Raw genomic sequence first — 57,671 nt, forward strand, 5'->3', positions numbered from 1 at the left:
CGATGACCGGGGTGGCACTGAGGGTGGCGGCGCTATCGCTGTTGGCGCGGCCGGCGTCGTCATTGACACGGATCTCGAGTACGCCTTCAGCCGTGTCGCCGTCACCATCGGTAACGACATAGTCGATCACAAAGTCGACATTGTCCTCGATGCTTGGATCCGAGTGATCCAGCGGCTGGAACAGCTCGAAGCGATATTCACCCGTCGTGATATCGACAAGTTCAAGCCTGAATACCGAGCCGAACTGCGCGTCCTTGGCAATCAAGGTCCGTCCATTATTCACCAGTGACAGGCGCGGCACTTCCCCTCTCACCTCCACATCTACCAAATAGGAGCTACGAATCCAGGAGAAACCAGCAACCCCATCGTCGCCAGCGTCATAACCCAGGAAACCGGTGGCGACCGTTGACTCGCCGGCGATATCGCCGATACCGCCAGCAATGCCCCCGGGCAGACCCTCCTCATCGACGACGACCCTGGCCGGTTGGGTGTCGGGGTCGTCGTCGGTTTCCGGAGTGGACCGCGTCGTCGAGGCAGCGTCGCGGACATTGACGGTCAGACCTCCTTGGGTGGTGTCACCATCGCCATCGCTGCTGGTGTAATCGATCAGGGCATCGCCCAGAAAGTCCGGGTGAGGCACGAAGGACAAGCGGCCATCGCCCCGGACCGTGACGCTACCGACATCGGCTCCCCCTTGAACGCTGGCCGCGACAACCCCACCCGAACCGTCGGCACCGAGAACGTCGTTAGCCAGCACGTCGACGATGACCTGGGTGTCCTTGGACGTGGAAGCCCTGTCGTCGTTGGCGCGAGGAGCGTCATCATTGACCGTGACCTCGAGCACGCCGAAAGCGCTGTTGCCAGAGACGTCGACGACGACATAGCCAACTCGAAGTGAATACTGTCATCGTTGCCAGCGCCTGAGTGATCCAGTGCGGCAATCTGGTCGCGGTCAGCAAAGTGTCTAACGTCAGGCAACCGTACCTCATAGCTGCCGGAGGCTAAGTCGGTAAGCACCACCTCGATGACCGCATACTCCTCCTGGGCGTCACTATCGTAGGCAACCCCACGCACCCTGTGGCTACTAGCGTCAATCAACCATGACACCGGATAGCCGTCGGCGGTCAGACGCGGCAAACTGGCGATATCCCAATCGAAGCTGCTCACCCGTTGAATTTCGTAGTCAGTTTCTTCTGAGCAATCGCTGCCGAGGTCATAGCCCAGCGACCCGGCCGCCACGACCGTTTCGCCTGTGCCTGAGCCGCTGGCACTGCCGTAGTAAGAGGCGGCTTCATCGACGATAGCGTGGGCCGGTTCGGTGGTGGGATCGCCATCGGTCTCCGGGGTGGTCGCCACCTCGCTGTTCTCACATTCTCGGATATCGAAGTGGGCCTCGATGTTCACCCGGTCGCCGTCACCATCGATGACAACGATCTGGAACTCGAACGATCCCTGGGCATCGGGGTCGGCCTTGAACACCCAATATTCCAAGTTGACGGCGAGCAGGCCTTTGTCGGTGTCGATCATCGCCCCCAGTGGATATTCGGTGTCGTCACCGGGCAGACTGACAAAGACGCGGTCGAGGCCTTCTTTGCCAGCATCCATCCTCCAGCGATCGACGACAAAGTTCCCCGGAACGACCGAACTGGGAGTATCGATGCCGTTGAACCCCGAGTAGGTGGATGGCGCTACATCAACCACATTGATGTCGACCCAGGCCTTCTCTTCCCTGCCCTCGTTGTCGGTGGCGATGAAAGGAAACGATAACGACAGAATGTCGTCGAAATCAGGCCCGGTAGGGTCCAGTTTCCGATTCACCGAAACAGTGACCAACTCGTCGTCGTCAGTCAGTTGCAGGATCAGCAGGGCTCTTCCCGGATCCTCGTCCAGCAAACTCTCCTCGAACAGCATCAATCGCTGCCCGTCGGGTGAAATCCGAAACCCCACTGGCTCACCGTCCGCCGTCAGTTCGGGGAGGTCAGGAGCCACCCAGCGATAGGGCTCATTGCTGGCAGGATCTCTGTTGTATCCAAAGTCGTGGTTCAGCCTGAAGCTATAACTCCCACCGCCATCGGTGACAGAGAGAAGGACAGCGGGCTCCACGCCGCGGGTATTCATCAGCGCAGTGGCGCTGGCATTAGCTCTTTCAGTGTCGGTATTCATGGGAGTGTCCTCGCCGCCGGTTGGTGGCGGCAAACAACGAAAACAAGGCAACAAGCACGGTGTGATTCCTGCGTCTGCCTTAAACCTAGGCACTGATTTTCGCTCTCGACACTGGACTGACGAACATCATTATCACTCGAAGCCTCCTTGTTTTCCGACATCAAAAATTTCTTTTTTATAAAACAGATAATTGCGCGTCAGAAAACGCCTCAGCCACCAATTCACACTTTGTGATAAAAAACTCACAAATTTTTAAATGATTGATAATTCGACACTTTACTTTATAAATAAATACCAAGGTCGCTGCCATCAAGCGACTACACAATCGATTAAGCACAACTTTGCATGCTTATTCCACGCCTCGGGAAACGATGACTGCGAACAATCACACAAAACACTCTAGATTTTACGTCACGATTTTCTTCCCTTGTCAGTTCGACAACTGAAAAAACAAAAACCACGCTTCCATCTTTCCATAAGCGAGTACACGCCGGCCTTTACGCACGTCGCTATAACGCCATAACAAAAAATTATCACCTTTTGATAAAAACCCCGATTGGCCGAATTCAAGTGCTGATGTTGTGGGTCGAGATCCCCCCGAAGAACAGCCGATAGCTGCTGCGCTTGCAGGATGCAGTGCACGGCCCTGTCGCTGGGAGAGAGGGCTGGGAGGAGGCTGGGAGAGAGGGCTGGGATGGCTCGTAGCGATGCGAGATAGCCGAGGCGTCTCGTACTCAAGGGAGGCTCGTCGCTATGCAAAAAACATCACCCGGCCAAGGGCCGGGTGATCGAAGGGGACTTTCGCTGGAGTGATCCACCACTTGCTCCACGGCCTATTCGACCGCTTGCTCCACTCTCTACTCCACTGCCTACTCCACCAGCAGCGCGGCCTCCTGGCCGATGCGCTCCAGGGTGGTGTCGCCGGCACCGGCGACGCTCAGGGCCAGCGCTTGTTCGCTGTCTGCGCCGCTGTCACTGCCGCCACAGCGCCATTGGGATGATCAGCCCAGCAGCCTTCGAAGCTCGAATGATCGCATAGACCGGTGTCCACTTTTGTTGGGCAAGATCAGGAAGCACCCGCCTGGCGATGGAGCCCAGGCCGTTATGCCTTTCGGGGGATGGCGCCCTCCCACCTCACTCGCCACACTGCGACCACGCCCGAGCAACACGCCAATGCTGCACATCCTGGCACCACCCGACGGATACCGGGAAGACATCAGGCGCCAGACAGCGTCCTGCTTCAGTGATCACATGTCTCCCCTGGCACCGCGGCTCTCTTCTTTCCCTGGGCCCGACACATGGAGTGGAAAATGAGGACTTCCATCGCTGCGACAATGCTGACCGTGGCCCTGTCGGCAGGCCTGTTGGCGGCCAAGGCCCCCATCGCCATGGCCAGCACGCTGTCCCGGGCGGTGGCGGAAAACGACCATCGCCAACCGGCCATTCCCCACCCCCAGCAGCAGGCCGCGGCCGCCCAGGCACTGGCGGACTTCGAGGCCCGCGCGGGCCAGAAGCCTAATATCCTGCTGTTTATCGTCGATGACCTGGGCTACGGTGACCCCGGCGCCTTCGGTGGCGGTGAGGCCATCGGCGCGCCCACCCCGCATATGGACCGGCTGGCCGATGAAGGCCTGATGCTGACGTCGACCTATTCGCAGTACACCTGCACGCCCACACGTGCGGCCATCTTTACCGGCCGTCTGCCGGTGCGCACCGGCCTGATCCGCCCGATCCTTGCCGGCGACAGCGTCAGCGTGAATCCATGGGAAGGCGAGACGTCCATTGCAAGGCTGCTGTCGAACCAGGGCTACTACAGTCTGCTGGTGGGCAAGTGGCATATCGGGGAAGAAGAAGGCATGCGCCCCCACGATGTGGGCTTCGACGAGTTCTACGGCTACTACCGGGCGCAGAAGGAATACACCCAGCGCTTCGATGAGCGTCGCTATCCCGACCTGGTACTGGATGACGACAAGCTTGAGCGCTACGACCGGATCAAGGCCGATGACAACCTGATCCACGGCCTCGCCGACGGCACCACCGAGGTGGTCAGCCAGGTCAGCTCCATCGAGGACATGGCCGAGGGTGACGCCCGACTCAGGGACTACACCGTCGACAGCATCCAGCGGCTGTCGCAGCAGGACGCGCCCTTTTTCATCACCCACGCCTTCATGAAGGTGCACGCCGACAACTGGCCATCGGAGGCGTTTCTCGGCGCCAGTCCATCGAAGTATCCCTACAAGGACGCCGTCGTCGAGGTCGACAGCTATATCGGTGACATCGTTCAGGCGCTGGATGACAGCGGCGAGCTGGAGAACACCTTCATCTTCGTCACCTCGGACAATGGGCCCCAGATGGATAGCTGGCCGGACAGCGGCTACACCCCCTTCCGTGGCGCCAAGGGCACCACCTGGGAAGGCGGCGTGCGGGTCCCGGGCATCGCCTACTGGAAGGGCATGATCCCGCCCGGCCAGCGCTCCGACGGCCTGTTCGATCTGATGGACCTGTTCAATACCTTCGCCACCCTGGGCGGCGCCGAAGACGGCATCCCTCAGGACCGCTACATCGACGGCATCGACCAGACGTCCTTCCTGCTTACCGAGAACGGTCAGTCCCACCGCGAGCAGGTCTACATGTGGCTGGGCAACCAGTTCACCGCCCTGCGCATGCGTGAGTACAAGATGCATACCGCCGTGGTGCGCGCCGACGATGGCCTGCGCTGGATCGACATGGCCACGGTGGAAAGGACCGCCCTGGCCCCTTGGCTGTTCAATCTCTACATCGACCCCAAGGAACAGCTGACCGTCGGCCACCGACGCAACGCCTGGCAGGCGTCCATGGTGGCCGAAGCCGGCGCCCATCGCGCCACCTTCGAGAAATTCCCGGCCAAGAACATCGGACTGGAGTAGCCCGGGCGCCGGGCTCAAGGCCCGCAGCGCCCCTCGCAGGAATCGTCTCTGCCAGGTCGGCAGACGGAGACGACCGTGGCGCCGACGACGTCTGTGCTATCGAGGCGACTTGCCTACTCTGAGGCTGTCGCCGCACGGTGCTTGAGCAGGCTGATGCCGGTCACCGCACCGAGAATCAGCAGCATGCCCCCGACCTGAGGCAGGGTCAGGCTCTCGTCCAGCACGAACAGCCCGAACAAGGTCGCGGTAACCGGTTCGACCATGGCGACGATGGAGGCCATGGTCGGCAGCGTATAGCGCACGCCGACAACGTAGCAGAAGAACGACAGCGCGCCGCCCAGCACACCGACCAGCAGAAACAACGAAACGTCAGCGGACGCCGGCACCGAGGCCAGCGTCGAGAAATCCGCCAGCGGCAGGATCAACAGGGCGGCGGTGGCCAGCGCCATCGGCAGCGCCGCCGTGGCCGAGCCATGCAATGCCGCAAAGCGAAAGCCGAAGATGAAGAAGGCGTAACCGACGCCTGCCAGCAAACCGGCGGCGATCCCGAAAGGCGTCACCACGCCGGCGTCGGCGCGGTAGATGCCGGTCAACAGCACGATACCGCCCATCACCACCGCCATGGCCAGCCACTGCACCAGTGACGGACGCTCGGCCCCGGTGAGGAAGGACACCACGAACACGAAGATCGGCGCGCTGTACATCAGGGTCGCCGCCACCGCCACGCTGCTCTCGCTGATGCTGATGAAATAAAAAGTGAAGTTGGCGGCGATACCGCACCCGGCGAGCATCGCCCACATCACCATCCGGCGGTTGACCGTCGGTCGCCCGCGCCGCCACCAGGACAGCGCCAGCCACACGAGCATCACACCCACCCCCACCAGCGCCCGCCAGAAGGACACCGCCTCAGGCGTCCAGTCGCGCTGCAACAGCAGGCTGCCGAAACCGCCGGCGAGCCCCCACTGCAGCGATGCCAGCATCACCAATAACGTCCCTGTCATTGCCATGACATGCCCTCGCTTCGAACAAATGAGCTCTCGGTCGGGCGTCGCTGCCCAACCGTACCCCAGCGTAGGAAATGATCACGGCGCGTCCTAGAGGCGCAGCAATGACTTCGTGTAAGCCTCATGTACCTTCGGTCGGGTGGCGACACCTTCGGCTAAGGCGCCCCGCGTCACCTCACGCCAGCAGCGCCTCGATATCATCGAGCAGCGCCTGGGGCACCCAGGCGCCACGGGATTCACTCAGCGCCCGCTCTCGGTAACGACGCTGGGCCGGCAAGCGTGCGCCCTGGCCCAGCAGCTCGTCGAACAACCGCTCGGCCCTGTCCATGTGCGCCTCGCTGGTGGCGCCTGCGGTGCGCGCCGGGTCGATGGCGATGATCAGTTCGCCGTGGTACGGAAGTCCTGCGCGACCGGCGTCGTGCTCGCTTGACTCGACGCTCAGCAGGTCACCGATCATCGGGCCGGCGATCAGCTCGACCATCAACGCCAGTGCCGAACCCTTGTGCTGACCAAACGGCAGCATGGCGCCGTGATCCAGCACTTCTTCGGGGTCGGTGCAGGGCGCCCCGTCGCGATCGACCCCCCAACCCTCGGGGATCGGCTTGCCCTCGCGGCGATGCAGCTCGATATCGCCCCGGGCGATGGCGCTGGTGGCAAAATCAAACACCAGTGGCTCGCGCCCGGGCCTGGGCCAGCCAAAGGCCAGCGGGTTGGTGCCCAACAGCGGACGACTGCCGCCGTGGGGCGCCATGTAGGCCTGGGTGGGGTTACAGGCGATCGCCACCAGGCCCTGTTCCGTCAGCCGCTCGAGTTCGACCCACAAGGCGGTGGAATGCACGCAGTGATTGATCGCCATCAGCGCGACCCCGGCGTCGCGGGCCTTGTCCACCAGCAGCGGCAGCCCCAGCTCGAAGGCCAGCGGTGAAAAACCACCGCCGGCATCGACCCGCACCACCCCGGCGGCCACGTCTTCTACCTCCGGGACGGCGTCGGCGACCGCCGCGCCCTGGCGCAGCGTCTGGACGATCCCCAGCAGACGGTAGAGCCCGTGTGAGTGGCTAGCGTCCATCTGCGCAGCCACCAGGGTCTCGCCGAGGGCCCTGGCCTGCTCGGCACTGAAGCCTTGGTGCTCCAGCACGCGGCGACTGAGCGACATCAGCGCCTCGCGGGTCAGGTAGGCCCCGTTGTCGACGGTGGTGTCGGAGTCCTTCATGGGGGCGTCTCCTTTGTCAGTGTCCGGGGTCATTTCCACGAGGGGCCGCTCAACTGCTCGGGTAGCCACAGCGCCAGCGACGGGAAACTCAGTACCAGCGCCAGCACTACCAGCTGTACTACGATAAAGGGCACCACCCCGATGTACATGTGCTTGAGCGTCACCTCCGGCGGTGTGATCGCCCTGAGGTAGAAGATCGACGGTGCCAGCGGCGGCGTCAGATAGCTAGTCTGCATCACCACCAGGAAGGCCACGCAGAACCAGATCTCGTCGAAGCCGAGTGCACGCACGATGGGCATGGCCACCGGGATGACGATCAGCACCACCGAGATCATGTCGAGCACGAAGCCGGCCAGGAAGGCGATCAGCAGGATCATGCCGAGGATCATCCAGGGGCTCATGCCGGTGTCCATCAACAGCGACTGCACCGTGGCCATGCCACCGGCGGCGAAGAACACCCCGGCGAACATGTTGCCCCCCAGCACGATCAGCAGAATCATCGCCGAGATATTCAAGGTCCGCTTGGCCGAGTTCCACAGCACGTCCAGCGTCAGGTTGCGATAGGCCAGCGCCAGCACCACCGATCCCAGGGCACCGCAGGCGGCCGCCTCGGTCGGCGTGGCGATGCCGAGCAAGATCGTCCCGAGCACCGTCATGATCAGCGCCATGGTCGGCAGCAGCGCACCGAAGGTCATCTTGAGCTTCTCGCCGAGGGTCGCCCGCTCGGCATCATCCTGCGCCATGCGCGGCGCCATCTCCGGCTTCAAGTAGGCGATCAGCACGATGTAGAGCAAGAAGAACAGCGCCATCAGGAAGCCCGGGAACATCAGGCCGCTGAACAGCGACCCCACCGAGACGCTGGCTACCGGGCCCAGCACCACCACCGTGATAGACGGCGGGATCGCCGTCCCCAGCGAGCCGCTGGCACAGATGGTGCCGGACATCAGCGACTTGCTGTACTGATGCTTGAGCATGACCGGGATGGCCAAGAGCCCGATCACCGCCTCGGTGGCACCGACCACGCCACTGGCTGCGGCGAACAAGGTCCCCATGACCACCGCGCCGACGCCCAGTCCCCCCGGCAGCCGACGGGTCCAGAAGTGGATCGCCGTGAACAGCCGCTCGGCGATACCGGAGCGCTCGAGCATGGCGCCCATGAAGATGAACAGCGGCACCGCCGCCAGGATCGAATTGGAGGCGGTGTCCTCGATCTTGGTCAGCAACTGATAGGCGGCAGCGTCACCGAACTGCATGATGCCGAACAGCGTCGCCACCAGAATCATCGAAAATGCGATCGGAAAGCCGGCGATGATGAAACCGATCAAAGCCGGGAACATCACCAGCGCAAGATAGTCGCTCATGCCGCGCCCCCCTGTTCGGGCGTGCGCCCTTGCATGATATGAACCGCCTTGAGGATCTCGGCCACGACCTGCAGCGCCAGCAGCACGAAGCCGGCCCACCAGGTCAGAAATACGGGCCAGATCACCGGGTTCCAGGCCGAGCGGCCGGAGCGTTCATTCGAGGCGAAGGCCTCCAGCGCATACTGCCCCAGCTCCCACACCAGCCAGCCCAGCACCGGCAGAAACAGCAGGTAGCCGACCAGGCGCACCGCTGCGTTGGTGCGATCCGACCAGCGCAACGTCAGCAGATCGACGCTGACGTGCTGGCCCAGGCGCAGGGCGTTGGCCATGCCCAGCATGAAGATGGCACCCATGACCATGTAGCTGACCTCGAAGGCCCACAGGGTCGGGCGGCCCAGCACGTAGCGGCTGAACACCTCATAGACCAGGGCCGCGATCAGCGGAAAGGTCAGCATGGCGCCCAGCCCTCCCGCCAGGCGGGTCAGCCGCTCGATAGCGTGAATAAGCTTCATCTCGTTTGCCCACAGGTGGTGGTAAAGACAGCGGCCCGACCAGGCAGCAAGGGGGTTAGCTCTTGCTGTCTGGCCGGGCCGCAAGGCGTGTGGTCAGTCGCGACCCATGGCACCGATCGGCAGGCGATACTGCTGCCAGTTGGTCATGCTGGCCTTGAACTCACGCTGGGACTCGAGCACCCGGGCAAACCACTCGTTGCTCTCGGCGTTCTCGTCTTCCCACTTGCGCGTTTCTTCATAGATGGCGTCGATGAACGACTGATCCAGCTGGACGATCTCGTTGGGGCCGTCGACCAGCTCCTGATAGGCCTCGAGGTCGGCGTAGGAGCTCGCGAGCCAGGAGTCGAACACGCTGAGCTTGCCGGCCAGACGCAGCAGCTCCTGCTGTTCGCCGCTCAGCGCATCCCAGGCGTCCTGGTTGACCTGGCACTCGAGGAAGCCACCCGACTGGTGCACGCCAGGCAGGATCACGTACTGCGCCACGTCCTGGAAGCCGGTGGGCTTGTTCATCTCGGGGCTGCCCCACTCGGCGGCGTCGATCACGCCACGGTCCAGGGCGTTGTAGATCTCGCTGCCCGCCATGACCACGGTGGACGCACCCAGCTGGGAGGCGATCTCGGCCCAGGCGCCGGAGGTGCGCAGGCGCAGACCCTGGAAGTCCTCCAGCGTCTCGACCTTCTTGTTGGAGTGCAGGAAGATCTCGGTGCCCAGAATCGAACAGGGGAAGGCCACCACATCGAAGACGTCACGGCGGAACTCTTCATACAGCTCCACGCCGCCGCCCTCGTACATCCACATCATGAACTCTTCCGGCGTCAGGCCGCTGGAATGCCCGGCCAGCAGCGCCGCGGTGGGATCGGTGCCGTAGTCGTAGTTGACATAGTTGTGGCTGACCTCGGCCACCCCGGCCTTGACCGTATTGGTGACCCGCAGCGCGCCCCCCAGGGTGCCACCGGGGAACACCTCGATGGCGATGTCGCCGGCCGTCAGCTGGTCGACATAGTCGGCGAAGGTCTGGGCATCGCGCTCAAGCCAGGGACCGCCGCCCCAGGGTGTGGCCATCTTCCAGTTCATTTCCTCTGCACTTGCACTCAGCGAGGCACCCGCCAGCGCGGCCGCCAGGGCGACACCGCCCGCCAGTCGATTCAGTTTGTACATTATTATCCCTATTGGATTTTCTTGTGGAAATTAGGCGCTGTCCGAAAAGTCGACGAGCGAAGGTTAGACAAGGCAAAAATCGGTGAGAAAGCGCAGTTTACGGGGTGTAAATGAGCATTTTGATCCGATTTTTAACGCCGTATTACCGAGCGCAGGCACTTTTCAGACAAGCCCTAGGAGCGCAATGACCGTGCTGGCAAGCGCTTTGGCAACCCCGGGATCACGCCGGAGCACCCGCTCACACGCACACACCTTGCTATTGTCGCGTTCGTGAATGAGGATTGCATATACGCAATATTCAGTCAAAACTATAAAAAAAGACCAACAATCAACGCTTTTTCTTGAAAAATTCGAGACGAAGGCGTCGGAGGCCAGCATGAGCGACACCGTCACCCCGCCCCCACGCGTCAGGGAGCGTCCGCGCAAGGCAGGTTCCATCGGCACCAACCTGAAGGCACTCAGAAGCGATAGGGGCCTGACCATCGCCCAGATGGCCGAGGCCTCGGGCAGTTCCGCCGCCAGCATCTCGCGTATCGAGAACGGCCGGCTATCCCCGACCTACGACGTGATCGTCAAGCTGGCCGCCGCCCTGGAGGTCGATGTCAGCGAACTCTTCTATCACAACGAACGCAGCGCCCTGAGCGGCTGGCGCACCCTGACCCGGGCGGGCCAGGGGCCGGTGGTCGAGACGCCCAACTATCGCTTCGAGCTTCTGTGCAACGACATGGTGGCCAAGGACTTTCTGGTGTTTTCCACGACGGTGCTCAACACCAGTATCGAGGAGTTTGGCGAGTTGCAGCGCCACGCCGGACATGAGCAGATCGTGGTGCAGCAGGGTGAAGTGGAGGTATGGACGGAGCACTACGAGCCGACCCGGCTCAAGGTCGCCGACAGCATGTCCTTCGACAGCCAGATGGGCCACGCAGTGATATCGGTCGGCGACGAGCCGGCGCGGATACTGTGGATCTGTACGTCCTGAGGGGCCCGGCAGCCGTAGGCTCGTCCCGACATCGAGCCCCATGCACACTGCGCCGGCCCGGGACAAGCGCCGGCGTGGCCGGCCACACAGGGGCCGACCACGCTAGGTGCCCGAAGCGCTTGCGTACAGGCAGACGAGCGATGGCTCAAGTGCGAGCGACACCAGGCATCAAGCCGACAGCGCTGGCTCCCGTTCGGCAACGGCCACGGGCTTGAGCCCGCCAACCAGACCGGATGCCAGGGAAAGCAGGTGCTCATCGGCCCAGCGATCGGCGATCAACTGCACACCGATGGGCATGCCATTGCTGCCCTGCCCGATCGGCAGGTTGAGACAGGGCACCCCCAACAGGGTCCAGGCACGGCAGTAGAGTGGATCGCCTGTGGCCTCCAGCCCCAACGGCGCCTCGCCCGTGGCGCTGGCCGCCAGGATCGCATCGACCCGGGTGTCGAAGATCTGCGTCAGCGATTGCCGGGCACTGGCAACTGCCCGCATCGCCTCGCAGTAGCGCATCCAGCTAATGTTGCGCCCTTCTTCGATCAACTCGACCAGCTTGGGGCCCATCTGGTCTCCGAAGCGGTCGTACTCACTGGCCAGGGTGCCCGCGGACTCGTAGGCCATGACCACCCGCTGATGTTCGACCAGTTGTTCAAAGTCGTCACCGAGCGCCAGCGGCACGATCTCGGCACCAGCCTCTTTCGCCAGCGCTTCGGCCTCGGCAATCACCTTCTGCACGTCGGGCGCCAGTGGCTCGCTCGCCGGCAGGCTGACAGAGCCGATGCGAACGCCGGCAAGGCTTTGCTGCGGGGCGATCTCGGCCGCGCCGGTCAGACTGGTGAATACCGTACAGATGTCACCGATGCTGCGCGCAAACCAGCCGAGGGTATCCAGCGATGGGGCGAAGCCCCTGACGCCTGCGGTGCTCAGCGTATTGAACGTCGGCTTGAAACCATAGACGCCGCAATAGCTGGCCGGACGAATCATGCTGCCGGCGGTCTGCGTACCGAAGGCGATGGGCACCATGCCCGCCGCCACGGCGGCGGCGGACCCGCTGGATGAGCCGCCCGGCGTACGCGCTTCGTCGTGGGGATTGCGGGTCTTGCCCGGGGTGAAATAGGCGAATTCCGTCGATACCGTCTTGCCCATGATCAGCGCGCCCTGCTGCTTGAGCAGGGTGACCAGGGACGCATCGACCAGCGCGCCGGCAGAACGCAGGTAGCCGCCGGTTCCCCAGGCTGTCGGCAGGTCCACCGTATCGATGATGTCCTTGATGCCCACCGGCACACCGTACAGGGGGCGATCCGCCAGCGCCGGATCCAGCGCCGGCGGCGACTCGGCGAGCGCCTCCCAGGCCCCTACCGAGGCCTCGCTGTGTTCGATTGTTGCCGTGCACTCGTGCCACCAGTCCAGCGCCTCGGCGTCGGACTGGTCGAGCCTGTTACGAAAGGCGCCAATGGTGTCAGGACCTGATTGCATATGGATCATCCTCGAGGATTGTTGAAAGCGTTGTTGTGACGTCAGAGGATCAACTTGAGCCCCACCACCAGCATCACCGCGGCAAACAACTGGCGCAGCCGGTGGGGGGGAAGAAAGTGGGCGAGCTTCGCGCCCAGCCGGGCCGCCGGCACACTGAACAGGGCGACGCCGAAGAAGGCCGGCCAGTAAAGGTAGCCGGAGCTACCGCTCGGCAGGCCGGAATGTCCAAGCCCGGTAAACAGGAAGGTGATGGCACCGGCGGCGGCGATCGGCAGGCCACACGCCGCCGACGTGCCGACAGCGTGGGTGACCCCAGCGCCGTTTCGGGCAAGCCAGGGCACGCTGAGCACACCACCGCCGACACCGAACAGCGCCGAAAAGGTACCGATGGCGGTGCCCGCAGCGAACATGGCCGGACGACCGGCGCCACTGTCGGCTTCACTGACACCCCTGGAAAGCAACATGTGAAGCGCCAGCAACAGCATGAATACACCGAAGTAGCGCTCGAGCTGCTGTGCGTCCAGCTGCTCGGCCACCAGCCCCCCGAGTACCGCACCACACATCAACCCGGGCAGCATGCGCGTCAGCAGATCCAGTGACACCGCCCCCTTTCTCCAGTGGCTGAAGGCCGAGGAGGCGCCGGTCACCACGATGATGGCCAGCGAGGTACCGATCGCCAGGTGCATCACCAGGTCCGCCTCCACGCCCTGGTGGGCCAGGGCCAGTGACAGTGCCGGCACGATGATGATGCCGCCCCCGATGCCAAACAGCCCCGCGACCAGCCCCGCCAGTCCACCGACCGCGCTGAAGAACAACAGTGCCGCTAGCATTCACTTTTCCTCCAGCATCGAAGATGGGCGGAGGTCATCCTCCACCCACCTTCTCGCTTATGGCGTACTCGACGCCCTGTTACGGTGGTCGACGAGCGACCCGGGAACGCGCCTTAGTTCACGACCTTGGCGGCGAAGGAGTCATCGACGATATCTTCGTAGTACATCTCGCCCTGGATGTTGCCGACGAACTGCTGCATCTCGATGGCGTTGGTAAAGGCGTCTTCGGTAATCGTCACGCTTTCGGGATAGACGTTGTTGTCGATCATGCGCTGCACCGCCGCGTCGACGACCTCACCGGACAGATCGCCGAACTCCTCACGCGCCACCGCCTTGGCAGCATCGGCGTCGGAATGGATCAGCGCCAGGGAGTCATTGATGGCATTGACGAAGCGCAGTACCAGGTCCGGATTGTCATCGATCATCTCCTGGGAGGTGTTGATGGTCGAAAACGCGTACTCGGGATAGTCATCGGTGAAGGCGTGGATTACCTCCAGCCCCTGGGAAATACCCTGCTCAACCTGAGGCTGGTACGCCACGGCGATGTCGCCACGCCCGGACAGCACCGGCCCCAGCTCCGAGCCATTCTGCACCTCGGTGATGGACACCTCGCCGTCGAGCCCGGCGTCTTCGATCAGCCGCTTGATCAAGGTATTCGACGTACCAGGCGCCAGCCCCACGACGACTTCCTTGCCGGCCAGATCAGCAGGCGAACTGTAGTCGAGATCGGGGCTCGCCAGCACCCAGACAGGGGCGCTGTTGGCCACCGCGCTGATGGCCTTGCCGCTGCCCCCCTGTTCCTGGGCAAAGCCGACATGCTCTGGTCCATGCACGGAGAACTGCGATTCGCCGGCCAGCACCGAGGCCAGAGCCGCCGGTCCAGAGCCCGCCGAACGTACCACCGGGACCTCGATGTTGTACTCGTTGAACAGCCCTTCGTGCTTGGCCACGTAGACCGGCAGGTAGAGCAGCGAGTGAAACGCCTCGTTGATCAAGATGGTATCCATGTCTTCGGCCTGAGCCTGGAACGAAGACACGCTGGCCAGGAGGCCGAGACCGACGACAATTTTCTTGGAGCACGCAAATGAATTCATGATGGTTCTGTTCCTTGTCGTTATATTTTCAGCTTCGGGACTGCACTCACTGCACTCACTACTTTCACTACACCTTCAATACTCACTACGCTTACTACCTTCACTACATCTTCTGCACTTTCCACACCTTCCACTCTTGCCACTCTTTCCTTTTGCCACGTCTATTGCTTGTTACACTCACCACCTGACACAGCGTTCTGCGACGGAAATTTCTACTTGTTCTCCCACGGCAACAGACGCTTCTCCACCTTCGATACCACCACGTAAAGTGCGATAGCCACCATCATCAGGACGATCACGCCTACCCAGACCACATTCAGGTTGAACAGGTTGCCCGCCACGAAGATCATTCTGCCCAGCCCGCGATCGGATGAGATGAATTCACCACCGATTTCGGCGATCAACGCAAAGCCGATGTTCAGACGGAAGGCCGAGATGATCCAGGGGAGGGTTGCCGGGGCGACCACCTTGGTAAAGATCTCGCGGCGGGTGCCACCCAGCGACCTCATCAGGTTGATCATGTTGCGATCGATCTGATGGGTACCCTGGTAGGCCGACAGCAACGCCACCACGAAGGTCGCGACGAAGGCCAGCATGATCTTGGAAAACATGCCCGAGCCGAACCAGATGATGATCATCGGTGCCAGGGCGATCTTCGGCAGACCGTTCAAGGCCACCATGAAGGGATCGATGATCCTTGCCGTGGTACGCGAGAACCACAACAGCAGGCCACACACCGAGCCGAGCACGCTGCCGAGAAGAAAGCCCGCGATGGTGGCAGAGACCGTGGCCAGGGTGTCATCCAAAAGCTGACCCGACTGCAACAGGCGCCAGGCCTCTTCCGCGATGCCTGCCGGCGAGCCCATCAAGAACGGATTGATCCAGCCGAGATTGACGCCCATCTGCCACAGCACCACCACCAGCGCGATGCCCGCGCCACGCCAGAGGTTGTCCGTCAGCAGGATCGAGCGACCGGGCGCCTCGCAGTTTTCCCTGTTGCTGCCCGACTGGATCGTATGGGTGTAGACCTGGGCCTCACTCATGCCGCACCTCCGGCTACCTGGATATCCAGGTCATCCCAGATGCGGTCGAACAGCTGTTGATAGCGGACGTCGCTGCGCGCCTTGAGGCAGGACCCCAGCTCCCTGGACAGGCCCACGTCGTAGACCTTCTTGACCGAGGTCGGTCGCTTGGTCATGACGGCGACACGATCCGACATGGCGATGGCTTCGCCGATGTCGTGGGTGATCAGCACCACCGTCTTGCGGTGCTCCTTGAGGATCGACACGATCTCTTCCTCAAGCACCAGGCGGGTTTGATAGTCGAGCGCGGAGAACGGCTCATCGAGCAGAATCAGATCGGGTTCGGTGATCAGGGTGCGTATCAGTGCCACCCGCTGACGCATACCTCCCGACAGCGTATTGGGATACTGATCGGCGAAATCGGCCAGGCCATAGCGCGCCAGTTGCTCCCTGGCCATTTCATAGCGCTTCGCCTTGGATACGCCTTTGACTTCAAGCCCGAGGCAGACGTTGTCGATGATGGTACGCCAGGGAAAGAGCAGGTCACGCTGCAGCATGTAGCCGATCCGCGCCCCACAGACTGGATCGCTCCCGCGCAGCGTGATCTTTCCATCCGTGGGTTCCAGCAGGCTGGAGATGATGTTGAACATCGTGCTCTTGCCACACCCGCTGGGCCCGACGATGCTGACAAACTCTTCCTGTTTGATATCGAGTGTGATGTCTCTTATCACCTCGACGCTGTCATTGCCTGGACTGGAAAAGGTCTTCCTTACCCCCTCCAGCGAGATGACACTCGGGCGCGGCGGAGCTATCGCCTGCGGCTGTTCCAAGGGTAGTGCGTGCGACACCGGGGCATTCATTCGTTACCTCCTGAGCAAGGCCAGTATCCAAGATCATGTGACCTTTACTCAGGCATAACCGGTGCCACAAAAGCGGTTTTCCTTATCAATCAACTCCATAACAAATAATTCATGTACATGAGTCAGATGTGTGCCGATTCGCTCACTTCTTTGTGGTGCAGCGCACCATCCCTATGCACCAAGGCGCTCTGCTGACGGATTCGTAAGCTTTCCAGCGTCCTCGCCCCGATTCTAGCCACCTCTCATCGCCCTCGGGACGCGCGACGAGGACACGCGGGTGGTCGCCCCCCTTCCTCTCTGCGCCCAAAGCAGCAACGCATGGGTTACCCGTTCAGGACGAGATATCGCTGGAAGACATTCTTGCGAGCCGTCGCCTGCCGAGATCCACCAGGCTGCACAGGACAAACACCACAGCGGCGAGGCTGACGATGGTCGGACCGGTGGGCGTGTCGAGCCAATAGGCCGCCTGAAGACCGCCGCTAGTAGACGCGGCACCGATCACCGCTGCCACCAGCACCATGGCTTCCGGGGTACGGCAGAAGGGTCTGGCGGCGGCGGCGGGAATGATCAGCAGTGCAGCGATCAACAGTACCCCCACCACCTTGAGCGCCACCGCCACGACCACCGCCAGGGACAGTGTCAGCACCAGCTGCTCGCGCCCGGGATGGATGCCATTGGCCCGCGCCAGATCCGCGTCCAGGGTCGCCGTCAACAGTGACGACCAGCGCCACCCCACCAGCACCATGACCAGCAAGGCGCCGCCGGCGATCAACACCAGATCCCCCTTGCCGACCGCCAGAATGTCACCGAACAGATATGCCATCAGGTCGATACGCACCCCGGACACTAAGGACACAGCCACCAGCCCGAAGGCCAGCGCCGAATGAGCCATGACCCCGAGCAAGGTATCCATGGCATAGCCGCGCCCGCTGAGCAGTGAGACCAGGATCGCCATCAGCAACGACACCACCAGCACTCCGGCGAAGATCGAGGTCGACAGCAACAGCGACAGTGCCACACCAAGGATGGCGGCGTGCGCGGTGGCATCGCCGAAGTAGGCCATGCGGCGCCACACCACAAAACAGCCCAGCGGGGCGGCGGCCAAGGCCACACCGATTCCGGCGAGCGCCGCACGCAGCATGAAGTCATCGAGCATCAGGCTGAGACCCCCAAGGAGCGGGCAGCGCCCACCTGCGCCAAGGCCGGGCTAGCGGCGTCTTTTTCGCGCAGATGTTCGTGGCGGTAGAAGGCGAGCGCGTCAGCGGTATCGGGGCCAAACAGCGCCTGATAGGCCGGGGACGCCAGCACTCGTTCGGGCGTGCCCTGGCAGCAGACGTGGCGATCGAGGCAGATCACCCGGTCCGAGGTGCGCATCACCACATGCAGCTCATGGCTGACCATCAGGATCGCGCAGCCCGTTTCGCGCCTCACCCGCTCGATCTGGCGATAGAAATCCGCCGTACCCCGGTGGTCGAGGCCCTGGGTTGCCTCATCGAGCAGCAACAGGTCGGGCTTCTCCAGCAGGGCTCGCGCCAGCAGAACGCGCTGTCGCTGGCCGCCTGACAACGACAGCAACTGTTGCGAGCCCAGCTGAGGCACGCCGGCCTGCGCCAGGGCCTGCTGCACGGCTTCGCGGGAACGTCGACGAGGCAGGTTGAGAAAGCGCGTGACCGTCATCGGCAGGGTCGGACCGATGGCCAGCCGCTGCGGTACATAGCCGATGGTAAGCCCGGGCCTTCGCACCAAACGTCCGCCAGCGGGCGTCAGCGCACCGATGATGGTACGCAAAAGCGTCGATTTGCCCGACCCGTTGGGGCCGACCAAGGTGACGATTTCGCCGCATTCGAGCTTGAGGTCTATGCCCTCGAGGATGGTCTGCCCTCCCAGGACGACCCGCAGATCATCGATCGACAATAGCGGCATGAACATTCTCCAGAGCCTTTCTCGATTCCGAAAACAATGTTATATCATAACAAAACATGCCACAATCACCCGCTCCGAGAACGCTCCAAGAGATCGATGACGATGCACACCTCGCTACGCCCCCTTCTCCTCCCTTGCCTGCTGCTTCCTGCGATGGCTGCCGCAGAGGTCCCCTCGGTGGCCGTGGATATTCCGCCGGTCCACAGCCTAGTGGAGCGCGTGATGGGAGACCTGGGGACGCCGCAACTGGTGATCCAGCCTGGGGCCTCTCCCCACGGCTACGCCATGCGTCCTTCCGAGGCGGAAGCACTGGCACAGGCCGACGTGGTGTTCTGGGTCAGCGATGGATTGACGCCCTGGCTTGCCAAGGCACGCCAGTCACTGGCGGCGGATGCGCAGCAGGTGGAGTTGATGGAAAGCGCCGGCACGCAGCGCCTTACCTATCGACAGGGCGCGACCTTCGAGGCCCACGATCATGATGAGCACGAGGAGCATGAGGGCCACGGGCACCACGAAGAGCATGACGGCCACGAGCACGAGCACGACGCGCATGACGGCCACGAGCACGAGCAGCATGCCGGCCACGACCATCACGACCATTCAGGCTGGGACCCCCACGGCTGGCTGGACCCGGTCAACGCCCAGGCCTGGCTCGATGCCATCGCCACCTCACTGGCCGAACTCGATCCCGACAACGCCGACATCTATCGACACAACGCAGAGGAAGCCCGCAGCAAGCTCGACGACCTGATCGATGAACTGGAGACCCGCCTCCAGCAGGCCCAGGGTACTCGCTTCATCGTCTTCCACGATGCCTACCAGTACTTCGAGCGCCGCTTCGATGTGCCGGCGGCCGGGGCGATCTCCCTGGGGGATGCCTCGGACCCGAGCCCTGCGCGTATCCGAGAGATCCAGCAGCGTGTCGCCGATCTCGGCGTGCAGTGCGTCTTCCGAGAGCCCCAGTTCAACCCGGCGCTGGTGGACAGCGTCTTCGCAGGCACCGGGGTCGAGACGTCGCTGGTCATCGACCCACTGGGCGTCGACCTGCCGCTTGGTACCGAGCTCTATCCCGCATTGCTGCGCCAACTGGCCGACGGCGTCACCCGCTGCGCCGCCGAGGCCGAGTGATGAAAGCCCTGTTCTTTCCAAGGCCTCCCCTGGGAGGCCACAACGCCCCACCGATCATCCCAAGGAGCAAGACGATGGACCCGATTCTGACCCGCCGCATGGCCGTCGCCGCAATCAGCGCCCTGACACTGGCGACCGCCCCCCTGGCCCTCGCACAAAGCGATTCCGCGGCCAGCGAAGCGCACGATCACGACCACGATCACGATCACGATCACGACCATCATGATCATGAGCATGATCACGCCAAGGACATCTACGCCGGCTATTTCGACGACGACCAGATCAAGGATCGGCCGCTGTCCGACTGGGAAGGCGACTGGCAGTCCGTCTACCCCTACCTGCTGGACGGCACCCTCGACGAAGTGTTCGCCCACAAGGCCGAACAGAGCGATGACAAGACCGCCGAGGAATACAAGGCGTACTACGAGATCGGCTACGAGACCGACGTCGACCGTATCGTCATCGATGGCTCTACCGTCTCCTTCCACGAAGATGGTCAGGTTCTCTCCGGCGAATACGCCTCCGACGGCTACGAAGTCCTGACCTACAAGGCCGGCAACCGTGGCGTTCGTTACATCTTCGAATACCAGGGTGAAGACGACAGCTTGCCGAACTACATCCAGTTCAGCGACCATGCCATCTACCCGACCGAGGCCGATCACTACCACCTGTACTGGGGTGACGACCGTGCGGCCCTGCTTGAAGAAGTCACCAACTGGCCGACCTACTACCCCTCCGAACTGGATGGCCAGGGTATCGTCGATGAAATGCTGGCCCACTAAGGCCCGAGACCCAGGCACAGAGAGACCAAAGCCCCTCAAACGAGGGGCTTTGTCTTATCGGTGAGTCGGTGCAAATGCCTGACTGCCCGCCCACTCCCGAATCGCGATGGCCGCCGCCAGTAGCTGTCCGGTGGCGGCCTCCTGCTCAGTGAAGCCGGGGCCATCACGCAGAAAGTTGAGAGTCCCCAGAACATTTTCTCCACGTACGATGGGTACGTTGAGCACGGCCTTGAGGCCGAGACCAAGGATGGTTCGATGGTCACCGAAGGCCCAGACGATGTCCTCCTCGCCGTAACCAAGGTTCACCCGTCGGTCGAGCAGCACCTTGCCGCCCCATTCGGTGTCGCGCTTGGGCTTGCGACCGCTTACCGGGTAGACGTCAGGTAGGGTGGAGTGGATTCGCTCGACCTCCATGCTGTCCCGGTGAAAGCGCATGGCAGTATAGAGTCCGTTGGGAATCGCCTCGGCGCAGCGCTCGAGCGCCCTGTCGAACGGTGTGGCCGGATCGATGATGGCGACCAGGATATCGGCAAGACCTGGGTTCATGACGTCTCTCCCGGTTTGGCGGCACGGACCCCGATCGCCGAGTTGCCCGCGCGACGCGGGTCGGCCACGGCGACGCAGCCGTCTTTGTCGCCCCTGTTATCGTCCCTGTTTTCATCATTACGCAGCGCCAGGCAGATGCCACCGGCCTTCCAGGTCAGTGCTGGCCAGGCCTCGAGCTTATGCCCGCGGGCGGCAAGTTGCTCGACCTGCTCGACCGGAAGATCCTGCTCGTACAGTACCTGGTTGGGATGTACGTCGTGGGGGGCGAAGCTGCCGGGAAAGGCGTAGGTGGCCACCCGGGGCGCCCGTACCGCCTGTTCGGCAGACAGGCCCAGGTCGCGCATATTGAGCAGCACCTGGATCATCGCCTGCACCTGAACGTCCCCGCCGGGGGTGCCCATGGCAAGCCAGGGCTTGCCGTCCTTGAGCGCGAGGATCGGATTGGGAGTAAGGCGTGGCCGCTTGCCCGGGGCCAGAGCGTTGAGGTGGCCGGGGATCGAGCGCGACTGGGATCCGCGCGAAGACACCGACAGTCCCGTGCCGGGGATCACCACGGTGTCGTAGCTGGGATCACTGGGTGTTGCCGAGAAGATATTGCCGTCGGCATCGATGACGCTGACATGGGAGGTATCAGCGCAGCCCACGCGATAGACCGCCGGCTCGCCACTGCGGCCTCCGGCGACAGCCGGCGCCGGCAAGGGATCCGAGCACTCGCCAATCGTTGCCAGCCGCGCCTTGATAAAGTTCGGCTCGAGCAGCGCCTCAGGGGCGATCGCCATATAGTCGGGGTCGGTGACGTAGGCCTCGCGGTCAGCGAAGACACGCTTTAGCACCTCAAGCACGAAGTGCAGGTCCAGGCGTTCCTGCCCGCCCTGCGTTTTCACGCTGGCCGACCTGCCCGCCGCCTCGATCATCGCCAGCGTCTGTGCCATGGAGATCCCCTGGCACCAGGCACCGCAGCAGTGCACGTCAAGACCACGAAAGCGCACCGCGTGGGTGGCCTCGTCACGCACCTGATAATTCGCCAGATCGTGCGCCGTCAAAAGGCCGCCGTTGGCGGCGTGGAAGGCGACGATGCGCTCGGCGATCGGCCCTTCATAGAAGGCCGCCCGGGCTGCCGCCAGCCCCGCCAGACGTCCACCGGGCGACGCAGCCTCGGCCTCGATCATCTGCTCGAGTGTCCAGGCCAGGTCGCGCTGGACAAACCGCTCGCCCACCTGCGGTGGCTTGCCCCCCGGCAGAAAGACTTCAGCCGTAGAGGCGAAACGCGCGTACTTCTCGACCCGAGAGGTGACAAAGTCGGCAAACAGTGGGTAGACCTCGAAGCCATCCCGGGCGGCGGCCAGGGCATCCTGGGCGACCTCGCCAAAACCCATGGTGCCCTTGTCCGCCAGCGCCTTGATCCAGCTTGCCGGCGCCGCCGGGATCACCGTTCTCAGGATGCCCTCTGGCACATGATCACCATGGTCGCGGTGCATCGCCTCGACATCCGCCGCCGCCGGCCAGCCGCCGACACCGTCCTGGCTGGTGACCTCGCCGGTTTCGGCATCGAACATGATAATCGGGGCGACCCCGGCGATGGAGACCAGGTCAGGCTGGACCACGCCGAGCGCCAGGCCAGCGGCGACGCCGGCATCCACCGCATTGCCGCCCTGGCGCAGCACTCGCTCCGCCGCCCTGGTGGCGATCGGATGTCCACTGGCCACCGCCCACGTCTCGGTCATGGTGTTGTCCTTGTACGGTTGATCATCTTTTCACCATCGTCGCCCATTAACTACGTAGTTGACAATAGAAATAGACCATATCTATCTTAGTTGAATGCAAAAGACGACCACCACCCTGCCCCTTGCGCCGCTGGTGACTCAATGGCAGTCCACCGGCACCAGGCGCACCAAGTACCTGCGCCTGGCCGAGGCGTTGAGTGCCTGCATTCACGCCGGAGACTACCGTCCGGGGGATCAGCTGCCGAAGGAAACCGAGATCTGCGACGCCCTACCGGTGGGTCTTTCTACCGTGCAGAAGGCGCTGGGTCAGCTGGTGGAAAAGGGCCTGATCGTGCGTCGACGCAAGCTCGGCAGTTTTATCACCGATGCTCGTCATCAGGTGCCTGAGGTCCACGTCTATCGCTTCCATGATCCGGCCACCGGCGAGCTGATGATGCCCTACACCCGGGTCGTCGGGGTCCAGCGGGTCACGACCTCGCAATACGGCGCCCTGCTTACCGGCTTCGACTGCGAGGAAGTGATGCGCGTCGACCGTCTGGTGTGGGTGACCGGGTCATCACCGGCCTTCAGCGCCTTCTTCATGCGTCCCGAGGTCGCCGTCGAACTGCCCGACAGTGACGAGGTACAGCATGGCGCTTCCTATCACCGCCTGCTGTGGGAGCGCTTCGGGATCCGTACCGCCAGCGTCAGACACAGTGTCACGACAGAACTGTTGTCTCGCCAGGCCTGCGAGCACCTGGATCTGGCTGCGCCCCACGTCGGCATGCTGTGGGACGCCTTCGAGTATGACAGCGAAGAACGGCTGCAGCTGGTGCAGCGCTTCGAGCTGCCCCGCGGCCATCGAGCGATGGAACTGGTCGAGACCAAGCCCTGAAACGCAACGTTCGCCCTATCCCCAGGGCGGCACTCGAGCCACACAACCACAACAACACCGGAGAGTCCCATGAAACGCATTCTTCTTACCGCAGCCTCAACCCTAATGCTGGCTGGCCCGGCCCTGGCCGAGTGGAACCCGGACGGCCCCATCCGCCTGTGGATCGGCTATGGCGCCGGCGGGGGCACCGATGTCCAGGGCCGCACCCTGGCCAAGGAGCTGGAAGCCACCCGAGGCTGGCAGGTGATCCCCGAGAACAAGGCCGGCGAGGACGGCACCGTAATGTCGGCGCAACTCAAGGGCGAAACGCCCGACGGCCAGACGCTGGGCTTCGCGATCACCACCACCTACGACTTTGCACCGATGAACAGCGACAACCTGTCGCCCGAGGACTTCACCTACATCACCACCACCGCCGGCTCGCAGATGGCGGTACTGGCCCGGGCCGACAGCGGCTGGCAGACCCTTGACGACCTTAGGGCCGCCGCGTCCGCAGGAGAGCCTATCGTCTGGGCCAACTGGGGCACCCAGGTCGAGGCCGGTGCCGAAATCGTGGCTCGCCAACTCGGTATCGAGGTCAACCACCTGCGCATGAAGGGCGGGCGTGGCACCCTGAACGCCCTGGTCTCAATGGATGCCAACGTGGGCTGGGGTGGCGGCGTACAGAAGCCGCTGGTCGAAGCCGGCCAGCTCAACATCCTGGCCTCCGCCGAGCAGGGACCGGTGGCCCTGGCGCCGGAAAAACCGACCCTCCAGGACCTGGGGATCGACCTCAATCTCGGTTACCAGTACATCATCACCGCCCCTGCCGGCATGGATGACGAAGTGCGTGACGAGATCGCCGAGGCCGTTGCAGAAATCCTCGCCGACCCCGAAAGCGAAACCCGCCAGTTCATTGAAAAGCAGTACCCGCCAGCGCCGATCGTCACCCAGGGCGAGGCGCTGCGCGAGCAGATCCTGACCACCTATGAGTCCAACGTGGCAATGATGCAGGAACTGGCCAAATGAGCGACGCCAGTCGCCAGGCCGCCCCAGCCCGGGGCGGCCGCTGGAACCTGTGGCTTGGCATCGGCCTTTTGGGGTTCTGCCTTTTGTGCGTGACGCTGTGGTTCCCCCGGGATATCGGCAGCGGTTTTCTCGAACAAAACCTCACCGGACGTACCGTGCCAGGTGATGCCTTCTTTCCGGTGCTGCTGGTGGGCCTGATAGCCCTGCTGGCGAGCCTGTTGATCTTGAGCGAACTCCGTCATGGCGCCCGGCGCTCGCACCCGCCGTCCGCCGGCGAAGCGGTGGGACGCATCTCCCCCGACAACCTCGCCTTCCTGCTGCGTGCCATCATCGTGACGGCCGTAAGCCTGCTGGCGATGAACGCAACCGGACCGCTGCAGGTCACGCTCACCAACGCCGTGGGTCTTACCGACTACAGCGGTTACCGTGCGGCTTCCGGCACCTTTCCCTTCGATATCTCCGGCTTTTTCGTCGGTGCCACCCTTTTGACCTGCGGCTATATCCACACCACCCGCCACCGACTGAGAGGGTGGGATGTGCTGGTGGCACTGGCCGCCGCCGGCGCCCTGGTGCTGCTGTTCGACGGACTGATCGACAACGTCCAGCTTCCTCCCAACGCCGACCTCTGAGGATTCTCCATGGAGCTGCTGCTGCAATACATCGGGCTCGGGGTCAGCTCGGTCTTTCACACCGCCGAGGGCGGACTCTGGCTGATGCCGCTGGCGATGACGCTGATCGGCGTGGTGGTCGGTATCCTGATCGGCGCCACACCGGGCATGTCCGGCCCCTTCGCCATGGCCATCGCCCTGCCGGTGCTGGTGTCGATCTTCGGCTACACCAACGAAGCGCTCTACCCGGTGCTGGGCTGCCTGGTGGGGATCATGAAGGGGGCCACGGTGGGCGGTGCAGTACCCGCGATACTGTTCAATACCCCGGGCACCCCCGACGCCTTTCTCACCACCCTGGACGGCCATCCCATGGCCCAGCGGGGCCAGGGCCGCAAGGCGGTACAGACCGCCCACTTCGCCTCGGTGATGGGCGACAACATCTCCGACCTGGTGCTGTTTATCGCCGCCCCGGTCATCGCCGTGGCGGTGGAGCGTGTCCTCGGGCTGCCCGAGAAGTCGGCCCTGATCATCCTGTCGCTGTGCTTCATGGCCGCGGTGGTAGGCCAGGCACCGCTCAAGGGGCTGATTGGCGGTCTGCTCGGCATGTTTCTGTCGCTGGTCGGCTCGACCCTGTCTGGCAACGGCCCGCGGCTGACCTTCGGCATCCCTGAACTCGGCGGCGGTCTACCACTGACCTCCGCCGTACTCGGCGTGCTGGTACTCTCCGAGGTGCTGATCAGCATCGAGGACATGCGTCGAGCCAGGCAGCACAACGCCGCCCCGCCCAAGCCGCCGCAAATGGGCCCGAAACTGCGCTGGCGAGAGCGCGGCGCCATGCTGCCGGCCATCCTGCGCGGCGCCGGTATCGGCACCATGATCGGCGCCCTGCCCGGTATCGGTACCACCACCGCCGCCACCCTGAGCTACGACACCGCCAAGCGTCGTTCGAAGACCCCGGATGAATTCGGCCACGGCACCCCGGACGGCGTGGTTGCCACCGAATCGGCGAATTCGGCGGTGTCCGGCGCCAACCTGATCCCGGTGATGAGCCTCGGTATCCCTGGCAACTTCGCCGCCGTCTTCATCATCCTGGCGGTCGAGACCATCGGCGACTTCGCCTTCGGCCCCCAGGTGTTTCGCTTCACCCCCATCCAGGAAATCGAAGGCTTCGGCACCCTGCTGAACAAGGACCTGGTGACCGCTTTCGGCATCTTCACCATGATGGTGCTGGCCAATGCCTTCAACTGGACCATCGGCGGCGTGCTGATGGGCCTGCTGGGCTACCTGGTGCGCATCCCCAAGGACGTGATGCTGCCGGTGATCCTGACCATCTCGCTGACCGCCGCCTATGTCCAGGACGGCGGCTATCTTGGCCTCGTCACCGCCTGCGTGTTCGCGCTGATCGGCTACGCCCTGCGAAGGCTCGAGATCTCGATTTTGCCCTTCGTCATCGGCTTCTTGCTCGCCCCCACCCTGGAAGGCCTGGTGCGCGGCGCCTTCACCGCCTCCGGCGGCGATCCCTTCTTCCTGCTGACCTCCCCCATCGCACTGGCAATGCTGGCCCTGTCGGTGTGGTTGCTGGTGCGGATGGTACGCCAATCGAAAAGAGAGCGACCCAGCCAGAGGGCCAGGACCTGATCAGGCTGTCGCAGCCCATGCCTCGAGCTCGCTGATAACGTTACGCACCCTTGCGTAAAGTTGCGTAAAACGTGACGCCCAATGTACGGAAGCGCTTGGATCGACATGGAACAGAGGCCGGAACAGGCGCCGGAGGCAGGAATCGTCAGACCACCAGACGGTGCGAGAATCGTCGAGAGCTTTAGCTAAACGCCAGCCTTTTCTGCAAGATTGGTGCGCAAATGCCCTTCCGGCAGCTGGCATGCGCCTTGATCGCCAACATCGGCCCTTGGCTCGCATGCGTTCCGCTATACTTCCCGGACACCGCTCCCCGGGGTGAGCGGTACAGCGCGCAGCAAATTTCAAGATGGCCTGGCCGATGTGCGAACAATCCGACGTTAGAAGAGCTGGTTGTGAGGAATACAGAGAGCTACTGGCCTCGCTACGCCACTACGGCAACATCCGCTTCGCTATGCTCGCCCTTTTTTCGACTGCCACGGCCGCCATCATCGGCCTGAACCGAGGCGATGCTTCGCCCACGGCCGGCGATGCGTCCTTGAGCACCCTGCTGTACGAACTCATTCCCATCGTCGCAAGCTGGGTCTTTCTTCGGTTAAACGTCCAGCTATCTGAATACATCAATGCACTGGGGGACCAGGTTGCCCACTATCCACACTGCCACCTGAACAAGATAGAAGGTTTCAGATCCCGCAAGGTATCTAGCCTCTTCTACACCCTGTACGCCTCCGTACTCGGGTTCTGGATGCTCAAGGCCCTGCTTTTCCTGTTCGAAGTGAAGGGGCTGTCCTCCGCACTTGTGCCTTGAACAATGCCGGCACCTAGGTGACCTGCCCAATGACAAAGACTCAACGATTTCCAGCTGCCCCAGGATCGGTAGACGGCCCCCTACCACCAGCATCCCCAGAAAATCTGGTGTATCGATCTCTGCAAGGCTCGCCATGCCAGTCGGGAATGGCGAGATGAAGCCGCCAAACCCGCCATGAGCAGGAAATCGCGACGCTCGTCATCCATCACAGTGACGGATCGCTGTACCTCCAGCCCCGGCGGACCGGCGTCTGACGGAAAGGCCAGGGAGAGAGAACGCCGCTTGCGATAACACGGCGTGAGACAAAACGTTACCCACACAAAAACGACAAGACCCGCCGAAGCGGGTCTTGTCATTCATCTTAGTCAGCTAACTAGAAGTTAGATAACCTTGATGTTAGAAGCCTGAAGGCCTTTCTTGCCCTGGGTCACGTCAAAAGAGACCTCTTGACCGTCCTGCAGGGACTTGAAACCTTCAGCCTTGATTTCGGAGAAGTGGGCGAACAGGTCGTCACCACCGTCGGCCGGAGAAATGAAGCCGAAACCTTTAGCGTCGTTGAACCACTTAACTGTGCCAGTTGCCATGATCGATTTCCTTAACGCAGAGCGTTGTCATTACAGTTTGCCGGGTGTCATCCCAGAAATATGGATATAACAAGGGGGATATTGCCAGGCTACCGAATGATTCGATCACTACTGAAATATACGACTTGCTAACCAACGAGAAGCATCGTCTCACGGCTCGCCGCGCCTTGTCAAACCTTTTTAAAGCATGGCAACAGAACTTTCGCACGTTGCGCTGCTGGTCCTCGGGACGATCGAAAAAACATCATCAAGATCCGATAAAAAACTGAATTATTAATCACTTACACGAAATCAGCCTGCGTGATCGACATTGGCATCGTCCGGTACGGCCAGGCGATGGCGGCAATCACCCACGCTTTCGTCCTGCTCTCGGCCCAGCACTCCTGTCAATCGCGCGCCGCATGTGTACGACGGTTTCTCCTAATTCAGTCGTGCAAAACGCCAGAGTCTGGCGATTCGCCACGCTTTCCCTCTAGCAAAACGCTTCGGTTGGCCGAACACGGCTACCTCAAGTCATCTCCTCGCTGCCATTCACTACCCCAACCTATTGAATAAAAAGACCAATTGGTCTTTCTGGCACGACTTGAGCAATAGCCATGTCAATCACAGGAGGACGCCAGGATGAAGGTCTCGCTGCCCCACAAACTCACCACCGCCTTAGCACTCACTGCAACCCTGGGTGGCTGCGCCTCCATCGGTACCGATCCCGTGGCACCCCGTGAAGGCTCGCGAGTGATGACCAACCACACGCCCTACACCCGCTGCCTGAGCGCACTCAGCCAACAACCCGGTGAAAACCTGCCAGTGGTCAGCGTAGGACAGATCCTCGACCGGACCGGCCAAGTCAGCTACTCGACCATCACCGAGAGCCGCACCTTGACCCAGGGCGTGTCTGAAATGCTTATCAGCGCGCTCTACAAGACGCGCAAGGTACGCCTGGCCGAGCGCCTCGACATTCGCATTCCGCTAGCCGAGCGCCAGCTCAAGGATGCCGGAGCCATGCAGCGCGCGCCCGCAGCGCTCAACGTGCAGCCCGTCAACTACGTCATTCTCGGCGCACTCACCGAGCTCAACTACAACATCCTGACCCAGGGGGCACGCCTTTATGTAGGACTAATAGGCGCAAGCAACCGAGAAGCGGTCATCAACGTAGGCCTGGATCTCCGAGTGGTGGACGCCACTACCTTTCAGACCGTCTACGTCACCAGTTTGCAAAAGCAGATTGTCGGCAACCAGGTGGAAGCGGGCGTCTATCGCTTCTTCGACAATCAGCTCGTGGAATTCGATGCCGGGACGGTGAGGAACGAACCTCTCCAGCTCGGTGTTCGATCCGTCGTGGAAATGGCTGCATACCAGATCCTGACGGAAGGGCTCGGCCTGCCGATCAACGACACCCAAGCGTGTCAGGTGGCAGACGGGCATTACCCTGCGGCTTGAAAACATCCGAAAAAACAAGGAACGCCGTCATGAAAACTCAGCAAAAAACCGCACTGTCCGCTGCTATCGCCCTCACTGGTCTGATGTCAGCCTCCTCGGCCTTGGCCTTCGACTCGGTGACCTGGGTGTGGGATGCCACGGTCAACAGCACGGTCGACACTTCGGCGCTGTCTGAAGTCAATGTCGCCCCCGAAGGCCTGAACATGACCGAAAATGACCAGACCGCCCTGGGCACCATCAGCGCCACTAGCCTGGTCACCGCCGTCGACAACACCATCATACCGCTGCTCGATGGAAACGCCTTTGAAGACCTGGCGGCGGTAGAAAGCATCGCGACCGCAGTGGGTAACAACGCCGCGATCGAGTCCGATGTGTCGACCCAAACCGACAACTCTCAGGTGTACGCGGGGCTCGACGCCTCAGTCGGCACGCCGCTGACCGGTGAACTGGTGGATGCCACGCTGCCTGGTGCCGTCACCGCGACCGCCTCGGCACTCGCCATCCTCAACGCCACAGTAGACGTTGACGCAACGGCCGTAGGCAACAACATGACCGTCGACCTGACCACCCTGTCTGACAACGACGCCTTCGCCATCACCAACAACGAACAGCTCTCTGTGGCACTGGTCACCAGCACTGCCACTGCCGACGGTGTGCTGTTCAACGGCATCAACGGTATGGGAGGAGGCGATACCGCCGCCGTATCCTCCACCGCCACCGCCGTGGGCAACAACCTGTCGGTCAAGGTGGATGGCAACTTCTGATTCCTCATCTCAACCCTGGCTCGGGCATCCGTGGCCTCCACGGATGCCCTGGGAGTTCTCTCATGACACGCACAGTTAACCGACATGTTTCCGACATTGACTGCCTCCCCCTCGACTCTGGTGCCCTTCCCTCTCGGCGATGGGCCAGCTGGATGGCCGCAGCCCTTGGCGCAGCGCTTCTATCTGCCGGTGGCCCCGCTGAGGCGAGAGATCGAGATCCGCTCGTCGGCCCCTACCCCTACGACTTCCCCGCGCGAGCCAGCATCCAGGGTTCCCTCATCCTGCAGGAGGCACGGCGTCGCAATAACGGTAGTGGAGGTTCAGGATCTGGCGGCAGCGGCAGCATTAATGCCGGTGCCATCGTCAACAACAATTCCACGTCGATCGCCGTGGGCAACTGGCAACAGATCGAAATGACTCTGGGCGATGGGGCAGAGGGTCTGATCATGACCGAAAACCATCAGACTAATGAAGCCGAGGCCAACGCCCTGTCAAAGATCAATACCACGCTGAACCTGGATGCCGAGAGCTCAGAGGACGTGCTTTCCAACGAACAAACAGCGAAGTAGCAATAACTTGCCCTAGCAATAATGAGAAATTCAGTACTCAAAGTGGAATAACTACGAATGGAGTACCAGCCAAATCCCAGACAATGTCAAACACTGTTAAAGCAACCTTTAAAACAAGGAAAGCTGCTTCGAGTCTGGCTAGGGTGGCAATTGACTCTTGTACGAATCAGAAAGGCTGCGGCAACCGGTACACCCGTTCATACCGAAGCCATCGGTGTCATCAAACCCGATCGCCAAGCGCTGATCGGACGGCGCACTGAAAGATGGCGACGCACGCATCCAAAGAGCACCTCGAGTGACAACTCGTACAAGCTCTGAAACCGGCTTAGAGCCAGCCAAGGGTATTGCCATGACGTCTTACAATGCGCAGGAGCATCACCTTACTTCAACCACATGTCTCCCCAAGCCTGGAGTGCTGATCATCGTAGTCGAGGATGACACCGATACCGCTCACCTCTATCAGACCATCCTGGCCACGCGTTACCACCACGTGGCCGTCTGCCACAGCGGTAGTGAAGCCGTCGCCAGGCTGGTCAGCCACCAAGGCCCTGCCGTAGTGGTACTGGACTACCACCTTCCCGACATGACCGGTATCGAAGTCATGGCCACCTGTCGTGACCTTGAACACCCAGTCGCCTGCATGATGGTGTCCGCCGACCGCCTGAACGACCAGGAGGCCGGATGCGGCGAGGCGATACGTCTGACCAAGCCGCTCGGCTGTCAGACGCTGCTGCAGTGGACCGCAAAGCTCGTGCACAAGGTACAGACTGCAGTTCACGGCGAAGGCCCCGGCGACCATGCCCCCGAAAATCTGCTGATCGGTCAGAGCGCCGCCATGCAACACCTCCGCACGCTCATCCCACGCTTGGCGCAGTCGCGTTCTCCCTTGTGGCTACACGGAGAAAGCGGGACCGGAAAGGAACTCGCAGCGCGCAGTGTGCACTACTGCAGCCCAAGATCCTCCGGTCCGTTTGTGGCCGTTAACTGCGCAGCATTTCCCGAGGCACTGATCGAATCCATGCTCTTTGGTCACGTCAAAGGAGCCTTCAGTGGGGCCACGCGGGATCACAAGGGTTTCTTCGAAGCGGCCGACCAGGGCACCCTGTTTCTCGACGAAGTCGGCGATATGCCACTTCCCTTCCAGGCCAAGCTGTTGCGCGCACTTCAGACCGGCACCATCACTCCCGTGGGAAGCACGCGAGACGTTCGTGTCGATTGCCGGGTGATCACCGCCTGCCACCGAGACTTGGCGCAGTCCGTGCGAGAGGGGGCGTTTCGGGAGGATCTCTATTACCGTCTCAACGTTCTGAGTCTTGCCTTGCCACCCCTGCGCGAGCGACAAGGGGACGCCTTGATGCTGGCAGATCACCTGCTGGAGTCGCTGGCCAGAGAAGAACGTATCGCAGTCTGCCCCCTGGATGAGGAGGCCAGAAACTGGATCCAGCAGCACGACTGGCCCGGCAATGTCCGAGAACTGGAAAATCGTCTGAGGCGCGCCTTGCTGCTATGCGACGGAAAAGCGATAACGGTCAACAACCTGATGCTGAACGATGACGAGCGCCTTCCGTCCGCACTCCCGCCCTCGCAAGCGCCGTCTGGCGTCGGTATACACTTCAGCCCAGGTCGCATGACCTTGCGCCAGATAGAAGACGCGGCCATCGAAGCGACTCTGGAAGCCTGCGACGGCTGTATAGAACGCGCCGCCCGGCAACTCGGAGTGGCGGCGTCCACCTTGCACCGACGGCGCAGGCGCCAGGCCGCCTGAGGCATGTCGAGACCAGCGGCCCGGACACCAGCAAACTCACACACTGTCCTCAGACAAACCTGGGGCGGACGCCGGTCCCCGCCTCCTCGGTACCTGACATGGGACACTCGAACGCCAAGGTCCATCGCCGATGACACTGCGACAAGACCTTATGCATCGGTGCTGCTAGGCCGCTCAGGACAGATCGACACCCCTGCCACGCCATTGGCAAACCGCGTCACTACCCCCGCGCTCGATACGGGCAATTTGCTCGCGACAGTGCGACATTTTTGCCTTCGGCGCCAACTGCTCCAGGCGCGCCGCTTCCGCGGCAAGCTGCCGACACCCCAACGAGGCCGCCGCGCCCTTGAGCGAGTGCGCCTCGCGTTTGATCCGCTCACGGTCACTGCCATCGACAGCCTCGCGCAACGCTTCGACCCGACCATCGAGTCGAGAGAAAAACGCTGCGAGCAGCGACTTCAACGTCTCATGCTCCAGGCTCTGCTTGAGTTCGATCACGGTGTCAGCATCCAGGCCGCCCCTCCCGACGCAGCTGTGATCCTGCACGGGCCTGGCGGCGTCAACATCGGCAACCTGCTCGGGCGCGTAGTCAAAAGGCACGACATGCAAAGCAGCCTGACGGCGCCTGGGTGGGTAAGCGCGAAGGACATCGGCCAGCTCCAGCCGCGTGAAAGGCTTGCTCAGAATGTCGTCCATTCCCGCATCACGACATGCCTGCCGATGCTCCGGCATGACATTGGCCGTCATGGCCACAATAGGCAGGTGGCCCTCGCCCTCTTCGGCACGAAAGCGCCGAGTCGTCTCCACGCCATCCATGCAGGGCATCTGCATATCCATCAGCACCAGGTCATAGTCCTTGCACTTCATCGCAGCCAGCCCCTGCTCTCCGTCTTCGACAAGGTCGAAGGTCTGACCGAGGCGCTTGAGCAAAGCGGCCACCAGATCCCGGTTGACAGGGTTGTCTTCCACCACCAGCAGATGTCGTGAGGCCAGTGCTTCAGACGGATCGTCGAGCAGACGCTCGCTGACACCCTCGGCGGCGCTCAGTGGAAGACAAAAGCGAAAGACGCTGCCCAGGCCCGGCATGCTGTTCAATTCAAGGTTTCCCCCCATGGCTTCTATCAGCCGGTAGCAAATCGCCAGGCCAAGACCGGTCCCCTCGTGACGGCGCGACAGAGATGTATCCACTTGCGTGAATGGCTCGAAAAGCGCGGCCTGGGCCTGTTTGTCGATGCCGACTCCAGTATCACGCACCTCGAAGATGATCGACGCAGGCTTTCGCGATCGGACAGCGAGCGTAATGCTGCCCGCCTGGGTGAACTTGAAGGCGTTGTCCATCAGGTTCATCAGCACTTGTCGTAGGCGGGTCGCATCACCGATCACCACCGCAGGCAAGTCATCACCTAACTGCACGATAAACGACACGTCTCTGGTCTGACGTGATCGATATCCTTCGGCAAGCCTCGCGACCATCCGCGTCAAGGGAAATGGAGAATGGTCAAGATCAAGACGTCCGGCCTCGATCTTCGAGTAGTCCAGTACGTCATTGATGACCGCGCGCAGCGAGGCGGTGCTTTCCCTCAGGGTCGCAAAGTGCTGCTCACGCTTTTCCTGGCTGGGCTCATCCTCGAGCACATCGAGCATGCCCACCACACCATTGAGCGGGGTGCGGACCTCGTGACTCATGATCGCCATGAATTCCGACTTGGCCTGACTCGCCGCTTCTGCCTGCTGCACAGCACGCTGAAGTTCCTGAGACTGCTGCTGCAGACGCTCACCGTGGCGAGCACGAGAGCGCGCCTGGCGCCACAGCGCCATGACAAGATAAGTTCCTGCCAGCATGATCAATATCATCAGCACGAACAGCAGGACGTACACCCGCAGCATGCCCTGCCGGGTCTGTTCACGAACGCTCGCGAGCGCCTTGTTATGGTCGAGCAGCAACCGTTCCGCATCGTCACGCATGGCGCTGATCAGCTGTGACAATTGCCGGCGCTGAGCAGGCAGCGGTGCCAGCGCTTCCTGGTAGAGTGGCTGCAGCAGTACATCAATATCTTCAAGGCGGGCATCGAGGTGCCACAATGCTTCGAGGAGCTCAGGTTGTGAAGCCAGATATTCTCGATATTGTCCTTGCTGCAGCAGCTTTATCCGGCCGTAGAGAATGTCGAAACGCTCCATCAGCCGGGTCCAGGAAGAAAGCTCGCCACGAGTACCTGATACGCCGTGCGTCAGCTGGCTGTCCACCTGCTCCAGCGCCACTTCGACTTCACGTGATTGACGATCCAGTTGATAGATCGCCCAGGTGACGTTCTCCAGCCCTTCATGTCGCAGTCGATCGTGACGCTGGAAAGCGGTCACACCGATGACAAGACAGGCCGCGAACAGCAAAAGTGCCGCTGCCGCGGATAACTTGAGACCGCGCGCCTCCTTCATCGACTAGTTGTCGTATACATCAATGGCGGCTACCTGCCAGACGGAGCGGGTGAGATAGGTCTCGGTAAGTAGATCTGGATTGTCATCGAACGGGTAGACGATAAAGAGAGGCCCTTGTTCGCGAATGCTCATCGGCTCACCATTCTTGTGGGTCGCCAGCACGACCCCATGTTCAGCAAAGTCAGAGGCCGGCACATCGGCGGCGTAATCGTTCAGCGCGGTGACGCGCAGATCACTCCCTTGTGCTCCCACCTCCGCCAGCAAGGCGACGCCCAGCGGTCCACTGAAAGACACCTTCCCCTCATGCCAGGGAGTCTGTGTCACGATCTCGCCCTGCTCGAGGCTCGCCAACATGGCCATGTCGAAATGTGCCTCGTCACCGACATTGGTCTGGGTGATGTCACCGCTCACCACCAGTACCGTCTTGCCGGCAGGCGACTCCAGCGCCATTGCCTGATTCGCAACAAGCCCAACCGCCAGGACCAGCAGGACAGGAGTCTTGCACCACAAGGTCTTCATCGACGCATCTCCAAACGTTTGAGCACTTACCTATTCGGTATATGCTAATTTTGGATGTAGGTTTGTGAAACTTTGTCAAACCTGCTCCTGCGAGGCACCAAGACAGGAAACTTCGGTATGCGCATCGCTATCCTCGAAGACGACCCCGACCAGCAGGCTTTGATCGCCGCGGCGCTAGGCGACGGCACAGCCACGCTGACCCCCTTCACCACGGCCCACGACCTGTTTCGGGCAATGCAGAACACAAGTTTCGAGCTACTGGTGCTCGACTGGCGTTTACCGGAGGTCGATGGGTTCGAAGTGCTTGAGACCTTGCGCAATGCGTATCAGTGGCCGGGCGCGGTGCTGTTCATTACTGCCGACGACGCCGAAGACAACGTCGTCCGAGCCCTCGGGGCAGGGGCCGATGACTTTCTGCACAAGCCGCTGCGGGTCCCCGAGCTCAGGGCTCGGATTGAAGCCCTGGGTCGCCGGCTAGGTCACGTAGACAGCGTTGGAACGACGCTGTTCGAATGCGGCCCCCTCCAGCTCGACCTGACGGCAGGGATCATCCGCCTACATGGCGATATCGTCGAGCTCACCGATCGGGAATATCGGCTGGCTGCCCTGTTTCTCCAAAATCCCGGTCAGCTCTTCACGCGCGCCTATCTGCTTGAGCGAATCTGGAGCGTCAGTGGTGACCTCAATACCCGTACCGTCGACACCCACATCAGCGGCCTTCGGCGCAAGCTGAAGCTGGATGGGCAACAGAACCACCGACTCAAGAGCGTCTATCAACAAGGTTATCGTCTTGAACTGAGCCAGCACTAAACCTCTGCCACGCGACGCCCCCTCCTCCGAGCCCCGCCAAGGCAACAACACGACGCGACACCCTCCTGTGGGCCGCCTGTAGCGTTTGTAGCGCGGCATGCGTCAACCCGGTAGTTAAACCGACATCAAGGGGATGGTCAGCGCCACGCGAAACATCAGCGCAGCCGACCGGTAAAGCTGTGAACGTCAACATCACTCACTGGTCTTGGCTTCCACACCAGGAATGGGCTGGGTTGACCTGGGAAACGCCCCTTTCAACACATCAACACCCGACTGGGGATTGGCCAGCGGCACCAGATCTTGCCGGGCCTGACGCCGCTCTTCTGTGTCGATTCCCATACGTTGGTCTCGATCTTCGACCAGGCCCGGCTGCGGCTCTCCGGTACGATTAAAGGACCAAGCCAGATTGGGCTTACCCAGTGGCAAGGCCTGGTCTTCTTCATCGCTGTGTGAACTGCTCCATGTGTGCCACGTCTTGCCATAGCTGTTCATCTTGGATTGCATCAGCTCATGATCAGCGGTTTCAGGCAGGTTGGGCGCGACCAATTGGCCAGACAGAATCTCCCCGTTATGGGGATGCCAATATTGCTTCTCTTCTTCAGGCAGGCTCTCAAAAACGCTTTCGGATATGATGTATTCCACCCCGGTGAGGTGGGCATCCGCGGTATTTCCATCGTAAAGCGCACACTGCATGAAGTCTTCATTGACCTGCTGGCAGAAATGATGCGCTTCGAATTGATGGCTTGGCTCATCTTTCATGGGATGGAAGCCAACAAGATAAATATTGAGCTGATCCGTCGGTGCATCGGTCTGCAATGCACTGGCTCCTGCTTCCAGCACATTGGTCTTGGTGCTTTCTGGCTGTCCGGGCACGTCGGCTGCAGGGCCCGTCTCGGCCATACCGGTACAGCCGTTTAGAACGACGACACACAGAGCCGCTGACGCTCCGCGATAAAACACTGGAGTTACAGGCGCACGCTTATCTTTCATGACCATTCCCTTGGCACGATGAATATCACGCTCACCCATCGCATAAACTGACAGATGCGCCTGGGAGACGTCTTTGCAATAGCATCACGACTATACAAGCCGGCCCTTATCTACATCAACACGTCGAATGCCAACTCTATATGACGTCAGCCTTGTCCTTGGCGGCTCTCCCAGCCTTTGTTTATCAGTTGCTTAGCGGTTTATTGGAATGGGAATGAGGACGGAGACAACATGCGGAAGCCACGGACGCTTGTCAGCTGTTGATTATTGCCATTCGTGCAATAACAAATTGCAGACAGGCGCCTTTTTTGTGTCTGCACCAATGCACTAAGCTCGCCAACCAGCCTCTTGGACTCGCCACAGCACAGGCGGCTGGCCCAAGTGCATGTCAGTGCTCATCCTCTGGCGACTCATCGTGAAGGAGGTCTCGATCATGTCAGCGCCCATCCTTACCCGCTTGGCGTTCGTCAATTATCAGCTCGATCGCCCGGAAGGTCTGCAGATCAAGGTGGACCCGGACGGCGAGACCGGTCGGCGCATTGAGCCGAAGCATGATCGCCAAAGCGTCAGCTTGCAGGATCTGCGCGCTACTCCGCCCAGCTTCGCGTCCCAGGGCCTGCTGTTTCTCGATACGCCCGAGCTTGCCGTGGACGTGCGCGACGCCAAGGCGCGCGACCGCCTGCACACGCCAGCCATCGAGGCGTTGCTCAAGCAGCAGCTCGGTGTCAGTGAAGTGCATGTGTTCGACCACACCTTGCGAGGCTTCGAAGGTGAACGCGTGCCGGCGCAGCATGTGCATGTCGACTACTCGCCACGCTCTGGCCCGCAGCGCGTGCGCGATCTGCTGCCGCCCGAGCAAGCCGAGCATTGGCTGAGCGGCCACTACGGCATCGTCAATGTCTGGCAGCCCGTCGAGCAGGCCGTCGCGCGCAACCCGCTGGCATTCGCCGATACCCAAAGCGTGCACCACGAGGACTGGGTCAACATCGACATCCTCTATCCGGATCGCTGCGGCCAGATCCAGGGCCTCGTCCATAATCCGGATCACCGCTGGTACTTCATCTCTCACATGCGCCCCGACGAAGCCATCGTCTTCAATGCCTTCGACAGCGCCGGCAAGCCACCGGTCGCGCATACCGCGGCCGAGCTGCTCGACACGCCCGAAGATGCGCCCACACGCACCAGCCTGGAGACGCGGGTATTGGTCCGCTATCCCGACTGAGGTGGACCGACCGCTGGTGGCGGCTGAGTTCCACGGTCAACATGGCGGATACCGGGCCCATCCAGGTAGCTGACCATTTCTCCTCGGTACCGGCACTCACCGCCAGTTGATGGTCATCCAGGCCTTCCTCCCGGCAGGCATCGCTGTCCCCACGTTTTCGTCTCACATTCTTTGTCATTCAGGAGCTTTGCCATGAGCTTGTCATTCCATGTCGTCAGCCACGAACGCGGCTTCTCCCCCACGCCCCTGCCCATCTGGACGGACAACGGCGACGTGTCTGACCTCTTCGAAGCCGGCGCGACGCCAGAGGTTGTCCGTCAGGAAGTCGAGGGTGTCCCCGGCGCCTTCCAGCTGCTCAATGTGCTGACACCTGCCGAGGCCGACAACTTCGTTGCCGTTCTGGAGGACATGGGCTTCGAGGAAGATGCGCCGGTCTCCCTGCCGCGCTCGGTACGCCACAATCACAACGTCAACTGGGTCGTCAGTGAAGCGGTGGATCAGGTCATCTGGCAGCGCTCTGCGCCGCGGGTCACCGAGCAGATCCAGGGCGAGGGAGCCAAAGGCATCAATGCGCGCTTTCGTGTCTATCGCTACGAGGCCGGCGACTTCTTCAAACCGCACACCGATGGCGCCTGGCCGGGCAGTCGCGTCATCAATGGCGAGGTCGTCCAGGACGCCTATCCGGGCCTGATGAGCCAGTACACCTTTCTTATCTTCTTAAGCGATGGCTACACTGGCGGACGCACCGAGTTTCTGGTCAGCCGCCGTGATCCCGACAAGCCGGCTCAGTCGCGGGACGATATCCAGACGGTCTCGGTCTCCACGCCCAAGGGTGGCGTACTGTGCTTCCCGCATGGCTCGCATCCGCAGCACTGCGTGCACGCCGGCGAGCCGATCCGCGACGGAGCCAAGTACATCATCCGTAGCGATATCCTCTACTGATGGCTGTCAGATGAGCACCATCTGATAAACACCGCCTGATGAGTATCGTCCAAGCAGTCGCGACGTGCGCACAGGGCCCGATCTCCCTTTAGATCGGGCCCTTCGTGTACCTGGACGGCGGACAGCGCTCACGGCTGGCTAGTGACAGGACAGCCGCTCGCGGCGGGCCAGCAGGAAGTCGATCCAGGCGCGCACGCGCGGGTTATGTTGATTCTCGCGCGCGTAGACGACATGGATACCGGTGTCGAAATCCGATGAGGTGACCTGATAGTCCTCCAGCACCGACATCAGGCGGCCGCTTGCCAGCTCTTCCCGTATAGCCCAGAGCGGCTGTACCACGACGCCGGCGGCGCCCAGCGCCGCCTGGGTGTGAATGTCGGCATTATTGGTGCGCAACGCACGGGCCCGCACCGAGATCCGATGCTCCCGATCCCCTTGCACCAGTCGCCAGTGATGATTGGCGGTGGTATAGCTGAAGGTCAGCAGACGGTGCTGCTCCAGGTCTTCCGGCCGATGAATGGGGGGCTGGGCCGCGAGGTAAGACGGCGCGGCGGCCAGCACGAAGCGCTGATCACTGATGTGCCGCGCGATCAGGCTCGAATCTTCCAGGTGACCGATGCGCAGGGCCACGTCGAAGTGGTCCTCGATCAGATCCACACGCTGGTCGCTGCTGACGATATCCAGCGCCACCTCGGGATAGCGCTGCATGAACTCGCTCACCAGCGGCGCCAGATAGAGGCGTGAATAGCGCCACGGCACCGAGATACGCAGCGGTCCCGCGACGCGCTCACTCAGCGTCTTAAGCTCATCCTCCAGTTGTTCCACCTCGGCCAGAATGGCGCGAAAGCGGATCAGGGCACGCTCTCCGGCGGGCGACAGCCGCACATGGCGAGTGGTGCGCACCAGCAGCGGCTCGCCCAGCTGGCGCTCCAGATGATTGACATGACGCGTCGCCGTGGAACTGGCGATATCCAGCTCCCGCGCCGCCACATTGAAGCTCTGATGCTCCGCCACCTTGAGAAAGGTGCGCAGGCGTTGGGTCAGTTCGTTCATGGTGCTCCTGCGAATCCTCGGCGTCCTTGTCGCATGCCCCACAGGTCAACCGGCTGGCAAATCACCTGACCAGTAGACTCGGCAATCGGTGGGCGAAGTCGCCTGGCGATGACGGTTGGCGATGGTCGGGGACGAGCATATCATCGTCGCAACGCTGGATGGCCGAAAGGGAGGACGAATGACATGGACATCATGAGCAGCATGAAAGGACTCGGCGGCGGCGTCCTGATCGGCCTCTCGGCAGTGATGCTGATGGCCTTTCTGGGACGTATCGCGGGTATCAGTGGCATCACGCGGGGAGCGCTTCTGGAATCAGGCCCGGACCACCGCTGGCGCATTGCCTTCGTGCTCGGGTTGATCAGCGGCCCGCTGCTCCTTGCGCTGTTCAATCTTGACTGGGGCAATGTGGCCGAGCGCTCAGATGCGCTGATCGGCAACCCCACCAGCGGGGGCCTGAGCATGATGTTCGCAGGCCTGCTGGTAGGCGTGGGAACCGGCATCGGGGGCGGCTGTACCAGTGGCCACGGCGTCTGCGGTATCGCTCGTCTTTCACCCCGCTCGCTGGTGGCCACTGTGGTGTTCGTGGCCGTCGCCATGCTGACGGTCTTCGTGAGCCTACACCTGCTGGGAGAGTCACCATGAAAGCGATCATCGGGTTCATCACCGGCCTGGTCTTCAGCCTCGGGCTGACACTCAGCGGCATGACCGATCCCGCGCGAGTCGTCGGCTTTCTCGACGTGGCCGGTGACTGGGACCCCACCCTGATCTTCGTGCTTGGCGGTGCCGTCATCACCACCTTCATCGGTTATCGCCTCGTCTGGCGGCGCGGCACTCCCCTGCTGGGCGAGCGCTTTCAACTACCCACGCGTCGCGATATCGATGGCCGCCTGCTGCTCGGCGCGGCCCTGTTCGGTGTCGGCTGGGGCCTGAGCGGTTACTGCCCCGGGCCTGCCATCGTCTCCAGCAGCGCCATGAGTCTGCCATTGGCGGGTTTTCTGCTGGCGATGCTACTGGGCTGGTGGCTGGCCACACGCCTGACTCGCGGTCACTGACCCGAGTGCCACGCTTCGCTCAGCAAACGCCGGCCATCCGGCCGGCGTCACAACGGCGTCACACGGGATCTTGTGCGGCAGCTGGTTTATTTATCACTCTGAAAACGGAATAAAAGACCGCTTTTAGCAGATAACTTAAACCTAAGCCGAGTCTCTGGCCCTGCTTGAGGCCAAAATCAGCCGAAGGAAGCTTGAGGGACGAGGCCAGGCAGAAGGCCTCTGCAGGAAAAAAGACGGGAAAACATCACGTCAATCCTGATAGTGCGTGTACTTTTTCGCGCTTCCCTTCACCTGGTCGGCGGGATACTTCTCCGCATTCTTCTCCATCTTCTCCTGGCATGCAGCTTCGATATCCACGTCCAGCTTGCCTGCCAGCCGGATCAGGTAGAGCTGAACATCGGCAATTTCATCGCGCACGGCGGCCAGTTGCTGCTCATCCAGCTCCCTGGACTGCGCCTCGGTCAGCCACTGGAAGCACTCCTGCAGCTCAGCGGCCTCCACCGTCAGTGCCATGGCCAGGTTCTTGGGCGAGTGGAACTGATCCCATTCACGCGCGGCGGCGAACTGGTCCATGGCGTCGCGGAGTTGCTTGAACGGGTCTGACATGTGGGGGTCACCTGGTTCAGCGGTATCGGATAGCGCTGAGCATGCCTGCTATGCCACTCGCTATCCAGTCAGCATCGGCATAGGCGACCACTCGGCCGTCCACTCGCTCACAGCACGAAGGGGAATTTTCCGATGCCAGTCAGGTCCCCGACCTTCTCGCTCTGATACAGCTTGATCGTGACACTGCCGCCGTGGTCCGGGTCCTCAATGGCGCGATGCTGCACCACAACGACCTTGCCTTGCCGTGTGCCACCAGGATTGGCGCGGAACAGTCGCCAGGCGCCGTTGGGGATGCGCCCTCACCGCACAAACGATGGTCTATCTACCATTGAGTAAGAACAGCGTGATCCATAGAGCCTGACGTGCGTCTCGAATAGACGATGTGATTCAGTACCAGTGGTGTATCTGTTCAGAGCGGATGCGAGTGGATGAATGCCATACTTCCCGTGCTATCCTGTGGTAACTGTGTAACACATAAGGATGGGTGTCATGAGCGATGCTACCTTCACCTTTCGGGTCGATGAAGGCCTGAAAGCAGAATTTGCCAGTGCTGCCAAGGCTCACGATCGTACCGGGGCACAGCTTCTACGCGACTTCATGCGCAACTATGTAGCCCAGCAGCAGGAAGCGCAGGACTATGATGCCTGGCTGGTTGCCAAGGTCGAGCAATCACGGGCCTCGGCAGAAGCTGGCAATCTCATACCTGCCGCCGATGTGGAAGCCAGGTTTGCTGCCCGCCGTGCGTCTACCCGTGCACGTCTGGAGAAGACTAAATGATGGGTTCTTCGTCACTTCATGTGGATTTGACCTGATCCCGCATACGCTCCACAGGCTGCCGATCTGGTAGATCATGGTGATGAAATAGGCCCCGTTCCGGTATCCACGTGTACCTGACCTGGCAGCCTGAAACAGTCCGTTCATACCTTCCAGCCGGGCGTTGGTCGGCCTCGAGTCCCACGCCTCATCACTTGTTCAGCATGGCGCTTGAGTGTCGACAACGCCTTCGCCATCGGTTAGAGCAGTGGCAGATCACTGCCGGCCGCCGCCATTGCCGGAGAGGTGCTGGGCCACCGAGATCAATAGCAGGCGCATGCCTTCGTTAATGTAGGCGCGAGAGAAGAACTTCTCGGCATCCTAATACTCCTCGGCGACCGTGCCGGTTGCCACCTGGGTGATATCCGCAGCGCATTCCGACTACTTGAGGGTGCCTCCCAGCACGTCCTTATGTGGCATGACGACATCTAGCCAGGCTTTCAGTGACATTATGACGACCCCACGTCTGCTTGTGCGATGAATTCAAGCTCACTCTCTGGCTGCCCAGTGACTGGGTCAGTGAAGCGTTGCCGCTGAATACGTACTGAGGGGAAGCGCGTCTTCAGCGTCTTCCATTCAATGAATTTTTCCCAGCTGCTGAGAAACTGCAATTCTGGCTCCAACTCCTGGAGCGCCACCTCCAGCCCCAGTCGGGTGATGAAGTAGCGCCCTGTGCGATTACCCTTCATCTGGCCACCAGCATGCAAGTCGGCGTGCTGTATCGGCTCAAGACGATAGACGTAGTAGGGCTGGTCAGGCCGGTTCGGCGCCCAAGTGGTACCCGTCTGCTTGAGCTCCTTGCCCAGCAGTACCTCAATACCCACGACGTTGGCCCAGCCGATGATCTTTCTCTCTTGCTGGTCATAGAGCGCCACCGCCTTTACCTCATGCAGCGGATAGCGTGGTGAGTCCGGACGCTGGGTGTAGAAAATCTGGCAGTTACGATGGTAGTGCAGCCTGGCTTCCCGATCCCTGGCGGGAATCATGCCCACCATTACCAGGTCCCGACTGGACTGCCGGCGCTGCTGGTAGGTACGGTCGTCGTAGTGGTAAAGCGACTCGGTAATCACCTCGCCAGGTTGCTCAAAGAGGCTATCCAGATACTGCCGGAACAGTAGGTTCTCGCGCGCTCTACCCGGCTGTAGCGGTACCGCTCCGATATTGACCTTCTCGATGCTCTGGTAGAAGGGGTGGGCCACAAAATCCTGCTCATTTTCCGGATAGGGGAACAGGATTACCCCGCCGATACTCTTGTTGGCCATCTTGACGGATTTCTGCTGCTCCCCCTTGTCCTCCCACAAAATGGCATCACGATAACGATGCAGCTGAGCGATGGTATCCAGCGGCGGACCATAGGGCGTGTCCTTGGGGCCGGTGGGGTACCCCTTCGAGCCACGATCGAAGCGGTACTTGGCATCCATCATCACCTTGAACGACTTTTTGTCACGGCTGCTGCCGAACCCGCTCCGAGAGAATTCGATGAACTGATCCGGCTTTTGGTCGAAGGTGTAGGTGTAGTCCTTCCGCGGGAAGGTGCGGTTGAAGTAGATGGCAATGTCATCGCCGGTACCGCGCTGCACGAAGTTGACCGCAGATTTCGTGCCCTTGCGGAGGTTCACTTTAAAGCGGTGGTGCTCTAGCTTGACGATGTCATTGCTGGCCAATTCGTACTTGGGATTTTCCCGCAGTAGCTTCACTGTCTTCAGGAAGCACCAGTACTCGTAGATGGTGGCGATGTCCTTATAGTCCATCTTGAACAGCGGGTGCTCGGCCATGGTAAGGCCCTTACGCAGCAGCAGGAAGCGGTGATAGAAGTCCTTGTACCCCGGCGCCATGGTCAGGGTGGTCGAGAAGAACATCTGGTGATTGAAGGCCCCTACTTCGGCCAGCACCGGACCTCTCAGGCGGCGCCGCAGGTGGGATTTGCTGCGCTCCAGCGCCTCCACTTCCACTTGGACCCGTTGACTGTCCAAGCCCCGACCGCCGCTCAGATGGCGGATGGCACGCTGAATCTGACGCAGGATTTCGGTGATTGCCCAGGCGACGAAACGGTTCTCCTGGGTGTCGTAACTGATACGCTTATGCTGCTCGCTCAGGTGTGAAAGTTGAACCCCAGGAACCACCTGCAGCCCACCGCCGCGGCAGTAGCGGTCGGGGCGCTGGGTGGCGGCCTTGATCGCCCGAGGTGTCGCCCGCTTCACCCGGTGAATGGGCTTTACCCGTGACTCCTTGCGCAGATCCGACTTGGGCGAGCGCAACAGCGTGTCCAGGCTCTGCTCTAAGCTGTGATAGAGCGCCTTGAACAGATTCAGCCACTCCGAGGTGAGCTGGTGGTAGGTAGAGCGTGGACGGGTCGATGCAAAGGTCCTGGTGAACGCATCGAAAGCTAGCGAGTAGAGGATCTCGGTGATCTCATCGAGCATCGCCGGGAAGTCGTCCTTGTAATCCAGCTTCTGGGGAAACACCTCGCTATCCAGGGCGAACAGCACCTTGCCACCGGCGTCACGCACCTCGAAGCGCGTCAGCCCGACGCTATTCTCGAGGTTTATGGTGCCCATCAGGCGGACCTGGCCATGTAGCGACCTCGACCTGACCCGCTTCTGATGCACGCCATTGACGTAGAGCGACAGAGGAGGCTCGCAGCGGCAGCCCGGGCCTGGCTCGAACAGCCACTCCAGCTGCTGCCATTCGAAGAACAGCGGCGAGTTTAGCGAGCCTTCCAACTCCGACTCAGATTCGTTGAACGCCAGGCCGTGTGCCTTGAAACGAGAACGCTGCTCGCGGTGACGCTGAGCCTCAATCGCCGGCGTCAGGGCCACCTCGCTTACGGCGAGTTGGCAGATGGTGCCATCGGGGTGGTCGAAACAGAGCGCCGTCATACCCACCTACAGCCAGAACGAGGTGAAGCCGTCGTCGTGGAAGCGCTGCAGCATGAACAGCAACTTCTTGACGCTTCTGGGGTAACGGGTCTGTTCTGGGCTTACCTCCTTCTCGACAACGCTGTATTCCGCTTCATCATCGAGCGGTTTGTTGGCCAGCAGGCCCAGCAGGCGTATCAGCACCTTGAGCACGCTCAGCGAACTGCCTTGAATGCGCGGCAGCACCTTCTGCATCAACTGGAAATCCAAGGCAGCGTCGGCACCGAAGCCATCTAGCCGTTCTAGGCCCTCTTCGCGGTGCAATGTCAGGTAAAAGGCGACCTCGTCGCGCACGCGGTAGCCAAAGTGGAGCCCGGCAGGCTCCAGGATGGCGTTAACCTTCATAAGAAACGCCATGGGCGTCTCGAGCGCCTGCTTTTGGCCGGCGGTCAGGTCAAAAGAGTTGAGGAATGGACTTCTCAGCGCATCGGCATGGATGTCGGAGACCGGCCCCACATTCAGAGGCGGGTTCACCCACGCCAAGTCGATATCGTTCATCTCGATGGCATTGGCCCGGTCCAGCACCTTACGGCTGAAGGCGTGTGTGGTCTCGTCCATGTTTACCGTGCCCACCACCATCAAGTTCTGGGGTAGGTAGATCGGGCGCCCACCGTTCACGTCGGCACGGCTGATCAGCGGCTCGGTGACGATGACGTCATCGTTGTCACGCCCGCGGGTCTCGATAAAGCTCAGGAACTCCGAAAAATAGTGCTCAACCCTGGCCAGGTTCATCTCATCCAGGATAACGAAGTAGAGCTCATCGGGGTGTTCGATGGCTCGGGCCATTACATCCAGCAGCGGCTTGGTCTCGAACTTGCCCTGGATGTTAGCGTAGCCGATCAAATCCGAGCTATCGGCCCAGTCCGGACGCACGGCGGTTAACACGCAGTGGTCGGAATCTCCATAGCCGATGGCCTTGGCGAACTGGCGCACCAACTGGGTCTTGCCAGTACCCGAGATCCCCGCCAGCATCGCAAGCGGCTTTGTACGCAGACAAAGATAGAAGTTGGCCACCTCCGCCAGCGAGTAGTAAAAGCCCTGGCTGGCCATATAAGCCTTCACCCGGGGCAGCCACTCCCTGGCCGGTGTCTGGGTGACCGCGACTGGCAGACGACGCTCCTCGGCTGCTTCAGAAGCGTCGTCTTCGTCGGAGGCTTCCTCTTCGTCCTCGATCAGGGGGTCGAGGGCCGGCAGCCAGCGCTGTATTTCGTCGGGTAGCGCCAGAGTGTACCCATCGAGCAGGATCGCCAGCGCCTCCCAGGTAAATTCGAACAGGTAGCCCTGATTTCCGGTGCCATCGCGATTGTAGGGTCCACGTACGTTGGCTAGGGCTTTCTGCAGCTGCGCTTTCTTCTGACGAATGGCGCCTAGCGCAACTGGCTGCTTAAGCTGGACTAGCACCTCTAGCTCGACGCGGTGCCCGTTTTCTAGCCACTCAGTGTCAAACGCATCCGGCCGCGGGGCCACCATGGGCATGGAGGCCGCCCGGGAGATGGCTTGGACCCCACCTCCCGCATGATGAACGATGATGTCACCCAGCCGGACATCGCCGACAGCCTTCCAGTGACTAAACGACCGCCCGCTTTTCCCCTCCAATGGGGCCCAGATGTATGACAGGGCTTTCTGATACGAGAACGTCTTCCCCTGCATGACATACCAAATCTTGGGCTCACGCTGCTGTTCGGGTTCGTCATCATCCACCAGGTGGCTGAGCAACGCCTGGTAGCAGGTCTGCAGCTGTAGGACGATATCTTCCTCTCGCGCGAACACCTCAAGCAGCAAATTAACTCGCTCCAAGTTGTTCCTGGCAGCATTGGCGCCGACTTGTTGTCCCGATATGTAGGAGTGTTCACCGCTACCAAAGGTCTTCCACTGCCAGCCCGACGGCGGGTGCTGGAGCGATCTGATCTCGATACAGACGAACTCTGGATATTCGCCGCTGACTTCGAACGTCTCACCTTGATGAGTAAAGCGGCTGACATTACTCTGCTCGTCAAACTCCGCGCGGATCATGGTGTCCTGAACGTAGCCAAACAGCACTCGGGCAGCACTATTGTTGACCACAAACACCGGGGCGCCGCGATCAAGCTTGGCAAACTTATCGCGGTTCCAGTAGAACCGATTCTGGTTGGCTGAGAACAAGCGCTTAAAGTTCTCCTGCACAAGAGGTGGCTTCTTCACCTCGTAGACCATCACGGTCAAACCAGTATCACCGATCTCGCCGGGATTGCCGACCACCGAAAATTCGCGTTCCTTGAGTGCCTCGACAAAAGGCTCGAAGGGTGCTTGCTCGAGCACCTCGGGGTCGACTTTGTGCTGTTTGGCTTGTGCCAGAGCCTCCGCCAACAGCTGCTTAGCATCGAAACGGCGCCCCAGATAGAGGCACGAGAAGCACTCACCAGGCGGTATGCGCTGGCCGTTCGCATCGATGGTGCGAATCAGATCGTTGCGCGTAAGCTGCTGTATCGCCTGCTCAATACTCATTGCGTCCCTCAGTACTCAGTCGCCATAGTGTCCACCTCATCTAGCCAATTCAGCAACCGTCCAGGGCACCTCAGCACCCGAGGAAAATCGGTCAACGATCTTTTGGTGCGAATCAACTGCCTCAAGCCGCCGTTTCAGCTTAAGCCGCAAATTACCCGGATCGACAGCGCGTGGGAATAGTTTTGACGGGTTGCGGGGCTGTCCCAGATCCAGGACCACCCCCAGCCGTAAGCGACTCACTGCCAGCCGCGCTCCCTGGTCAGGACCTCCAGACGCTCGAAGAGCAAGCGCTTCCCGGTTGGGGTCTCCGGCCGCACTCTGCACGGCATATCCGAAGAGATCATTGCCGAGAAGTTTGCTGAGCTCATCTGCGATATAGGCCGGAAGATCGCTTCCGGTGGCTCTCACCTCATCAAGTAGCTCGAGGCGGCCATCCACGAGATTGAGGATGTCCTCGATGTCGTGGCTCGATAAAGGATCGTCCTCACCCCGCCCCTTGTAGGCTTCAAGCTTGGTGGCAACGAAAAGCGGTGGTGCGACCACACGGATGGAAAGATCCCCACCTAACCAGACGGGCTGTGCCGTTTCCAGTGCCTGGGGATACCAGTGATTGCTGAAGCCGAGCACGTCGTCCTGGTCCGGCATCAGATCGACGCGCAACTCCCCCAGCGTCATGGCGCAGATTGACATATCCTCATCTAGAGAGGAGGGCTCATTGCCCCCCTTTGCCTTCAGCAATGCTGGGGACTATCTAGATGGAGACTGCGGGGGCAGTGGACGATCGCCCATTGCTTGACGCCCGTTCATTCAAGGAAGTAGTACTGGAACGATCTTCGTCGAGAGTCAAGCATCGAGAAGCCCCTGCGTACAAGAGCAATGTAAAACCCAGACAGGACAACCAACAGCAAGGAAGGAAGGAAGGAAGAGACGATGGTGGGCCCAGTAGGACTTGAACCTACGACCAAGGGATTATGAGTTCGCTTTTAAAACCATAATTTACTGACACAAAAGGAAAACTGACCGAAATCTAGCGTAAGGTACAGTTCTTTGTAATCAGTAACTTAGCGAAATTTAAGGATAGCACACGAAGCTGGTGTGTGTACCGATAATGTACTGATTGAGATGTGATGGTATTTACCTGACAGTTGACCACTGAAAGCGAGTTGGCCATAGCGCTCCCCGTGGACTGTAGGGAAAATGTCTGAAGATCGGCCGTAAAACCATAAGGAAACGACTAAGACCAGCGAATAAAAAGTAGCACAGCGCCAGCTCAGCCTCCTAAAGCTGGCCAAGGGGCTGCAGAATGTAAGCACGGACTGCAAGCTGATGGACTACTCGCGACAGCAGTTCTATGAGATACGGCGCAACTATCAAACCTTCGGCTCCGATGGGCTCGTCGACAAGCTTCCCGGGCCGCGGGGACCACACCCCAATTGCGTCAGCGAAGAGATCGAAACGGCCATTCTCGAGCACAGCCTGGCCTTCCCCCCACGGTCCGGTTCGCGTCGCTCAAGAACTGGCGCTACGTGGCATTCAGGTCAGCTCTACGGGCATCAGAGGCGTCTGGAGACGCCATGATTTGCTGACCCGTCATGAGCGCCTGCTGCGACTCGAGCGCGCCACGCGTGAGCAGAAAATCGAGCTCACTGAAGACCAGGTACGCCATCTCGAACGCTTTAGCCCTGAGTTCCGCGAACGGCATATCGAAGTCCACCACACCGGCGAGTTGGTCGCCGTCGACACCTTCTTCGTCGGAACGCTCAAGGGGGTCGGCAAGGTCTATCTGCAGTCCGTCATCGACTGCTTCAGCCGCTACGCCTGGGGTCGCCTCTACACCAGCAAACTGCCCATCACGGCGGTACATGTGCTCAACAACGACGCACGGCCTTTCTTCGAGGCCTACAACGCCAAAGTCAGCACGGTGCTCAACGACAACGGCCGAGAGTTCTGCGGTCGGAAGGATCAGCATCCGTATGAGCTGTTCCTTCAGCTCGAAGAGATCGAGCACCGCACCACCAAGGTTCGGCGACCGCAGAGCAACGGCTTCGTCGAGCGGCTGCACCGCACCCTGCTGGACGAGCACTTCCGCATCCGGGGCGCACCAAGTGGTACGAGGCCCAGGAAGAGATGCAGCAGGACCTGGACGATTATCTGGGCATCTACAACACGAAACGGCCGCATCAGGGCCGCAACATGAAGGGGGCGACGCCCTATGCCGTCTTCAAGAAGGGGCTCCCCAAGGCGACGAAGAAGGAGCCCAGGAAAACGGCAGAAAACACTGCTTAACTATAGGGAGCCCACGGGGGGCATGTGTCAGGCGAATACCATCACTATACAATCTAGCACTAATCAGCCAAGCGCTAACCAAACAACTCCATATTAGGTGACGCAAGGACATCAATTCCATATAGAGACTCAACTTGATTTAAAAACACATTCTTCCCACCATAGCTTGGATGGCGAACTTTAAAAACCTCACAAGTATTTCGAAACTTATTAGCAGCACTCGAAGCATCATTTCCAACTGCAATTAACCTTTTCGGCCTCAGATTATCAATGAGCATTGATAGAAGCTCTTCTCCTGCCTGCCTTTCTTTAGCGTTATGGTTTCGATTACTGAATTTGGCCCCTGGTTCAAATGGGTGTAGTGGGAAAACATTCCACAAAAAAACAGGTAAAGTGATTTTCTCCAAAACGCCCCAAATGACAGAAGCAGTTCTCTCCGGCATAGCATCCCCTTTGGTAGGACGATCACATTCAACCGACCATCTGTTAACGTGATGAAACAAATGTACATCATCAGTAAGTGCCAAGCCAGTCCGCCTACCACCTCTATAACCTAAATCTCTACCAATCCAAATAGCATCAACCTCTACTTTATCAGCAGCTTCCAACATTCCTCTTAACATCTTCCTGCGCTTTTGGGGCGCATCAAAATAATCATATACTTCGCACCTTTCCACATAAGGATTAAAGGTGTTATCAAATGATAAACCGGATAATTCCTTAACGAACTTATCAGCGCTCACAAGCATCTCCAAAAGAGCGGTACAGGAGAGTTCTTTTCTCTCTGTCACCTATCACAATACCACCATCATTTTCTCTAACTTTTCTAAAAACAGCATAACCTTGAAGAATGGCATCTTCCCATAGCTTTAATGGACATTTCTCCACCTCATAGCCTTGGACAAACCTCTGGATGGTTTTAAGTATATCATAAGAAATGCCATCATGCCCTTCGAAATAATCTAACCTTTTTGAACAAGAATAGAGCCATGCTGTTAAACCTTCTTCAACAACAATGGCCCTACCACTATCCTGGGCTTCATCAAACATACGGTCACTTTTTCTTTTTTGCTTGATCAAAGCCCTAAAAGTAGGTGACCAATGAAGAATTGCCGCATGTGCAAGATGCAGCACATCATGGAAGCGATAGCCGTCAGGGTCTTTAATATTGTCTGTCAATGGAGAACCAATAAAAACACCATTCCACCTTAGATAGCATTGCCCACTTTTTCTTTGCGTGATTTGAATTTCAAATTTCCTAGGGAGCTGCTCCTCCTCAGGAAAACTAGCATCAAAATCAGGTAACAATTCCTTCGCTGTAACCAAAAAGCGGCCTGAAACTTTTTCAATATTTTTTTCTAAAACATCGCTAAAGCAAAGCCCTACCAGACTCATGGATTGGAAATAAGACGACAAAAATTCAGAAAAAAAACTATCAATATTGGACGAAGACTTATCAATATTAAGAAGATCTGCAGTAACACGGCCTAAACGAAGCAACGATGCATCCAGCCCTCCTTCGTATAGAAGTGTGGTATTTTTCGAGGGAGATGCACCATTCTGATTCTTTAATTCAGTGCATTCATTAGGTTTCTGTGGCATATGCATCGCAAACACACAAGGGACCTTTAAATCCATACGCCTACATAAAGCTACAAAGTACCAAAGTGCGTCTCCAAACTCTTCCTCAACAGCATCTTTGTAGCCCACATAGGCCTTTTTTTCTCGATGGTACTTTTTCGCGGCAGACATGATACTGCCCACTTCGCCATATAGACCTAAAAGTATTGGCTTTAGAACCCCCATTGAGAACTTATCTGTTTTAGCAACAAGTTTCTCGTATCTTTCCAGAGAGGCTGTGTTAACTGATCGCCCTAGATTATCCTTGAACACTTTTACACCCCCATTCGCAGCGCGCGTTTTATATCATCTATAGAGACTTGAGCCCTTTTATAATTATGTGAACACACTCATCTATAAAAGGTGAAACCATCAGTTTTTTATAGTCATCCTCATCTAGGCCTGAGCGTTTTGCTAGAACAGACAAACTACACGCCTGAATAGACTTCAAAACTTGATCATAATCACACTGGTGACCATAGGAACTGGCATAATGTTGAAGCTCTGCATAGCCTTCATTATGAAACTTCTGCCACTCTTCGGTAAGCGTATCGGGCACATTGCCACTCAAAATAAACTCACAAACGTCACCTACAACGCCACCGAAAGCGCCAAGCAAGTATATCGGTTTCTCTTCCGCTATACTTATTGATATCTCCTCCAAAACTCCTGGCATTTTCCCCTTATAACCTTGTAACCTCCCACCAGCACAAATTCTAACTGTAGAAGATTTAATAGATTCGTATCGCATCTTTGACAGGGATCTAGACCAGATATAGGAACTTTGCGGCGATTCAGGTGACAAGAAAACATTTTTGTCAGGACTAGGTGATATGTCGTCGGGTATCTCGTATTCCACTGTCCTCATTACTTGGCTGTATTTTGCTCTCCACGCGACGATTTCAGGCTCTGATACATACAGAGGCCATGCCAAATGGTTCTCTACCATGGGTACAGCCGCGCCAATGCGATCATGTAGAATAGCTGCTTCATTAAGAATAAAAGCAGTAAAACCATCAGACTTTAAATCTCCGCCATATATCAAGGTGGCCGAGCGAGCTAATAAGTGCTTTGCAATGTCCTGAGAAAACCTAATCAAATGATCTGAGTGAATGTGATTTTTGGTAAACCCATCCCCTTGAACATCTGAAACTGATACTCCTATACGTAACTTGGCAAAAAGATCCTGCTCAGATAAATTCCACAGAGGTGTGAATGCTTCTATGCCTAAATGATCATGCCAATCAGCTTCATCTGAGTAAATTGGCGGTTCTGGGTAACAGATTTTTTTCTGCCCTCTACTTTTTGCCATTAGGACTTGCCGAATTTCTGGAGGCCTAGCAGACAATTCACAATCACTTGCTATCCATCCATTTTTTTTGTAGAACCTGAGACATTGCATCGTATAGCTGTAACGGATAGTCTCCAGAATAGCAGCAGATAAGATACGCAAGATATCCCGACGACTAATTGGAGATTCTGGTGATACGTGAACGCATGGGACATTTGACGCGGCAGGGAAAATTCTATCCTCATAATCATCGAGACTATTCACCACCACAATCGGACGATTATTCTTCTTCGCACATAGAATTTCTCGTTGGCACCAATAGCGTGAAGAATAAGCGTCACTCTCAATCGCAACAAGGGTTGAATCTTTAACGCCTTCCTCTAATTCATTATCGAAGTCAAACCCAGGGGAGATTTCTGTCGAGTCAAAAAAACGATTCATATTAGTATTATCTATAAATCGACTAATTTCTTCGGAATGCAGCCTCCCAGTATCTCCAGCTTTGGCATGGCTTAGAAAAATGGTTATGGAAGAATCTTTACCAACATTTTCTTTTTTGTTTGGCAAACAGCCATAACGATATATTTCGTGCGCCAAGCACACAATTGCATGCAGATCCCTATCATTTAATGGCCATTCATATACTCGGACACAGTTCTTTTTGTTTAACGCCCCTCCATGTGACAACCCATCTCTTGTAATTGCGATTGGTACAATTTTAAATTCAGAGGAACTAGGCAGGTTCTCCACATACTCCCGCCAGCCGTCATACCCACTGGTATTAACACTGGTAAAGACAAAAATGATATTATTCTGGGCCAGCAATTTCGGACTATCAGCTGGAGTTTCATTAGCGTTTTTAGAGCTAAAGTAAAATAAAGGGATGTTCAAGCCTCGAGAAAATGGCTTATTTTTGTTGCGAGCAAAGCTAGATTGAATAGCTTCAAGTATTGGCTCAACATGCTCAAAATCCGAGGGGTGCCAAACGAAGCTAATGGTCAGAGGTGGATAACCAAAATCAGCCATTGAAAAATCTCCCGAGAGCTGAATAAACACCATGTAAAATCGAATCACATAACATTTAGTACTGTCTGGACATGTCGTCCACCCTTATAGAATGAGCTGTGAAATAGCTATAGAGTGGATGGAATATATAGCGAGACCACATCAAGAGATCTTACCTGTTTCCTGGTCCGCTCTTAAATGAGAATATAAAAACTGACAAGGATCTTCCACAATTTGGTTCCAATTGCTTATGTTCTGGCTCACCAAAGATTCAATCATATTTCGTGCTTCTTCCGAAACCTCCAAGCTTGTTTTTTTGAAATCCCTTATCCTAAAATGCCTAATTGAATCCAAATCTATAGATGCCGCAGCAGCACCAAAATATATAAAACATTCAGACACTAAAACCTTGTCACAGCGACCTGTATCTATATCTCGATTAATGACATTCATTGTCCCATCAGGATTGCTATGATGCGAATCTTCCTGAACCCAATCTCCAGTCATATCTTTATGATAAATATTGTCTCCCAACATTTGTAGATGGCTTCCATTGCGTATCGGTTTCTTTAAAGAAAAACGCTTGTCATTCCAATACTGTTCAAAATCAAGTTTTTCAGTGACTTTCATGAGGAAAATGCATTTTCTTCTTACAGATGGTAGTGTTGCTCCCCCAACCCCTATAACCCAGTCACCCACTTCCGCAGACTTTCTGATATTAGGCTTACACGTCGCTAATGTGCAGTACCCGTGAAACGGGTTAGGTGCAAACCCAAAATCTCTTGTAATAGGATATGAATATAAAAAAGAATTCCTTTCGATTAGCACACCACATTCCCTCCTTGAGCTTTAGGAAAAGGCGTTCCGTCAGGAAATTGAAACTTACTTTTTCCTTCAAGAGCATCTATCACTGAACCTGATCGCCAACCAACGACTGATGCACCATATTTCTTTAAATTTTCCGGGAGCTCAACCTGGTCTTTAAGGCCATTTTCATATACACCTATTACAGGCTTTCCTAGCTTTCTTGCAGCATCTATTTCCCAATTAACCCATTTCCTTTGATGTGTTTCCTTCCCAATCACTACTATGACTTGGCTGGCCCAGCGCATTTTCATTCTCAACAAACGCTTAATAGTTCTTTCGCTTATTTTACCTTGATCGATTCGATTTTGATTCTCTGGCTTTACGCGAATCGAGCTATTCCTAAATTTATACCCTCGCTTTGAAACCATATCACTAAGACCATCAACACTCGCGTCATCTTTATGGTGATGACTTACAAAAACATTCTTAATTTTATCAACCATATCTTTCACCTAAGCTCAAGAATCTCTAAAAATCCTTTCACGCACATTTTTAGTGCTAGCTAGACATAGCTAATTCATTCTTTCTATATTAGCGGTAACGTCTTAATAAAAATAGCATTAAGGATTCGCATATAATCCATGACTCAACCCATCCATTTTAAGCTTCCGGAACATGAAGAGACGCGAACTGTCGACCATTCCTCATCTTCCAGCAGCGGCATGCTAAGCTTCTCGCGGTCGCTGAGGGCGTCGGTGAGCGCCTTGAGGATGAAGCCATGCATCACCTGGTCTTCGCTGTGGTTACGCACCTGGGCCATCACGGTCTCGTCGCGTTCAATGCGGTCGGCGATGCCGTTGGCGAAATGCAGCTTGTCGTCTTCGCTGACCTCGGCGCCGTAGAGATCGTTGAGCCGATCGATGATTTCGGCCAGGCGCTGCTTCTCGGGGTCGTGGGACTTGCCTGAGCCCACGTCACTGACCGGGGTGAGGCCGTAGTCGCCCTCGGCTTCCTCCAGGCTCAGGCGTTTCTCCTCGCGCTTGATGAGGCGGTAATGGGTCAGCTCCAACTCGCTGACGTCCTTCCCCTTAAGGTCGCAGCCGCCGGCCGTGCTGGCTCTCCGGCCATGGGCCGTCATGGCCTCGATGATGTCCCGTCGGAACTGGGCTTCCCTGGTGTTCGCCATGTCATGCCCTGCGCCTAGCGTAATTATGCGTAACAGCCTAGCGTTTAAAGGATATAAGGAGAAGTCTACTTAAGACGGTACGCCGCAGGGCTATTGGGCATTAGCTCCGAAGACTACCCAGAGCCTGCTCCAAGAGCTCAAGTGATTGACGGTGCTTGTCAGCCCCCATCTTCTGGATATTGGCGAGCTTCCAGCGCACAGCAGGCATCCGGTCAACCCCTGACAGTGGAAGCAGCGTCCAATCGGGCGTTCCCTGCTTGAACGACAGCAGAAAGCGAACATCCTCATCCGTCATCAGTTGGCCCAACCGCGTCAGGAGCTCGTGCCGGACGTCCTCCAGCTCCTGCAAAGGAAGGTCAACCCTGGCCATCCCGACAAACTCCTGTCGGTAGACGTCATCCAGTGGTTTCAGTCGCGGATTGATCACTTCATTCAAGGGCCTGGGATGCCCCAGCAGATAGACCAGGAAGCCTTCGAATACGCTTCGATCCAGGCCGCCCTGGTTCAGCAGCAGCTTTACATCGAAAAGGTCCCGGGGGTGCTGGCGGTCCAGCGCGGCGCAGATCTTTCCGCCATACAGGTCCGGCAGCGACACCACCCGCAGCGCAGCGAAGCCGTACTCGTCCTCCACGGCTTCAACGACATCGCGCTCCTGCGGCAGGTGCAGGGTGCCACGCAGTACCGGCGATACTTCGACCTTCACCTGGCTACGGCCGCGGCGTACCAGGATCCTCAGCTCGTCTCGGCGATTATCCTGAAGCTCGGCGCGCACGCCCGGCAGTCTGGCGCTGAAGGTCCCTGCCAGTCGCTTCAGCGCCTCGCGACAGCGTCGCAGTGCCTCGTCACGGGGCTCCAGCGGCAGGTAGGCCAGGTCGATATCGACCGATAAACGGGGTAATGGCTG

At 59.3% G+C, this 57,671-nt stretch carries 50 protein-coding genes and 2 pseudogenes (2 of these 52 cut by a window edge); 20 read left to right on the top strand and 32 right to left on the bottom strand.

All coding sequences use genetic code 11. The annotated features are described in order from the left end of the window. Positions 1-844, bottom strand: the start of a protein-coding gene (locus NFG57_RS14915) for a tandem-95 repeat protein (RefSeq protein WP_348814643.1). 5,942 nt of this gene lie to the left of the window's left edge; the window shows 844 of its 6,786 coding nt (coding positions 1-844); it begins with the start codon at positions 842-844; its stop codon lies off the left edge, out of view. A 2,629-nt stretch (positions 845-3,473) separates the two neighbouring features. Between NFG57_RS14915 and NFG57_RS14920 the strand changes: the two genes are divergently transcribed. Further along, entirely contained in the window at positions 3,474-5,069 is a 1,596-nt protein-coding gene (locus NFG57_RS14920; protein ID WP_348814644.1) for an arylsulfatase, read from the top strand. 113 nt (positions 5,070-5,182) lie between these two features. Here NFG57_RS14920 and NFG57_RS14925 read toward each other — a convergent pair whose 3' ends face one another. The 5 genes from NFG57_RS14925 to NFG57_RS14945 all read right to left on the bottom strand — a co-directional run bounded on the left by NFG57_RS14925 (position 5,183) and on the right by NFG57_RS14945 (position 10,317). Continuing rightward, the gene (locus tag NFG57_RS14925) at positions 5,183-6,076 is read right to left on the bottom strand and encodes a DMT family transporter (RefSeq protein WP_261392059.1); all 894 of its coding nucleotides are present in this window, start codon (positions 6,074-6,076) and stop codon (positions 5,183-5,185) included. Between the two features lie 172 nt (positions 6,077-6,248). Next, positions 6,249-7,286, bottom strand: a complete 1,038-nt coding sequence (locus tag NFG57_RS14930; protein ID WP_261392058.1) for an Ldh family oxidoreductase — start codon at positions 7,284-7,286, stop codon at positions 6,249-6,251. 29 nt (positions 7,287-7,315) lie between these two features. Continuing rightward, a complete protein-coding gene (locus NFG57_RS14935; RefSeq protein WP_045992516.1) occupies positions 7,316-8,647 on the bottom strand; it encodes a TRAP transporter large permease subunit in 1,332 nt (443 codons plus the stop codon). Further along, positions 8,644-9,159, bottom strand: coding sequence for a TRAP transporter small permease subunit (locus NFG57_RS14940; RefSeq protein WP_108133679.1), 516 nt, complete (start codon positions 9,157-9,159; stop codon positions 8,644-8,646). The genes NFG57_RS14935 and NFG57_RS14940 overlap by 4 nt, the downstream gene beginning before the upstream one ends. A gap of 93 nt (positions 9,160-9,252) precedes the next feature. Further along, on the bottom strand, positions 9,253-10,317 hold the full coding sequence (locus NFG57_RS14945) for a C4-dicarboxylate ABC transporter substrate-binding protein (protein ID WP_348814645.1): 1,065 nt from the start codon (positions 10,315-10,317) through the stop codon (positions 9,253-9,255). Between the two features lie 376 nt (positions 10,318-10,693). Here NFG57_RS14945 and NFG57_RS14950 point away from each other — a divergent pair, with 376 nt between their 5' ends. Then, the gene (locus NFG57_RS14950) at positions 10,694-11,296 is read left to right on the top strand and encodes an XRE family transcriptional regulator (protein ID WP_052704543.1); all 603 of its coding nucleotides are present in this window, start codon (positions 10,694-10,696) and stop codon (positions 11,294-11,296) included. Positions 11,297-11,464: 168 nt separating this feature from the next. On the opposite strand, the gene NFG57_RS14955 is transcribed toward NFG57_RS14950, so the two are convergent. The 7 genes from NFG57_RS14955 to NFG57_RS14985 form a co-directional block, all read right to left on the bottom strand. Then, positions 11,465-12,769, bottom strand: a complete 1,305-nt coding sequence (locus NFG57_RS14955; RefSeq protein WP_348814646.1) for an amidase — start codon at positions 12,767-12,769, stop codon at positions 11,465-11,467. 41 nt (positions 12,770-12,810) lie between these two features. After that, entirely contained in the window at positions 12,811-13,599 is a 789-nt protein-coding gene (locus NFG57_RS14960; RefSeq protein WP_348814647.1) for a sulfite exporter TauE/SafE family protein, read from the bottom strand. Between the two features lie 113 nt (positions 13,600-13,712). Next, positions 13,713-14,693 (bottom strand): ABC transporter substrate-binding protein, encoded by a 981-nt coding sequence (locus NFG57_RS14965; protein WP_348814648.1) that lies wholly within the window; start codon positions 14,691-14,693, stop codon positions 13,713-13,715. A gap of 212 nt (positions 14,694-14,905) precedes the next feature. Then, positions 14,906-15,736, bottom strand: coding sequence for an ABC transporter permease (locus NFG57_RS14970; protein ID WP_348814649.1), 831 nt, complete (start codon positions 15,734-15,736; stop codon positions 14,906-14,908). Further along, on the bottom strand, positions 15,733-16,575 hold the full coding sequence (locus NFG57_RS14975) for an ABC transporter ATP-binding protein (RefSeq protein WP_348814650.1): 843 nt from the start codon (positions 16,573-16,575) through the stop codon (positions 15,733-15,735). Before NFG57_RS14975 ends, NFG57_RS14970 begins: the two co-directional genes overlap by 4 nt. A 331-nt stretch (positions 16,576-16,906) precedes the next feature. Beyond that, positions 16,907-17,731 carry a metal ABC transporter permease gene (locus NFG57_RS14980; RefSeq protein ID WP_348814651.1) on the bottom strand — a complete coding sequence of 275 codons (825 nt, stop codon included), beginning with the start codon at positions 17,729-17,731 and terminating at the stop codon, positions 16,907-16,909. Continuing rightward, positions 17,731-18,498 carry a metal ABC transporter ATP-binding protein gene (locus NFG57_RS14985; RefSeq protein WP_348814652.1) on the bottom strand — a complete coding sequence of 256 codons (768 nt, stop codon included), beginning with the start codon at positions 18,496-18,498 and terminating at the stop codon, positions 17,731-17,733. Before NFG57_RS14985 ends, NFG57_RS14980 begins: the two co-directional genes overlap by 1 nt. A 153-nt stretch (positions 18,499-18,651) precedes the next feature. Here NFG57_RS14985 and NFG57_RS14990 point away from each other — a divergent pair, with 153 nt between their 5' ends. Next, a complete protein-coding gene (locus NFG57_RS14990) occupies positions 18,652-19,626 on the top strand; it encodes a zinc ABC transporter substrate-binding protein (protein WP_348816191.1) in 975 nt (324 codons plus the stop codon). 74 nt (positions 19,627-19,700) lie between these two features. Then, complete coding sequence (locus NFG57_RS14995; protein WP_348814653.1) at positions 19,701-20,408, top strand: metal-binding protein ZinT; 708 nt, start codon at positions 19,701-19,703, stop codon at positions 20,406-20,408. A gap of 54 nt (positions 20,409-20,462) precedes the next feature. Here NFG57_RS14995 and NFG57_RS15000 read toward each other — a convergent pair whose 3' ends face one another. Beyond that, positions 20,463-20,954, bottom strand: coding sequence for a GAF domain-containing protein (locus NFG57_RS15000; RefSeq protein ID WP_348814654.1), 492 nt, complete (start codon positions 20,952-20,954; stop codon positions 20,463-20,465). Further along, positions 20,951-22,678 (bottom strand): gamma-glutamyltransferase, encoded by a 1,728-nt coding sequence (locus tag NFG57_RS15005; RefSeq protein WP_348814655.1) that lies wholly within the window; start codon positions 22,676-22,678, stop codon positions 20,951-20,953. The genes NFG57_RS15000 and NFG57_RS15005 overlap by 4 nt, the downstream gene beginning before the upstream one ends. A 94-nt stretch (positions 22,679-22,772) precedes the next feature. Between NFG57_RS15005 and NFG57_RS15010 the strand changes: the two genes are divergently transcribed. The 5 genes from NFG57_RS15010 to NFG57_RS15030 all read left to right on the top strand — a co-directional run bounded on the left by NFG57_RS15010 (position 22,773) and on the right by NFG57_RS15030 (position 27,611). Further along, positions 22,773-23,552: a GntR family transcriptional regulator gene (locus NFG57_RS15010; RefSeq protein WP_348814656.1), complete on the top strand. Its 780-nt coding sequence runs from the start codon at positions 22,773-22,775 to the stop codon at positions 23,550-23,552. A 69-nt stretch (positions 23,553-23,621) separates the two neighbouring features. Beyond that, entirely contained in the window at positions 23,622-24,560 is a 939-nt protein-coding gene (locus NFG57_RS15015) for a tripartite tricarboxylate transporter substrate binding protein (protein WP_045993830.1), read from the top strand. Then, positions 24,557-25,189 (top strand): hypothetical protein, encoded by a 633-nt coding sequence (locus NFG57_RS15020; RefSeq protein WP_348814657.1) that lies wholly within the window; start codon positions 24,557-24,559, stop codon positions 25,187-25,189. Before NFG57_RS15015 ends, NFG57_RS15020 begins: the two co-directional genes overlap by 4 nt. 9 nt (positions 25,190-25,198) lie before the next feature. After that, positions 25,199-26,806, top strand: a complete 1,608-nt coding sequence (locus NFG57_RS15025) for a tripartite tricarboxylate transporter permease (protein ID WP_348814658.1) — start codon at positions 25,199-25,201, stop codon at positions 26,804-26,806. A gap of 346 nt (positions 26,807-27,152) precedes the next feature. Next, positions 27,153-27,611, top strand: a complete 459-nt coding sequence (locus NFG57_RS15030; protein WP_157033093.1) for a hypothetical protein — start codon at positions 27,153-27,155, stop codon at positions 27,609-27,611. 380 nt (positions 27,612-27,991) lie between these two features. On the opposite strand, the gene NFG57_RS15035 is transcribed toward NFG57_RS15030, so the two are convergent. Next, on the bottom strand, positions 27,992-28,195 hold the full coding sequence (locus NFG57_RS15035) for a cold-shock protein (RefSeq protein WP_045993826.1): 204 nt from the start codon (positions 28,193-28,195) through the stop codon (positions 27,992-27,994). Between the two features lie 621 nt (positions 28,196-28,816). On the opposite strand from NFG57_RS15035, the gene NFG57_RS15040 reads away from it, so the two are divergent. The 4 genes from NFG57_RS15040 to NFG57_RS15055 all read left to right on the top strand — a co-directional run bounded on the left by NFG57_RS15040 (position 28,817) and on the right by NFG57_RS15055 (position 32,730). Next, positions 28,817-29,632, top strand: a complete 816-nt coding sequence (locus NFG57_RS15040) for a CsgG/HfaB family protein (RefSeq protein WP_045993825.1) — start codon at positions 28,817-28,819, stop codon at positions 29,630-29,632. Then, complete coding sequence (locus NFG57_RS15045) at positions 29,629-30,396, top strand: hypothetical protein (protein WP_348814659.1); 768 nt, start codon at positions 29,629-29,631, stop codon at positions 30,394-30,396. Before NFG57_RS15040 ends, NFG57_RS15045 begins: the two co-directional genes overlap by 4 nt. Positions 30,397-30,548: 152 nt before the next feature. Further along, positions 30,549-30,965, top strand: coding sequence for a hypothetical protein (locus NFG57_RS15050; RefSeq protein ID WP_045993823.1), 417 nt, complete (start codon positions 30,549-30,551; stop codon positions 30,963-30,965). Between the two features lie 349 nt (positions 30,966-31,314). Beyond that, the gene (locus NFG57_RS15055) at positions 31,315-32,730 is read left to right on the top strand and encodes a sigma-54 dependent transcriptional regulator (protein ID WP_083970521.1); all 1,416 of its coding nucleotides are present in this window, start codon (positions 31,315-31,317) and stop codon (positions 32,728-32,730) included. Between the two features lie 174 nt (positions 32,731-32,904). Here the strand turns inward: NFG57_RS15055 and NFG57_RS15060 are convergent, their stop codons facing one another. Together NFG57_RS15060 and NFG57_RS15065 are read right to left on the bottom strand one after the other, a co-directional pair. Continuing rightward, the gene (locus NFG57_RS15060; protein ID WP_348814660.1) at positions 32,905-35,163 is read right to left on the bottom strand and encodes an ATP-binding protein; all 2,259 of its coding nucleotides are present in this window, start codon (positions 35,161-35,163) and stop codon (positions 32,905-32,907) included. Between the two features lie 3 nt (positions 35,164-35,166). Then, positions 35,167-35,682: a hypothetical protein gene (locus NFG57_RS15065; protein ID WP_348814661.1), complete on the bottom strand. Its 516-nt coding sequence runs from the start codon at positions 35,680-35,682 to the stop codon at positions 35,167-35,169. 117 nt (positions 35,683-35,799) lie between these two features. Between NFG57_RS15065 and NFG57_RS15070 the strand changes: the two genes are divergently transcribed. Beyond that, a complete protein-coding gene (locus NFG57_RS15070; RefSeq protein WP_108133670.1) occupies positions 35,800-36,492 on the top strand; it encodes a response regulator transcription factor in 693 nt (230 codons plus the stop codon). 192 nt (positions 36,493-36,684) lie between these two features. On the opposite strand, the gene NFG57_RS15075 is transcribed toward NFG57_RS15070, so the two are convergent. After that, positions 36,685-37,482 (bottom strand): OBAP family protein, encoded by a 798-nt coding sequence (locus NFG57_RS15075; RefSeq protein ID WP_348814662.1) that lies wholly within the window; start codon positions 37,480-37,482, stop codon positions 36,685-36,687. Between the two features lie 433 nt (positions 37,483-37,915). Between NFG57_RS15075 and NFG57_RS15080 the strand changes: the two genes are divergently transcribed. Both NFG57_RS15080 and NFG57_RS15085 read left to right on the top strand, forming a co-directional pair. Beyond that, the gene (locus NFG57_RS15080; protein WP_348814663.1) at positions 37,916-38,704 is read left to right on the top strand and encodes a CmcJ/NvfI family oxidoreductase; all 789 of its coding nucleotides are present in this window, start codon (positions 37,916-37,918) and stop codon (positions 38,702-38,704) included. A 192-nt stretch (positions 38,705-38,896) separates the two neighbouring features. Continuing rightward, positions 38,897-39,646 (top strand): oxidoreductase, encoded by a 750-nt coding sequence (locus NFG57_RS15085; protein WP_348814664.1) that lies wholly within the window; start codon positions 38,897-38,899, stop codon positions 39,644-39,646. Between the two features lie 138 nt (positions 39,647-39,784). On the opposite strand, the gene NFG57_RS15090 is transcribed toward NFG57_RS15085, so the two are convergent. Next, on the bottom strand, positions 39,785-40,699 hold the full coding sequence (locus NFG57_RS15090) for a LysR family transcriptional regulator (RefSeq protein WP_348814665.1): 915 nt from the start codon (positions 40,697-40,699) through the stop codon (positions 39,785-39,787). A 183-nt stretch (positions 40,700-40,882) separates the two neighbouring features. Here NFG57_RS15090 and NFG57_RS15095 point away from each other — a divergent pair, with 183 nt between their 5' ends. Next, complete coding sequence (locus NFG57_RS15095; protein ID WP_348814666.1) at positions 40,883-41,341, top strand: YeeE/YedE family protein; 459 nt, start codon at positions 40,883-40,885, stop codon at positions 41,339-41,341. Further along, positions 41,338-41,751 (top strand): DUF6691 family protein, encoded by a 414-nt coding sequence (locus NFG57_RS15100; RefSeq protein WP_348814667.1) that lies wholly within the window; start codon positions 41,338-41,340, stop codon positions 41,749-41,751. The genes NFG57_RS15095 and NFG57_RS15100 overlap by 4 nt, the downstream gene beginning before the upstream one ends. A 249-nt stretch (positions 41,752-42,000) precedes the next feature. Here the strand turns inward: NFG57_RS15100 and NFG57_RS15105 are convergent, their stop codons facing one another. Next, positions 42,001-42,357, bottom strand: coding sequence for a nucleotide pyrophosphohydrolase (locus NFG57_RS15105; protein WP_348814668.1), 357 nt, complete (start codon positions 42,355-42,357; stop codon positions 42,001-42,003). 489 nt (positions 42,358-42,846) lie between these two features. On the opposite strand from NFG57_RS15105, the gene NFG57_RS15110 reads away from it, so the two are divergent. Next, on the top strand, positions 42,847-43,134 hold the full coding sequence (locus tag NFG57_RS15110) for a hypothetical protein (protein WP_287165860.1): 288 nt from the start codon (positions 42,847-42,849) through the stop codon (positions 43,132-43,134). 54 nt (positions 43,135-43,188) lie between these two features. Here the strand turns inward: NFG57_RS15110 and NFG57_RS15115 are convergent. The 4 genes and pseudogenes from NFG57_RS15115 to NFG57_RS15130 all read right to left on the bottom strand — a co-directional run. After that, a pseudogene (locus NFG57_RS15115) lies at positions 43,189-43,397 on the bottom strand (transposase); the annotation flags it as partial. Between the two features lie 222 nt (positions 43,398-43,619). After that, on the bottom strand, positions 43,620-46,049 hold the full coding sequence (locus tag NFG57_RS15120) for a DUF2357 domain-containing protein (RefSeq protein ID WP_348814669.1): 2,430 nt from the start codon (positions 46,047-46,049) through the stop codon (positions 43,620-43,622). A gap of 6 nt (positions 46,050-46,055) precedes the next feature. Continuing rightward, positions 46,056-48,572: an AAA family ATPase gene (locus tag NFG57_RS15125; protein WP_348814670.1), complete on the bottom strand. Its 2,517-nt coding sequence runs from the start codon at positions 48,570-48,572 to the stop codon at positions 46,056-46,058. Between the two features lie 36 nt (positions 48,573-48,608). Continuing rightward, on the bottom strand, positions 48,609-49,262 hold the full coding sequence (locus NFG57_RS15130) for a hypothetical protein (RefSeq protein WP_348814671.1): 654 nt from the start codon (positions 49,260-49,262) through the stop codon (positions 48,609-48,611). Positions 49,263-49,856: 594 nt separating this feature from the next. Here NFG57_RS15130 and NFG57_RS15135 point away from each other — a divergent pair. After that, positions 49,857-50,858: pseudogene (locus NFG57_RS15135) on the top strand (IS481 family transposase). Between the two features lie 74 nt (positions 50,859-50,932). Here NFG57_RS15135 and NFG57_RS15140 read toward each other — a convergent pair. The 7 genes from NFG57_RS15140 to NFG57_RS15170 form a co-directional block, all read right to left on the bottom strand. Then, complete coding sequence (locus tag NFG57_RS15140) at positions 50,933-51,601, bottom strand: uracil-DNA glycosylase (RefSeq protein WP_348814672.1); 669 nt, start codon at positions 51,599-51,601, stop codon at positions 50,933-50,935. Continuing rightward, on the bottom strand, positions 51,591-52,751 hold the full coding sequence (locus NFG57_RS15145; RefSeq protein WP_348814673.1) for a nucleoside triphosphate pyrophosphohydrolase family protein: 1,161 nt from the start codon (positions 52,749-52,751) through the stop codon (positions 51,591-51,593). Before NFG57_RS15145 ends, NFG57_RS15140 begins: the two co-directional genes overlap by 11 nt. Before the next feature lie 37 nt (positions 52,752-52,788). Further along, positions 52,789-54,795, bottom strand: a complete 2,007-nt coding sequence (locus NFG57_RS15150) for a TIR domain-containing protein (RefSeq protein ID WP_348814674.1) — start codon at positions 54,793-54,795, stop codon at positions 52,789-52,791. A 141-nt stretch (positions 54,796-54,936) separates the two neighbouring features. Beyond that, a complete protein-coding gene (locus NFG57_RS15155; RefSeq protein ID WP_348814675.1) occupies positions 54,937-55,602 on the bottom strand; it encodes a hypothetical protein in 666 nt (221 codons plus the stop codon). After that, a complete protein-coding gene (locus tag NFG57_RS15160) occupies positions 55,596-56,084 on the bottom strand; it encodes a TIR domain-containing protein (protein WP_348816192.1) in 489 nt (162 codons plus the stop codon). The genes NFG57_RS15155 and NFG57_RS15160 overlap by 7 nt, the downstream gene beginning before the upstream one ends. Before the next feature lie 143 nt (positions 56,085-56,227). Continuing rightward, positions 56,228-56,767, bottom strand: coding sequence for a hypothetical protein (locus tag NFG57_RS15165; RefSeq protein ID WP_348814676.1), 540 nt, complete (start codon positions 56,765-56,767; stop codon positions 56,228-56,230). 100 nt (positions 56,768-56,867) lie between these two features. Then, on the bottom strand, positions 56,868-57,671 hold the 3' portion of the coding sequence (locus NFG57_RS15170) for a nucleotidyl transferase AbiEii/AbiGii toxin family protein (RefSeq protein WP_348814677.1). It continues 117 nt past the right edge of the window; only the last 804 of its 921 coding nucleotides appear in the window; the start codon falls outside the window, past its right edge — the gene reads right to left on this strand; it ends in the stop codon at positions 56,868-56,870.

Source organism: Halomonas sp. H10-59 (assembly GCF_040070555.1).
Classification (GTDB): domain Bacteria; phylum Pseudomonadota; class Gammaproteobacteria; order Pseudomonadales; family Halomonadaceae; genus Halomonas; species Halomonas litopenaei.

Excerpts from the sequence above, each read along its gene's own strand:
- NFG57_RS15065 (WP_348814661.1), bottom strand. The coding sequence starts at position 35,682 with ATGAAGACCTTGTGGTGCAAGACTCCTGTCCTGCTGGTCCTGGCGGTT.
- NFG57_RS15055 (WP_083970521.1), top strand. The coding sequence starts at position 31,315 with ATGACGTCTTACAATGCGCAGGAGCATCACCTTACTTCAACCACATGT.
- NFG57_RS15075 (WP_348814662.1), bottom strand. The coding sequence starts at position 37,482 with ATGAAAGATAAGCGTGCGCCTGTAACTCCAGTGTTTTATCGCGGAGCG.
- NFG57_RS15040 (WP_045993825.1), top strand. The coding sequence starts at position 28,817 with ATGAAGGTCTCGCTGCCCCACAAACTCACCACCGCCTTAGCACTCACT.
- NFG57_RS14970 (WP_348814649.1), bottom strand. The coding sequence starts at position 15,736 with ATGAGTGAGGCCCAGGTCTACACCCATACGATCCAGTCGGGCAGCAAC.
- NFG57_RS15050 (WP_045993823.1), top strand. The coding sequence starts at position 30,549 with ATGGCCGCAGCCCTTGGCGCAGCGCTTCTATCTGCCGGTGGCCCCGCT.
- NFG57_RS15100 (WP_348814667.1), top strand. The coding sequence starts at position 41,338 with ATGAAAGCGATCATCGGGTTCATCACCGGCCTGGTCTTCAGCCTCGGG.
- NFG57_RS15020 (WP_348814657.1), top strand. The coding sequence starts at position 24,557 with ATGAGCGACGCCAGTCGCCAGGCCGCCCCAGCCCGGGGCGGCCGCTGG.
- NFG57_RS15110 (WP_287165860.1), top strand. The coding sequence starts at position 42,847 with ATGAGCGATGCTACCTTCACCTTTCGGGTCGATGAAGGCCTGAAAGCA.
- NFG57_RS15160 (WP_348816192.1), bottom strand. The coding sequence starts at position 56,084 with ATGGTTGATAAAATTAAGAATGTTTTTGTAAGTCATCACCATAAAGAT.
- NFG57_RS15120 (WP_348814669.1), bottom strand. The coding sequence starts at position 46,049 with ATGACGGCGCTCTGTTTCGACCACCCCGATGGCACCATCTGCCAACTC.
- NFG57_RS15080 (WP_348814663.1), top strand. The coding sequence starts at position 37,916 with ATGTCAGCGCCCATCCTTACCCGCTTGGCGTTCGTCAATTATCAGCTC.
- NFG57_RS15015 (WP_045993830.1), top strand. The coding sequence starts at position 23,622 with ATGAAACGCATTCTTCTTACCGCAGCCTCAACCCTAATGCTGGCTGGC.
- NFG57_RS15025 (WP_348814658.1), top strand. The coding sequence starts at position 25,199 with ATGGAGCTGCTGCTGCAATACATCGGGCTCGGGGTCAGCTCGGTCTTT.
- NFG57_RS14965 (WP_348814648.1), bottom strand. The coding sequence starts at position 14,693 with ATGAATTCATTTGCGTGCTCCAAGAAAATTGTCGTCGGTCTCGGCCTC.
- NFG57_RS15150 (WP_348814674.1), bottom strand. The coding sequence starts at position 54,795 with ATGGCTGATTTTGGTTATCCACCTCTGACCATTAGCTTCGTTTGGCAC.
- NFG57_RS15130 (WP_348814671.1), bottom strand. The coding sequence starts at position 49,262 with ATGTCAATCTGCGCCATGACGCTGGGGGAGTTGCGCGTCGATCTGATG.
- NFG57_RS15005 (WP_348814655.1), bottom strand. The coding sequence starts at position 22,678 with ATGACCGAGACGTGGGCGGTGGCCAGTGGACATCCGATCGCCACCAGG.
- NFG57_RS14925 (WP_261392059.1), bottom strand. The coding sequence starts at position 6,076 with ATGGCAATGACAGGGACGTTATTGGTGATGCTGGCATCGCTGCAGTGG.
- NFG57_RS15000 (WP_348814654.1), bottom strand. The coding sequence starts at position 20,954 with ATGAACCCAGGTCTTGCCGATATCCTGGTCGCCATCATCGATCCGGCC.
- NFG57_RS14950 (WP_052704543.1), top strand. The coding sequence starts at position 10,694 with ATGAGCGACACCGTCACCCCGCCCCCACGCGTCAGGGAGCGTCCGCGC.
- NFG57_RS14975 (WP_348814650.1), bottom strand. The coding sequence starts at position 16,575 with ATGAATGCCCCGGTGTCGCACGCACTACCCTTGGAACAGCCGCAGGCG.
- NFG57_RS15105 (WP_348814668.1), bottom strand. The coding sequence starts at position 42,357 with ATGTCAGACCCGTTCAAGCAACTCCGCGACGCCATGGACCAGTTCGCC.
- NFG57_RS14930 (WP_261392058.1), bottom strand. The coding sequence starts at position 7,286 with ATGAAGGACTCCGACACCACCGTCGACAACGGGGCCTACCTGACCCGC.
- NFG57_RS15090 (WP_348814665.1), bottom strand. The coding sequence starts at position 40,699 with ATGAACGAACTGACCCAACGCCTGCGCACCTTTCTCAAGGTGGCGGAG.
- NFG57_RS14960 (WP_348814647.1), bottom strand. The coding sequence starts at position 13,599 with ATGCTAGCGGCACTGTTGTTCTTCAGCGCGGTCGGTGGACTGGCGGGG.
- NFG57_RS14920 (WP_348814644.1), top strand. The coding sequence starts at position 3,474 with ATGAGGACTTCCATCGCTGCGACAATGCTGACCGTGGCCCTGTCGGCA.
- NFG57_RS15165 (WP_348814676.1), bottom strand. The coding sequence starts at position 56,767 with ATGGCGAACACCAGGGAAGCCCAGTTCCGACGGGACATCATCGAGGCC.
- NFG57_RS14940 (WP_108133679.1), bottom strand. The coding sequence starts at position 9,159 with ATGAAGCTTATTCACGCTATCGAGCGGCTGACCCGCCTGGCGGGAGGG.
- NFG57_RS15060 (WP_348814660.1), bottom strand. The coding sequence starts at position 35,163 with ATGAAGGAGGCGCGCGGTCTCAAGTTATCCGCGGCAGCGGCACTTTTG.
- NFG57_RS14935 (WP_045992516.1), bottom strand. The coding sequence starts at position 8,647 with ATGAGCGACTATCTTGCGCTGGTGATGTTCCCGGCTTTGATCGGTTTC.
- NFG57_RS15095 (WP_348814666.1), top strand. The coding sequence starts at position 40,883 with ATGGACATCATGAGCAGCATGAAAGGACTCGGCGGCGGCGTCCTGATC.
- NFG57_RS14945 (WP_348814645.1), bottom strand. The coding sequence starts at position 10,317 with ATGTACAAACTGAATCGACTGGCGGGCGGTGTCGCCCTGGCGGCCGCG.
- NFG57_RS14980 (WP_348814651.1), bottom strand. The coding sequence starts at position 17,731 with ATGCTCGATGACTTCATGCTGCGTGCGGCGCTCGCCGGAATCGGTGTG.
- NFG57_RS14990 (WP_348816191.1), top strand. The coding sequence starts at position 18,652 with ATGGCTGCCGCAGAGGTCCCCTCGGTGGCCGTGGATATTCCGCCGGTC.
- NFG57_RS14985 (WP_348814652.1), bottom strand. The coding sequence starts at position 18,498 with ATGCCGCTATTGTCGATCGATGATCTGCGGGTCGTCCTGGGAGGGCAG.
- NFG57_RS15035 (WP_045993826.1), bottom strand. The coding sequence starts at position 28,195 with ATGGCAACTGGCACAGTTAAGTGGTTCAACGACGCTAAAGGTTTCGGC.
- NFG57_RS14955 (WP_348814646.1), bottom strand. The coding sequence starts at position 12,769 with ATGCAATCAGGTCCTGACACCATTGGCGCCTTTCGTAACAGGCTCGAC.
- NFG57_RS15070 (WP_108133670.1), top strand. The coding sequence starts at position 35,800 with ATGCGCATCGCTATCCTCGAAGACGACCCCGACCAGCAGGCTTTGATC.
- NFG57_RS15125 (WP_348814670.1), bottom strand. The coding sequence starts at position 48,572 with ATGAGTATTGAGCAGGCGATACAGCAGCTTACGCGCAACGATCTGATT.
- NFG57_RS15030 (WP_157033093.1), top strand. The coding sequence starts at position 27,153 with ATGGCCTGGCCGATGTGCGAACAATCCGACGTTAGAAGAGCTGGTTGT.
- NFG57_RS15085 (WP_348814664.1), top strand. The coding sequence starts at position 38,897 with ATGAGCTTGTCATTCCATGTCGTCAGCCACGAACGCGGCTTCTCCCCC.
- NFG57_RS15010 (WP_348814656.1), top strand. The coding sequence starts at position 22,773 with ATGCAAAAGACGACCACCACCCTGCCCCTTGCGCCGCTGGTGACTCAA.
- NFG57_RS14995 (WP_348814653.1), top strand. The coding sequence starts at position 19,701 with ATGGACCCGATTCTGACCCGCCGCATGGCCGTCGCCGCAATCAGCGCC.